At 66.0% G+C, this 57,671-nt stretch carries 51 protein-coding genes and 1 pseudogene; 29 read left to right on the top strand and 23 right to left on the bottom strand.

What is annotated here, in order from left to right; genetic code table 11:
- Positions 1-164: 164 nt before the first annotated feature.
- From IT472_RS09420 to phhA, 6 genes are all read right to left on the bottom strand, one after another.
- Entirely contained in the window at positions 165-926 is a 762-nt protein-coding gene (locus IT472_RS09420; RefSeq protein WP_297181186.1) for a pyridoxine 5'-phosphate synthase, read from the bottom strand.
- Positions 927-936: 10 nt separating this feature from the next.
- A complete protein-coding gene (locus IT472_RS09415; RefSeq protein WP_297181184.1) occupies positions 937-1,191 on the bottom strand; it encodes a hypothetical protein in 255 nt (84 codons plus the stop codon).
- A 65-nt stretch (positions 1,192-1,256) separates the two neighbouring features.
- Positions 1,257-2,663 (bottom strand): cardiolipin synthase, encoded by a 1,407-nt coding sequence (gene cls, locus IT472_RS09410; protein WP_297181207.1) that lies wholly within the window; start codon positions 2,661-2,663, stop codon positions 1,257-1,259.
- Between the two features lie 201 nt (positions 2,664-2,864).
- Entirely contained in the window at positions 2,865-4,679 is a 1,815-nt protein-coding gene (locus tag IT472_RS09405; protein WP_297181182.1) for an SLC13 family permease, read from the bottom strand.
- 43 nt (positions 4,680-4,722) lie between these two features.
- The gene (locus IT472_RS09400) at positions 4,723-5,757 is read right to left on the bottom strand and encodes a class 1 fructose-bisphosphatase (RefSeq protein ID WP_297181204.1); all 1,035 of its coding nucleotides are present in this window, start codon (positions 5,755-5,757) and stop codon (positions 4,723-4,725) included.
- A gap of 151 nt (positions 5,758-5,908) precedes the next feature.
- Entirely contained in the window at positions 5,909-6,799 is an 891-nt protein-coding gene (phhA, locus tag IT472_RS09395; protein WP_297181180.1) for a phenylalanine 4-monooxygenase, read from the bottom strand.
- 116 nt (positions 6,800-6,915) lie between these two features.
- Here phhA and IT472_RS09390 point away from each other — a divergent pair, with 116 nt between their 5' ends.
- The gene (locus IT472_RS09390; protein ID WP_297181178.1) at positions 6,916-7,401 is read left to right on the top strand and encodes an Lrp/AsnC family transcriptional regulator; all 486 of its coding nucleotides are present in this window, start codon (positions 6,916-6,918) and stop codon (positions 7,399-7,401) included.
- Here IT472_RS09390 and IT472_RS09385 read toward each other — a convergent pair.
- The gene (locus IT472_RS09385) at positions 7,398-8,909 is read right to left on the bottom strand and encodes an FAD-dependent oxidoreductase (protein WP_297181176.1); all 1,512 of its coding nucleotides are present in this window, start codon (positions 8,907-8,909) and stop codon (positions 7,398-7,400) included. The two genes, IT472_RS09390 and IT472_RS09385, sit on opposite strands and share 4 nt — an antisense overlap.
- A gap of 148 nt (positions 8,910-9,057) precedes the next feature.
- On the opposite strand from IT472_RS09385, the gene folE (IT472_RS09380) reads away from it, so the two are divergent.
- From folE (IT472_RS09380) to IT472_RS09365, 4 genes are all read left to right on the top strand, one after another.
- The gene (gene folE / locus IT472_RS09380) at positions 9,058-9,693 is read left to right on the top strand and encodes a GTP cyclohydrolase I (protein WP_297181174.1); all 636 of its coding nucleotides are present in this window, start codon (positions 9,058-9,060) and stop codon (positions 9,691-9,693) included.
- A gap of 17 nt (positions 9,694-9,710) precedes the next feature.
- Positions 9,711-10,415, top strand: coding sequence for an RNA polymerase sigma factor (locus tag IT472_RS09375; protein ID WP_297181172.1), 705 nt, complete (start codon positions 9,711-9,713; stop codon positions 10,413-10,415).
- Between the two features lie 34 nt (positions 10,416-10,449).
- Positions 10,450-10,794 (top strand): hypothetical protein, encoded by a 345-nt coding sequence (locus IT472_RS09370; protein WP_297181171.1) that lies wholly within the window; start codon positions 10,450-10,452, stop codon positions 10,792-10,794.
- Between the two features lie 73 nt (positions 10,795-10,867).
- Positions 10,868-11,308, top strand: coding sequence for a DUF2231 domain-containing protein (locus tag IT472_RS09365; protein ID WP_297181169.1), 441 nt, complete (start codon positions 10,868-10,870; stop codon positions 11,306-11,308).
- Between the two features lie 164 nt (positions 11,309-11,472).
- Here IT472_RS09365 and IT472_RS09360 read toward each other — a convergent pair.
- Positions 11,473-12,375: pseudogene (locus IT472_RS09360) on the bottom strand (patatin-like phospholipase family protein); the annotation flags it as partial.
- Between the two features lie 80 nt (positions 12,376-12,455).
- Here IT472_RS09360 and IT472_RS09355 point away from each other — a divergent pair.
- Positions 12,456-13,100, top strand: coding sequence for a DUF2238 domain-containing protein (locus tag IT472_RS09355; protein ID WP_297181166.1), 645 nt, complete (start codon positions 12,456-12,458; stop codon positions 13,098-13,100).
- Position 13,101: 1 nt separating this feature from the next.
- On the opposite strand, the gene IT472_RS09350 is transcribed toward IT472_RS09355, so the two are convergent.
- Both IT472_RS09350 and IT472_RS09345 read right to left on the bottom strand, forming a co-directional pair.
- Complete coding sequence (locus IT472_RS09350) at positions 13,102-13,866, bottom strand: rhomboid family intramembrane serine protease (protein ID WP_297181164.1); 765 nt, start codon at positions 13,864-13,866, stop codon at positions 13,102-13,104.
- Between the two features lie 52 nt (positions 13,867-13,918).
- Positions 13,919-14,875, bottom strand: coding sequence for a TerC family protein (locus IT472_RS09345; RefSeq protein ID WP_297181162.1), 957 nt, complete (start codon positions 14,873-14,875; stop codon positions 13,919-13,921).
- Between the two features lie 215 nt (positions 14,876-15,090).
- Between IT472_RS09345 and IT472_RS09340 the strand changes: the two genes are divergently transcribed.
- From IT472_RS09340 to IT472_RS09275, 14 genes are all read left to right on the top strand, one after another.
- Positions 15,091-16,260, top strand: coding sequence for a class I SAM-dependent rRNA methyltransferase (locus IT472_RS09340; RefSeq protein WP_297181160.1), 1,170 nt, complete (start codon positions 15,091-15,093; stop codon positions 16,258-16,260).
- A 131-nt stretch (positions 16,261-16,391) separates the two neighbouring features.
- Positions 16,392-17,606 (top strand): metallophosphoesterase, encoded by a 1,215-nt coding sequence (locus IT472_RS09335; RefSeq protein WP_297181157.1) that lies wholly within the window; start codon positions 16,392-16,394, stop codon positions 17,604-17,606.
- A gap of 52 nt (positions 17,607-17,658) precedes the next feature.
- A complete protein-coding gene (locus IT472_RS09330; protein WP_297181156.1) occupies positions 17,659-17,817 on the top strand; it encodes a hypothetical protein in 159 nt (52 codons plus the stop codon).
- A gap of 126 nt (positions 17,818-17,943) precedes the next feature.
- Positions 17,944-18,654: a VIT family protein gene (locus IT472_RS09325; RefSeq protein WP_297181202.1), complete on the top strand. Its 711-nt coding sequence runs from the start codon at positions 17,944-17,946 to the stop codon at positions 18,652-18,654.
- A gap of 90 nt (positions 18,655-18,744) precedes the next feature.
- On the top strand, positions 18,745-20,244 hold the full coding sequence (gene rmuC / locus IT472_RS09320) for a DNA recombination protein RmuC (protein ID WP_297181154.1): 1,500 nt from the start codon (positions 18,745-18,747) through the stop codon (positions 20,242-20,244).
- An 83-nt stretch (positions 20,245-20,327) separates the two neighbouring features.
- On the top strand, positions 20,328-20,495 hold the full coding sequence (locus IT472_RS09315) for a hypothetical protein (protein ID WP_297181152.1): 168 nt from the start codon (positions 20,328-20,330) through the stop codon (positions 20,493-20,495).
- Between the two features lie 51 nt (positions 20,496-20,546).
- Entirely contained in the window at positions 20,547-23,909 is a 3,363-nt protein-coding gene (gene recC, locus IT472_RS09310; RefSeq protein WP_297181150.1) for an exodeoxyribonuclease V subunit gamma, read from the top strand.
- Positions 23,906-27,538, top strand: a complete 3,633-nt coding sequence (locus tag IT472_RS09305; protein WP_297181148.1) for an exodeoxyribonuclease V subunit beta — start codon at positions 23,906-23,908, stop codon at positions 27,536-27,538. The genes recC and IT472_RS09305 overlap by 4 nt, the downstream gene beginning before the upstream one ends.
- Positions 27,535-29,328, top strand: a complete 1,794-nt coding sequence (gene recD, locus IT472_RS09300; RefSeq protein ID WP_297181146.1) for an exodeoxyribonuclease V subunit alpha — start codon at positions 27,535-27,537, stop codon at positions 29,326-29,328. The genes IT472_RS09305 and recD overlap by 4 nt, the downstream gene beginning before the upstream one ends.
- 39 nt (positions 29,329-29,367) lie before the next feature.
- Positions 29,368-29,718, top strand: coding sequence for a hypothetical protein (locus IT472_RS09295; protein WP_297181144.1), 351 nt, complete (start codon positions 29,368-29,370; stop codon positions 29,716-29,718).
- Positions 29,719-29,831: 113 nt separating this feature from the next.
- A complete protein-coding gene (locus tag IT472_RS09290; RefSeq protein WP_297181142.1) occupies positions 29,832-31,454 on the top strand; it encodes an acyl-CoA dehydrogenase family protein in 1,623 nt (540 codons plus the stop codon).
- Positions 31,455-31,492: 38 nt separating this feature from the next.
- Positions 31,493-33,298 (top strand): hypothetical protein, encoded by a 1,806-nt coding sequence (locus tag IT472_RS09285; RefSeq protein ID WP_297181139.1) that lies wholly within the window; start codon positions 31,493-31,495, stop codon positions 33,296-33,298.
- Between the two features lie 69 nt (positions 33,299-33,367).
- Positions 33,368-33,964: a GTP cyclohydrolase I FolE gene (gene folE, locus IT472_RS09280; protein ID WP_297181137.1), complete on the top strand. Its 597-nt coding sequence runs from the start codon at positions 33,368-33,370 to the stop codon at positions 33,962-33,964.
- Between the two features lie 75 nt (positions 33,965-34,039).
- Positions 34,040-34,633 (top strand): DUF2239 family protein, encoded by a 594-nt coding sequence (locus IT472_RS09275; protein WP_297181135.1) that lies wholly within the window; start codon positions 34,040-34,042, stop codon positions 34,631-34,633.
- Between the two features lie 17 nt (positions 34,634-34,650).
- Here IT472_RS09275 and IT472_RS09270 read toward each other — a convergent pair whose 3' ends face one another.
- Complete coding sequence (locus tag IT472_RS09270) at positions 34,651-34,959, bottom strand: I78 family peptidase inhibitor (RefSeq protein ID WP_297181134.1); 309 nt, start codon at positions 34,957-34,959, stop codon at positions 34,651-34,653.
- Positions 34,960-35,089: 130 nt separating this feature from the next.
- Here IT472_RS09270 and IT472_RS09265 point away from each other — a divergent pair, with 130 nt between their 5' ends.
- From IT472_RS09265 to IT472_RS09225, 9 genes are all read left to right on the top strand, one after another.
- Complete coding sequence (locus tag IT472_RS09265; RefSeq protein ID WP_297181132.1) at positions 35,090-37,006, top strand: M61 family peptidase; 1,917 nt, start codon at positions 35,090-35,092, stop codon at positions 37,004-37,006.
- A gap of 237 nt (positions 37,007-37,243) precedes the next feature.
- Positions 37,244-39,190, top strand: a complete 1,947-nt coding sequence (locus IT472_RS09260) for a cytochrome c/FTR1 family iron permease (protein ID WP_297181130.1) — start codon at positions 37,244-37,246, stop codon at positions 39,188-39,190.
- Positions 39,191-39,256: 66 nt separating this feature from the next.
- Positions 39,257-39,889, top strand: a complete 633-nt coding sequence (locus IT472_RS09255) for a ParA family protein (protein WP_297181128.1) — start codon at positions 39,257-39,259, stop codon at positions 39,887-39,889.
- A gap of 27 nt (positions 39,890-39,916) precedes the next feature.
- Positions 39,917-40,390 carry a histidine phosphatase family protein gene (locus IT472_RS09250; protein WP_297181126.1) on the top strand — a complete coding sequence of 158 codons (474 nt, stop codon included), beginning with the start codon at positions 39,917-39,919 and terminating at the stop codon, positions 40,388-40,390.
- Between the two features lie 8 nt (positions 40,391-40,398).
- Entirely contained in the window at positions 40,399-42,387 is a 1,989-nt protein-coding gene (locus IT472_RS09245; protein WP_297181124.1) for a phospholipase D family protein, read from the top strand.
- Between the two features lie 99 nt (positions 42,388-42,486).
- Positions 42,487-43,101 (top strand): YkvA family protein, encoded by a 615-nt coding sequence (locus tag IT472_RS09240; RefSeq protein ID WP_297181122.1) that lies wholly within the window; start codon positions 42,487-42,489, stop codon positions 43,099-43,101.
- Between the two features lie 81 nt (positions 43,102-43,182).
- Entirely contained in the window at positions 43,183-43,557 is a 375-nt protein-coding gene (locus tag IT472_RS09235) for a hotdog fold thioesterase (protein WP_297181200.1), read from the top strand.
- Positions 43,558-43,599: 42 nt separating this feature from the next.
- Complete coding sequence (locus IT472_RS09230) at positions 43,600-44,370, top strand: 1-acyl-sn-glycerol-3-phosphate acyltransferase (protein WP_297181120.1); 771 nt, start codon at positions 43,600-43,602, stop codon at positions 44,368-44,370.
- Between the two features lie 92 nt (positions 44,371-44,462).
- On the top strand, positions 44,463-45,071 hold the full coding sequence (locus IT472_RS09225; protein WP_297181119.1) for a YbhB/YbcL family Raf kinase inhibitor-like protein: 609 nt from the start codon (positions 44,463-44,465) through the stop codon (positions 45,069-45,071).
- Between the two features lie 63 nt (positions 45,072-45,134).
- On the opposite strand, the gene hslU is transcribed toward IT472_RS09225, so the two are convergent.
- The 12 genes from hslU to IT472_RS09165 form a co-directional block, all read right to left on the bottom strand.
- On the bottom strand, positions 45,135-46,505 hold the full coding sequence (gene hslU, locus IT472_RS09220) for an ATP-dependent protease ATPase subunit HslU (protein WP_297181117.1): 1,371 nt from the start codon (positions 46,503-46,505) through the stop codon (positions 45,135-45,137).
- Positions 46,506-46,620: 115 nt separating this feature from the next.
- Positions 46,621-47,172, bottom strand: coding sequence for an ATP-dependent protease subunit HslV (gene hslV, locus IT472_RS09215; RefSeq protein ID WP_297181115.1), 552 nt, complete (start codon positions 47,170-47,172; stop codon positions 46,621-46,623).
- A 254-nt stretch (positions 47,173-47,426) separates the two neighbouring features.
- On the bottom strand, positions 47,427-47,693 hold the full coding sequence (locus IT472_RS09210; protein ID WP_297181114.1) for a hypothetical protein: 267 nt from the start codon (positions 47,691-47,693) through the stop codon (positions 47,427-47,429).
- Between the two features lie 44 nt (positions 47,694-47,737).
- On the bottom strand, positions 47,738-48,619 hold the full coding sequence (gene xerC, locus IT472_RS09205) for a tyrosine recombinase XerC (protein ID WP_297181111.1): 882 nt from the start codon (positions 48,617-48,619) through the stop codon (positions 47,738-47,740).
- A gap of 45 nt (positions 48,620-48,664) precedes the next feature.
- The gene (locus IT472_RS09200) at positions 48,665-49,342 is read right to left on the bottom strand and encodes a DUF484 family protein (protein ID WP_297181198.1); all 678 of its coding nucleotides are present in this window, start codon (positions 49,340-49,342) and stop codon (positions 48,665-48,667) included.
- 9 nt (positions 49,343-49,351) lie between these two features.
- Positions 49,352-50,194, bottom strand: a complete 843-nt coding sequence (gene dapF / locus IT472_RS09195) for a diaminopimelate epimerase (protein ID WP_297181109.1) — start codon at positions 50,192-50,194, stop codon at positions 49,352-49,354.
- Positions 50,195-50,201: 7 nt separating this feature from the next.
- Positions 50,202-50,357, bottom strand: coding sequence for a lipoprotein (locus IT472_RS09190; RefSeq protein WP_297181107.1), 156 nt, complete (start codon positions 50,355-50,357; stop codon positions 50,202-50,204).
- A gap of 37 nt (positions 50,358-50,394) precedes the next feature.
- Positions 50,395-50,757 carry a YbaN family protein gene (locus tag IT472_RS09185; RefSeq protein WP_297181105.1) on the bottom strand — a complete coding sequence of 121 codons (363 nt, stop codon included), beginning with the start codon at positions 50,755-50,757 and terminating at the stop codon, positions 50,395-50,397.
- A 165-nt stretch (positions 50,758-50,922) separates the two neighbouring features.
- Positions 50,923-53,091 (bottom strand): S9 family peptidase, encoded by a 2,169-nt coding sequence (locus tag IT472_RS09180; RefSeq protein ID WP_297181103.1) that lies wholly within the window; start codon positions 53,089-53,091, stop codon positions 50,923-50,925.
- A 155-nt stretch (positions 53,092-53,246) separates the two neighbouring features.
- Positions 53,247-55,340, bottom strand: a complete 2,094-nt coding sequence (locus IT472_RS09175) for a prolyl oligopeptidase family serine peptidase (protein ID WP_297181102.1) — start codon at positions 55,338-55,340, stop codon at positions 53,247-53,249.
- A 401-nt stretch (positions 55,341-55,741) separates the two neighbouring features.
- Entirely contained in the window at positions 55,742-56,692 is a 951-nt protein-coding gene (locus IT472_RS09170) for a patatin-like phospholipase family protein (RefSeq protein ID WP_297181100.1), read from the bottom strand.
- Positions 56,689-57,663 carry a YafY family protein gene (locus IT472_RS09165; protein WP_297181196.1) on the bottom strand — a complete coding sequence of 325 codons (975 nt, stop codon included), beginning with the start codon at positions 57,661-57,663 and terminating at the stop codon, positions 56,689-56,691. Before IT472_RS09165 ends, IT472_RS09170 begins: the two co-directional genes overlap by 4 nt.
- Positions 57,664-57,671: the final 8 nt, after the last annotated feature.

The raw sequence follows: 57,671 nt of genomic DNA, 5'->3' as shown, positions 1-57,671 counted from the left end.
CCGCTCCGGTTTCGGAGCACGTCGTGGATGACGAACGCCGCCCTTGGGCGGCGTTTTTTTGTCTGCGAGCTGTAGGAGCGCACCGCAGGGGCGCGAACGCTCTTTCAGGATCCCACCAAAAGCATCGCGCCCCTGCGGTGCGCTCCCACAACAGCGGTGCGCGTCTACAGGGCGGCGGCGGTTTCGACGATGGCGCGATAGGCGCGAACGGTGGCATCCAGCCCGACGTAGAGCGCTTCGCTGATCAAGGCATGACCAATCGAGACTTCCTGCACCGCGGGAACGGCTGTCAGGAATGCGCCGAGGTTGGCCTGGTCGAGGTCATGGCCGGCATTGACGGCAAGTCCTGCCGCCTGCGCCAATCGCGCGGTGGTCGCGGCAGCGGCCAGTGCAACATCGGCAGAGCCAGCAGCAAAGGCTTCGGCGTAGGGTCCGGTATACAGCTCGACACGGTGCGCGCCGAGGACGGCGGCCATCGCCACGTCCGGGTTGCCGACATCGACGAACACGCTGACCCGGCAGCCGAGTGCCCGGAACTGCGTGATCAACGGTCGCAACGCCTCGCCATCACGGCGGAAATCGAAGCCGTGGTCGGAGGTCAGTTGGCCATCGCCATCCGGAACCAAGGTCACCTGTGCCGGGCGCGCCTGTTCGCACAGGGCCAGCAGGCCGGGATAGCCCGGACGCGGCGGTGCGAACGGGTTGCCTTCGATGTTGAATTCCACATCACGCAAGCGGCACAGCTCGGCCAGCACGGCGACATCATCGGCGCGGGCATGGCGTGCATCCGGCCGGGGGTGCACCGTCAACCCATGCGCGCCTGCATCCAGGCAGGTGCGTGCCGCACGGGCGACATCAGGCTCATGCCCGCCGCGCGCGTTGCGCAACAGTGCGATCTTGTTGAGGTTGACGCTGATCGCGGTCACCACGCCAACCTCAAGGTGGGGGATCCTTGGCTTCTTCCGCCCGTCGCTCCTGCGCCAGTTCACGCAGCCGGCGCAGCTCTGCGGGATCGATCATTGCCGTGGTGTCGCGCCCCGAACCAGCCACATGGGTCTGGTACATGCCCAGCACCCACAACAGGAACAGGACGAGCGCAGCCACGATGCAGGCCGACAGCACCGCCATCGAGGTGGTCAAGAAACCGGAGACCATGGCGGCGAAGGCCAGGAGCAGGAACAGCCAGTGCATGGGCGCGACCCGTGGTGGGAGGATGGCAGTGTACGACGGCCGTGGCGATCGTGGCAGCGGGTCGATTACAGCAGCGGAGCCAGCAGGCGTGCCATGGCTTCCGGCAGGCGTCGCGTGAACAATGGTTGGGCGTGGTCGCGGCCGACCACGCGGGCGTCGGCGAATTCCTCAGCGAGCAGTTTGGACAGGGTGGTGGCAAACGCAGCGTCATCAATCAGCAGCGAAGCTTCGAAGTTGAGGCGAAAGCTGCGGTGGTCGAAATTGGCGCTGCCGACGATGGCCAAGTGGTCGTCGATCAGCAGCGCCTTGCTGTGGAGCATGCGCGGTCCGTATTCGTGGATCTTCACCCCGGCGGCTAGCAGCTCGTCGTAGAACGAACGCACGCACCAAGTGACAAGCCTGCTGTCACTCATTCTTGGCACCAGCACCCGGACGTCGAGACCACCGAGGGCAGACGAGGTCAGTGCCATCATCGCCGCTTCCCCAGGAACGAAATAAGGCGTTGCCAGCCAGACGCGCTGTTCGGCGGAATGGATGGCATGCACGTGCAGGCGGTGGATGGCTTCCCAGGGTGAATCCGGTCCGGAGGCCAACAATTGCACCCGCACACGACCCGGGCAGGGCTGCGGCATGTTGCGTGCAAGACCGCTGATGAATTCCCGCCTGCCGGTGGCATAGGCCCAGTCGTCGACGAACAGGTCCTGCAGCTTGCGGACGACATCGCCCTGCACCCGAAGGTGCAGGTCGCGGTAGGCATCCGGGCGAACCCGCGGATCCTCTTCGTCGGTGAGGTTGATGCCGCCGATGAAGCCCACCGCGCCGTCGATGACGGCGAGTTTACGGTGGGTGCGCAGATTGACCCAGGGCCGTCGCCACGGCAGCCAAACGCGGCCTGGATGAAACCAGGCAAGCTCGCCGCCGGCGTCCAGCAGGGGCTGGAACATGGACTTCGGCGCACGGCTGGAACCAACCGCGTCCAGCAGCAGGCGCACGGAGACCCCGGCCTTGGCGCGTTCGGTCAGGGCCGAGACAAGCGCACGCCCGGTGAGGTCGGGCTCGAGGATGTAGTACTCGAGGTGGACGTGATGGCGGGCCCGTGCGATCGCATCCAGCAGGGCCGGATATTTCTGGCAACCGTCCACCAGCAGGTCGATATGACAGGCCGTGGTGGGCGCGTAGCCGGTGGTGGCTTGCGCCAGGGTCCTCAGTTCTTGGGCAACCGGCGTGGCTGCTGCGGTCGGTTCGGGAAGGCTTGCTCGCTGCCGGCGTCTGGCGCGGTGCCGAACCAGGCGCTGTGGCCCGAACACGTAGTAGATGAAGAATCCAAGGTAGGGAAGTATCGCAAGGCTGATCAGCCAGCTCAGGGTGGCGGCCGGTTCACGCTTCTGCAGGAGGATCCAGATTCCCAGCCCGAGCAGGTACAGCGCCCAAGCGGCAGCAAGCCAGGCGCGAACGTGCGGGATGTCCCGCATCGCGCTCCACGCCTGCAGCAGCACGACCTCCATCACCGTGGCCTCAGCCCATGCGCCAGTGGCGCCGCGGCGCTGCGGGACGCGCGGCTCCACCGTCGATGCGGCTGCGTGCTGCAATGGGCAGGGGCACCGGCCTCTCCGGAAGGGGTTGTGCAGATGCGACTGTCCGGCCTTTTCGGCGGTGGTGCAAGCGGGAAGGCCTCAACCGAACGGCAGCAGTGGGCCGTGCATCCACAGCCAGCGCGCCAACCAGGCGCTGACCAAGGCGATCAGGGCGGTCAGCGGCAAGCCGATGCGCATGAAGTCGGAAAACCGGTATTGGCCGGGACCGAGGATCAGCAGGTTGCCGTGGTGGCCGATCGGGGTCAGGAATGCCACCACGGCACCCAAGGCCGTGCACACCACGAACGGTGCAGGCGGCAATCCCAGCGCTTGCGCCATGGCAATGGAGATCGGTCCGAGCAAGGCGGTGGTGGCCGCATCGCTCATGACTTGGGTGAGCAGTGCAGCCAGCGAGAACACCACCAACAGGATGGCCAGCGGCGGCCAGTGCGCGATCAGGTGTGCCAAGCCCCCTGCAAGCAGTGCCGCGGTTCCGGTCTGTTCCATCGCGATCCCGAGTGGAATCACCCCGGCGATCATCACGAAGATGCGGGTGTCGATGCTGCGGTAAGCCTGTTCGACGTCGATGCAGCGGGTGACCACCATGGCGAGGGCGCCGAACAGGAACGCCAGCTGCGGCGGCAGGAATTCGGTGACGGCCGCGAGGATCGTCGCGCCGAGGATGATCAGCGCCAGCGGTGCGCGCAGCCGGCGCTTGGCTTCGCCGGCGAATGGCACCAGCAGCAGGAAGCCGTGGTGGGTGGCCAGTTCGGAAAACCGCGATGGATTGCCCCACAGCACCAGCAGGTCGCCTTCCTGCAGGCGTGCATCGGAGAGGCGTTCGGCCATCTGTTCGTCACGACGCCACAGCCCGGCGATCACGGTGTGGAAACGGCGGGCGAAATCAAGCTCGCGGATGCTGCGACCGATGAATTCCGAACCCGGCGCGACCACTGCCTGCACCAGTTGGGTGTGGCCGTCCTCGCTGCTGGCCAGGCCGCCGAACCGCGCGATCGCATTGAGGTCGAGGCCGGTATCATCGTGCAGGGAGAGCAGTTCGTCGGCCGCGGCCTCCACCAGCAGGACATCGCCCGCCAGCAACGGGCTGTTGGATCGCAGGTCGTCACGGTGCTTGCCGTCACGCAGCCAGGCAAGCAGCCGGAAGCGCTGGCCAAGCGCTTTTTCGAGTTCGGAAAACGGACGGGTGCACCAGTGACCGTCCTTGACCACCACCAGTTCGGTCCGATAGCGGTCCAGCCGCAGGTAGGTGTCGTCGTTCTGCTGGCCACTGCGCTTGGGCAACAGCCAGCGCGTCAGCAGCATGTAGCCAGTCCCGATCACGACCAGCGCGATTCCGATCGGCGTGACCGAGAAAATCCCGAGGCCCTCATTGCCGGAGCGCTGCAGCATGTCGTTGGCGAGCAGGAATGCCGGGGCGCTGAACAGGGTCAGGGTGGTGCCGAGCGAAGCTGCCAGCGACATCGGCATCAACAATCGCGACGCCGGCAGGTGGCGGCTGCGGGCGTGGCGCAGCAGCAAGGGCAGCATCATCGCCGTCACCATGACGTGGTGGGTGAAGGCGGCCAGCAGCGACACCAGAGGCATCACCACCGCGATCGTCCGGCTTTCGGAATTGCCGGACGCATGTTCGATCCAGCGACCGATCCGTTCGCTGATGCCGGTGGTGCCGAGCGAACCCGAGATCACGAACACCGCGGCAACGATGATCGCCGGCTCGCTGGAAAACCCGGACAGGGCCTGCTGGCCGTCGAGCAGGCCAGTGATCACCAGCGCGCCAAGGATCAACATGGCAGTGACATCGACCCGCAGCTTCTCGCTGATGAACAGATACAGCCCGCCGATCAGGATCAGCCCGAAGACAATCTGGGACCACGTGGCGGGGTTGATATGCATGCGGTGGTTGGCGTTCCGGCTGGGGCGCTGGAGGAAGCGCCGCTCAGCTTGCGTCGGTGCCTTGGGCGTGGTGGTAGCCCTCGGCGGCCTCGACTTCGCGCTTCGATCCGAGGAACACCGGCACCCGCTGGTGCAGGCCGGTCGGCTGGACCTCAAGCATTCGCTGGCGGCCGGTGCTGGCAGCGCCGCCAGCCTGTTCGACCAGCAAGCTCATCGGGTTGGCTTCGTACATCAGCCGCAGTTTGCCGCCCTTGGCCGCGCATTTGCTGTCCAGCGGATAGCTGAAGATGCCGCCGCGGGTGAGGATGCGGTGCACGTCGGCCACCATCGAGGCCACCCAGCGCATATTGAAGTCCTTGCCGCGGGGCCCGTCCTTGCCGGCCAACAGGTCGCCGACATAGGCCTGCATCGGTGGCTCCCAGAACCGCTGGTTGGACATGTTGACCGCAAATTCCTTGGTCTCCTCCGGGATGCGGATGCCGCGCGCGGTCATCGTGAAACTGCCGACTTCACGATCCAGGGTGAACACATGGGTGCCGTGGCCGACGGTCAGCACCAGGGTGGTCTGTGGGCCGTACACGCAATAACCGGCGGCCACCTGCGCCGTGCCCGGTTGCAGGAAATGCGCGTCGGCTGGCGTGGCGATACCCTCCGGGCAGCGCAGTACCGAGAAGATGGTGCCGACCGAGACATTGACATCGATGTTGGAGCTGCCGTCGAGCGGGTCGAACAACAGCAGGTAATTGCCGTGCGGGTACGTGTCCGGGATCGGCTGCGAGGCGTCCATTTCCTCGGAGGCGAGGCCAGCAAGATGTCCACCCCAGGCGTTGGCTTCCAGCAGGATCTCGTTGCTGAGCACGTCGAGTTTCTTCTGCGCCTCGCCCTGCACGTTGATGCTGGCCTCGCCTGGCGACCCGGCATCACCCAGCACGCCGCCCAGCGCACCTTTGCCCACGGCGACGGAAATTTGCTTGCAGGCGCGTGCCACCACCTCGACCAGCAGGCGCAACTCGGCATTGATATGGCCGGCGCGTTGCTCTTCGATCAGGTAGCGGGTCAGCGCTATCGCCCCACTCATCGTCATGGCATCCCCCTGGGCATGGCGAGGTTATTGTGGCCCAAAGCGCGGGCGGTGGACGAGCCGGCCTTATGGCTAGCAGTACCGGCGGGATTCCAGACGGTACCGCGGCCTGGTGCGCCCGGCTTGCACGGAACCCCGACGCAGGGCCTCAAACATCGCCTTCGGCGCTCCAACCTTCACCGCTGCCATGCTGCAACACGGCATCGGTCTCCAGCACACCACCGGCCGGAACGGTCGGCTGCATGGCCAGCCGTGCGTAGATTGGAGCGAAATCGGGTCGGGTCGCCTCGATCAGCTGTTCGTAGCTGTCGATCACGAAATAGGTCTTCTGGTAGCTGTCGATCCGGTAGCGGGTGCGCATGATTCGCTCCAGGTCAAAAGCGATTCGGTTCGGGGCGGCACTTTCGACGCTGTGGACGGATTCCCCCGCGGAACTGGCGATGCCGGCCCCGTAGATGCGCATCTGTCCGTTTTCTCGCATCAGCCCGAATTCCACCGTGTACCAATACAGCCGTGCCAGCTGCATCAGCGCGTCCGGGCCGAAACCGTGGGCCTTGACCCCGCCTTCGCCATAGGCAACCAGGTAGTCGGCGAAGGTTGGATCCATCAGCGGCGGAACGTGACCGAACAGATCATGGAACAGGTCAGGCTCGGCGATGTAGTCGATCTGGTCCGGACGCCGGATCCACCAGGTGACTGGAAAACGCCGGTTGGCGAGGTGAGTGAAGAAATCCAATTCGGGCAACAGGCCTTCAACGCCGACGATTTGCCAGCCGGTGGCATCCCCGAGCACCTTGTTCAATTCCGAGAATTTCGGAATCCGGTCCGGCGTCATCCGCATGGTGTCCTGCGCATGCAAGAACGCATCGCAGGCGCGTCCCGGAAGGACGTTGCGCTGGCGCTCGTACAACCGCCTCCAGACGTCGTGGTCGACGTCGGAATAGTCGTTCCAAGGCTGTTCGACGATTCCTGTGGTGTACACGGGAACCGAGCCGCGATCGGTCTGGATGTTTTCGAGGCGGCGAGGTTGGGCGTTCATGGCAGGCTCGAACAAGGTGGAAACGGCAAGCATAGGCGGGCAAGGGCGCACGATGTCTGCTTTATTGCGCAAAAATTGATGATTCAAGCATGATTAGTGCGTAATTCATCCGGAATATGTCGGATATGAGCGCAATCGAGTTGGACCGGATCGACCTCGTCTTGTTGGCAGAATTGCAACGCGCCGGCCGCCAGACCCATGCCGAACTGGCCGAGCGCGTGCATCTGTCGGCCTCTGCCTGCCTGCGGCGGGTGCAGCGGCTGGAACGCGACGGCGTGATCGTCGGCTATCGCGCCGAGGTGGACCCGGAGCGGCTGGGCTTGGGCCTGCAGGCCTTCGTGCGGGTGCAGCTCAAGAGCCACGACGCCGAACGCATCGCGGTCTTTGCCCAACAGGTCAACGCCTGGCCGGAAGTCGTGGCCTGCCATGCCCTGACCGGTGACATGGACTATCTGTTGCACGTCGTGGTCGGCGGGCTGGAGCATTTCTCCCGCTTCCTGCTCGACAAATTGCTGGCGCAGGCCGAGGTCGCCGACGTCAATTCCAGCTTCGTGCTGCGCACGGTGAAGCGGGCGCAGGGTCTGGAATTGCCGACCGGCTAGTCCACCAACGTGGCCTGTAATTCCAGCAACTCCCGATCGCGACCGATCGCGGCGGCGGCGATCAGCGCGCCATCGCGGTAATAGCGGGCGAGGCAGTCGTTGTCGGCTGGCGTGCCGTCCATTTCAATCGAATTCCAGCCGCGGCCATGGCCGAGGTAGCGCAGGTCGGTGCCGTAGTGGTGGGTCCAGAAGAACGGCGGATCGTCGAAGGTGCGCGCATCGCCCAGCAGGTTGTCGGCCACGCACTGGCCCATGCGCTCGGCGTGGACCCAGTGCTCGACCCGCGCGCGCCCGTCGCCGTGCGGGTAGCTGGCCACGTCGCCGGCGGCGTAGATGCCATCGGCTGAGGTACGCAGGAACGGATCGACCAGGATGCCGTTGTCCACCGCAAGGCCTGCGGCCTGCGCCAGCGCGGTGCGTGGCTTGACGCCGACGCCGACCAGCAGTGCATCGGCGTTGATCGTGTCGCCATTGGCCAAGCTCAGGACCTTGCCGTCGAAGGCAGTGGTTTGGGATTGCAGATGGAATTGCACGCCCTGATCCCGATGCCGGTTCAGCAGATCGGATGCAAGCTCATCACCGACGATCCGCGCCAGCGGCAATGCTTCCGGTGCGATGACATGCACCTCAAGACCACGCGAACGCAACGCGCCAGCCGCTTCCAGCCCGATGAAACCGGCACCGATGATGGCGACCGACTTGGCGTGTTCAATCCCTGCCAGCAGCGCACGAGAATCGGCCTGCGAACGCAGCGCGTAGACATTGGGCAGATCGAAGCCGGGCAGCGACAGGTGGTTGGGTTCGGCACCGGTGGCCAGCACCAGCGCGTCGTAATCGAAGGCCTCACCGCGGGCGGTGGTGACCTGCCGTGCAGCCGGATCGATGGCCGTCACTTCGCAATCCAGATGCAAGTCGATGCGGTTGTCGCCATAGAACTCCGGAGACTGCAGCGGAATCCATTCCTCGGCGGCGGTGCCGGCCAGATAGTCCTTGGACAGGTTGGGCCGATCGCAGGGTGGATCGGCATCGGTGCTGAGCATGGTGATGGTGCCGTCGAAGCCGCGCTCGCGCAGGCGCTGGGCGCAGGCAAACGCGGCCGCGCCACCGCCGATCAGGACCACGCGTTCGGGCAAGGTTTGCTTGGGTGCCGTGACCGGCGCCGCAATGCCATCGGCGGCCTTTCGAACGTAGGCTCTGTCACCCTCGATCTCCACCGTCCAGCACGCCAGCGGCGCGAATGCCGGGGCTTTCAGCGCCTGCCCGGTGCGCAGGCTGAAACAGGCGTGGTGCCAGGGGCAGCGGATTTCATCGCCCACCCGCAGGCCTTCGCCCAGCGGCGCGCCGTAGTGGGTGCAGCTGCCGGAGACCGCGTGCAACCGGCCGTCGACGCGTGCGAGCAACACGGCATCGTCACCAACATGGCCAGTCACCACGCCGGCGTCGGGGATGTCGGCCAAGGCAATGCCTTGGGTGAAATCGATGCCGCTGGGCGTGGTGGTTCCGGACATGTCGATCCCTCCCGAGAGTTGGCTGATGGAATGCAGGATGCACGCAACTTGGATGCAGGCCGCGTGAAATCGGTTCCCGCTCGCAATGCGGGAACCTTTTCCGCCGCCGCGTCATCAGCCTTGGAAACCGGTCGAAAAGGACGCCGCAATGCTCGAACACGCCGCCCATGCCGTGACCCCGATTTCCCGTGATGTCGCACAGACCCTGGACACTGCGGACGAGTTGCGCCCCAGTCGCGCCCAGGCCGAAGCGGCGGTGCGCACCCTGATCCGTTGGGCCGGTGACGATCCGGCACGCGAAGGCTTGCTCGATACCCCAGCGCGGGTGGTGAAGGCGTATGAAGAATGGTTCGGCGGTTATCGGCGCGACCCCGGCAAGATTCTTGGTCGTCGTTTTGCGACCTCGGGCTATGACGATCTGGTGATCCTGCGCGACATCCCGGTGCAGTCGGTATGCGAGCACCACATGGCGGCGATCCAGGGCGTGGCGCATGTGGCTTATCTGCCGGGCAAGGATGTCGTCGGCATTTCCAAACTGGCGCGGCTGGTCGATGCGTATTCACGTCGACTGCAGATCCAGGAGCGATTGACCGCGGAAATCGCCGATACGCTGCAACGCGAATTGCAGCCGCGTGGCGTGGCAGTAGTGATCCGCGCCAGCCACGGCTGCATGACCACACGCGGCGTACACACCCACGGCACCAGCATGGTGACGCGACGGCTGCTGGGTGACTGCGCGAACGCGCCGTATCGCAGCGAAGTCCTGAAAATGTTGATGGATTGAACAGGGGAGGCAACGCCATGGTTTCGTCAGCAACGACCACCGCACGCGATTACGCCGCAATGGGCGATGCACAGCTGGTGGCCTGCGTGCGCGCCGGTGAACGCGAGGCGTTTCGGCAGATCACCCAGCGCTGCAACCAGCGCCTGTTCCGGGTGGTGCGCGGCGTGATCCGCGACGAAGCCGAAGCCGAGGATGTGGTGCAGGAGGCCTATCTGCATGCGTATCAGAAAATCGGCAGTTTTCGTGGCGAGGCCTCACTGGCGACCTGGTTGACCCGGATCGCGCTCAACGAAGCCTATGGCCGCCTGCGGCGCAAGCGTGAAACCGTGGAGATCGAGGTGATGGAGACCGTGATGGATGCCGGCAAGGTGGTGCCGTTTCCCGGCACCGAGAGCACGGGCGAAGACCCGTTCCGCATGGCCGAAACCGCGCAGCTGCGGCGCTGGCTGGAAGGCGCGATCGACGCCCTGCCGGAAGGCTTCCGGCTGGTCTACCTGTTGCGCGATGTCGAGGGCTGTTCGGTCGAGGAAACCGCAACCGCACTCGAGTTGCGCGAGGAAACCGTGAAGACCCGCCTGCACCGCGCCCGCAAGCAGTTGCGCGCCGTGCTGGAAGACAAGGTCAGCGGCGCACGTGGCGGCGTGTTCGAGTTCATGGGCGCGCGCTGCGCCCGCGTCACCGCCGCGGTGATGGCGCGGATCGAGGCGATGCCTGGCGATTGATTTCGTTTCAACACACTCAACAAAGGAGGGGGCCATGTTGTTGTATGCATTGATCGTGTTTCTGGTGGGTGCCTGTGGTGGCCTGGTGCTGGCCTCGTTCGTACTGCGCGGGAAACTCGCGCCATGGGCGGTCTCGCTGCTGCACGCGATGCTGGGTGCGACCGGCATCATCCTGCTGACCACGGCCATCCTGCCGGACAACGTCGGCACGTTGCCGATCATCGCGCTGTGCGTATTCCTTGTCACCGCCGGTTTCGGCTTCTACCTGGCCTCGATGCACTACGGCAAGCGGGTGGCGATGAAGAAGGTGGTGTTGACCCACGCCAGTTTCGCCATTACCGGCGCGTTGTTGCTGATTGCCGCCGTGGTGATGCACTGAACATGGGTCGCAGCGCCGGCAGTAGCATCCCCATGGCAACGCGCAGCACGGCAACGCGCAGGACACCCACCTGATGAAACATCCGCTCCATCCCATGCTGGTGCACTTCCCGATTGCGGCGTGGCTGATGGCGACGGTGCTGGATGGCGTGGCCTTGGTCTGGCAGCCTTGGCTGCTGCAGACATTTGCCGCCTTGCTGATGCTGGTGGGTTGCGCCACGGGCCTGATCGCTGCCGCCGCCGGATTCGTCGATCTGCTCAAGCTGCCCGATGGCCACCCGGCACTGCGCATCGTCAACCGGCACATGGGGATGGCGCTGGCCAGCTGGTGCCTCTATGCCGGTAGCCTGTTGCTGCGGGTGCAGGGCATCCAGCAGCACCAGTTCTCCTTGGTTGCGCCGGGGACGGTTGCCTTGGCCTTGAGCGGTGCCGGCTTGCTGGCGGTGCTGGCCACCGGTTTCCTGGGCGGCACCTTGGTCTACGGCCATGGCGTCGGGACGTCGCCACGTCCTTGAAACAAGGTTGACCGCAGGCGTGATGCGGTCGCGCTGCGCGGGATTTACTCGGTCTTGCTGCAGACACTGCGCCAGAACGTCGTCCAGCTTCGGTGCGGCGTGCATTCGGCAACCGGCGTCGCCGCACTGGCCTGTTGTGCCTGCGCAGCCGCACGCGCCCGTTGCGCACGCGCGGTCAGCACGGCGGCGAGGCGGTCACGAATCTGCGGCAGTGCCGCCTGCAATGCGCGTTCGCCTTCGAGGATGGCGCGCTGTTTCTGGCTGAAATCCGCCGGGCCGATGTCGTTGACTGCCGGCCGGATCACCACGTCGGCGCGCTTGAGTTCGGCGGCGGCGAGCCGCTGGCCCATGATGCGGATGCTCTGATTGACGTTGCCCAGCAGGCTGTACGGTGTGGCACTGGAACCGGTGGCCTTGCTGCCGATGTCGACCGCGATCACGAAGTCGGCACCCAGTTCCCGTGCGGCATCCACCGGCACCGGACTGACCACGCCGCCATCGACGTAATGCCAGCGGCCGATGGTCACCGCCTCGAACACACCCGGGACCGAACTCGATGCACGCACGGCTTGGCCGACATTGCCGCGCTGGAACACCGTTGGCTTGCCATCTTCCAGTCGCGTAGCGACGGCGGCAAACGGAATCGGTAGGCGCTCGATCGGCCGATTGCCAACCTGTGCGTTGACGTAGTCCTCCAGCTTCTGGCCCTTGATCAGGCCACCGGAGAACAGGCTGACATCGCGAATTTGCGCCTCATCCAGCGCCACCGCGCGCTCCTGCAATGCGTAGGCATCCATGCCGCTGGCATACAGCGCGCCAACCACGCTGCCGGCGCTGGTGCCGGTGACAAGCACCGGATGGATGCCGTTGGCTTCCAGCATCTTGATCACGCCGATATGGGCAAAGCCCTTGGCCGCACCGCCCCCGAGAGCCAGGCCGATCCGCAGCGGCGGCAGCGTCGGGGTGGTGACAGGTGCCGGGCTTGCCGGCGCATCGACCACCGTGGGCGATGACACGCAAGCGGCAAGCAGGATGGTGAGCAGGGTAATTGCAACGGGCGCGCGCATGGTAGTTTGGAGGACACGACGGATGCGCAGCTTATGCCCCGGATCTGCAACCGTGGCAGAACAGCGGCTAGCATGGGTGAATGATGACAAGAGTGATCGCGATCCCGCCGAACCGTGCAGAACGCTGGCTGCTGGCGGGTGGCGTGCTGTTGGCATTGGTGGTTTCTTGGTGGATCACCCGCGACCGCCTGACCTGGTTGCTGGAAGTGGTGTGGGCGATGACGGGCCTGGCCCTGATTGCTTGGCGCTGGTCGAGTTTCCCGCTGACCCGGCTGTTGTGCTGGTTGTTGGCACTGCATGCGTTGGTACTGATCCATGGTGGCACCTACACCTATGCGCAGACGCCACTTGGGTTCTGGTTGCAGGATCTCCTGGGGACAGCCCGCAATCCCTGGGACCGGCTCGGCCACTGGATGCAGGGCTTCGTGCCGGCGATCCTTGCCCGCGAACTGCTGCTGCGCTGCACGCCGTTGCAGCGGGACGGCTGGTTGACGTACCTGATACTGGCGGCCTGCCTGAGTTTCTCTGCTTTCTTCGAATTGATCGAGTGGTGGGCGGCGCTGGCCTTCGGCGCGGATGCAGACGCCTTCCTCGCCACCCAAGGCGACCCATGGGACACCCAGTGGGACATGTTCCTTTGCCTGTGTGGTGCAGCAACCTCCTTGCTCCTGCTGTCGCGCTGGCACGATCGTCAACTGGGTGCAGTCGTAAAGGCCGGCAGCTAGCTCAGTCGTCAGTGCGATGGAACGTCAGCACCACACCCCGTCGTTCGGGCTCGGTATCGCGGTGCCAGATCACCGGCACATCCTCCGGTGCGCGGGTTTCGAAGGTGTCGAATCCGGCCTGCGCCTGCTCCCGTTCCAGTTCTTCCTCGATTTCCCAACTGTATTTTTTCCGCGCAGGCGTCGGATCGCTGCGACGGAACAGGATCGCTGCGAGGATTCCTGCCAGTGCGCCGCCGAGGTGTGATTCCCACGAAACGCCAGCTTCTCGCGGGAAAATCGTCAGCAGCATGCCACCGAAGAACAGGAACGCGATCATCCCGGTGGCGATCGAGGCGCGGTCCCGGCGCAGCAGGCCGAGCGTGAACAGCAGGAACATGAGGCCATGCGCGAGCCCGCTGGCGCCCAGATGATGCGATTCGGGCTGGCCCAGCAGCCACGCGCCCAGCCCCGAACCCAGCCACAGCAGCGGCAGCGCCCGCAGACTGGTGCGCGGATAGGCGATGCCCGCCAGCGTTCCCAGCAGCAACAGCGCCGTGCAGTTGGCCAGCAGATGCGCGAACGACCCGTGCAGCAGCGGTGCTGTCAGCAGGCCGAGCAAGCCTTCCGCCGTGTGCGGGGTGACGGAGAGCAAGGTCCAGTCGAAGGTCTGCTGGAGGCCGAAACACAGCCACAGCAGCGCCACGAAGCCGCCGCTGGCCACCGCCGCCCGCCACATTCGCCTGCGGTCGGCTTGGCGCTGCGCGGCGGCGGGCGATTGCGTGGACATCTTCCTGAGGTGGGGCGGGGCTGCCGAAACGCAAGCCCCACCCACACTCCGCTCATGCTGCCTTCGCCGCCGCCGGCCGCGTCAAGCTGAGCGCAATCGTCACCCCGATGATTGCGGCTACGGCACCCAGCGACAGCAACACTGGGATCTTGACCACGTCGAGCAGGAGCATCTTTGCGCCGATGAAGGCCAGCACCAGCGCCAGCCCGTAGGGCAGCAGGTGAAAACGATCGGCCATGCCCTGCAGCAGGAAGAACATTGCGCGCAGGCCAAGCACCGCGAACACGTTCGAAGTCAGCACGATGAATGGATCGGTGGTGATCGCGAAGATTGCCGGGATCGAATCCACCGCGAAGATCACGTCGGTGATGCCCAGCATCACGATCACGATGAACAGTGGGGTGAACTTGCGCCGGCGTCCTTGTCCGATCCACAGCGCGCCGCCGTAATAGCGGCGCAGGAAGGGCACATGCGCGGTCAGCCAGCGCAGGACGGGATTGGTTTCGAGGTCGGGCTCCTGCCCGGCAGCCCGCCACATCTTGATCCCGGTCAGCAGCAGGAAGGCGCCGAAGAGATAGAGAACCCAGTGGAATTTCGCCAGCAACAGGGCGCCGGCGAAGATCAGGATCGCGCGCAAGACAATTGCGCCGATGATGCCGATCACCAACGCACGCTGGCGCTGCAACTCCGGCACTGCGAAATAGTTGAACAGCATCAGGAACACGAAGATGTTGTCGACCGCCAGCGCCTTCTCGACCAGATAGCCGGTCAGGAACTCCATGCCGATGCGGTTGCCTGTCTCTGGGCCGAACTGCTGGCCGGCGTGCCACCACAGCCAGCCGTTGAAGGCCAGCGCCAGCGCCACCCAGCCCAGGCTCCACCACGCCGCTTCCTTGAAGCTGACCTTGTGGGCGCCACCGTGGCGCATCAGCACCAGATCGCCCACCAGGGCGACCAGCACGACCCCGGCGAACACCAGCCAGAGCAAGGGGGATCCGATCGTTTCCATGCACGCCTCCACCGGTTAGCAGGCGGAGGGCGTCCATGCAGGGCACATGGAAAGGAAGCGCGCTTCGCCAGTCGGCGAAGGTCTCACTCACGGGCCGTTGGCCTGCCGCGGCGCCGGGGTCGGTCTTGACCCGTACTGACGACGTCCGCGCGCGGAGTTACTCCCCTTCTTGGGCGACAATAGCCCACTTGTGTGACAGAAACATGAACATCGCCATGACCGAAGCTCTGCCCGTCGTCCAGCTCAAGAACGCCTGGAACTCCACCCATCCGTGGATTTTCCAGCGGCTGGTGGACAAGCCCGCGCAAAAGCCCAAGCCCGGCAGCATTGTCGATGTGGTCGGCGTGGATGGGGTGTGGATCGGGCGTGGCTTCTACAACGGCCATTCGCGGATCGCGCTGCGGATGCTGGAGAAGGATCCGGACGTGGCGGTGGATGCCGACTGGTTCGTGCGCAAGATCGGCGCGGCGGTGCGCCTGCGCCGCGAAGTCCTGAAGCTGGATGCGGTATCCAACGCATGGCGCGTGGTGCACAGCGAGGGCGATGGCATCAGCGGCTTGGTGGTGGATCGTTACGATGACCTGCTGGTGGTCGAGTTCTTCAGCGCCGGCGCGTGGCGGCACCGCAGCATCATTTTCGATGCGCTGCGCACGCATTTCCCCGGCTGCCGCTTCCACAGCTTCGCCGACGAGCATGTGCAGAAGCAGGAGAGCTTCGACTACAAGGACACCCAGGGCACCGAGCCGGCCATCGTCACCGAGTATGGCGTGAAGTTCCGCGCCGACCCGGCCGGCGCGCACAAGACCGGGTTCTTCGCCGACCAGCGCGAGAACCGGCAATGGCTGTCGCAACAGTGCGAAGGCAAGCGCGTGCTGGACCTGTGCTGCAACACCGGCGGTTTCGGCGTGTACGCAGCGGCGCGCGGCGCCAGCGAGGTGGTCGGGATTGATATCGATCCGGCGGTGATCGAGATCGCGAAGGAAAACGCCCATCTCAACAAGGTCAAACCGCGTTTCATCCAGGCCGATCTCTTCCCGTGGCTGCGCGATGCGGCGATCAATGGCGAGCAGTTCGACGTAGTCATACTCGACCCGGCCAAGATGACCCGCGACCGCGAACAGGTCATCAACGCGCTGAAGAAATACCTCGACATGAACAAGCTGGCGCTGGGTGTGGTCAAGCCGGGTGGCCTGTTCGCCACCTTCAGCTGCACCGGCCTGGTCAGCGAAGACCAATTCCTCGACATGCTGCGCCGCGCCGCGTTCTATGCCGGCCGCACCGTGCAGATCTTGAAGGTCGCCGGCGCCGGCGCGGATCACCCGTGGCTGGCGCAGGTGCCCGAGTCGCGCTATCTGAAGGCGGTGTTCTGCCGGGTGCTGGACTGACGGCCATGGCCGCTTGCGGCGCCGTCGCCCTGGATCGTGCTTCATGCCGCCGGAGCCCGCACTCGTCGCTTGGCCTGGCATCCGCGCCGCCCATGTGCTGATATCGGCCATTCTCGACCGGGAGTGGCGGAATGAGGTGTTTCGGCAAACGGCTGTTGCGGTTCACGCTGGTCGCCATCGCCCTGCTGGTGCTGGCGATCCCGCTGGTATCGCGGATCAAGGGCGTTGTCATCGGCAGGTATGACGGCAAGGTGACGGGCTATGCGAAGGACGCCGGGGTCTGGCTGTTCAACGAATACCCGCCGGTGCCGGCGCGGCGCGATGGTCCCTACGTCATCGACGCAGTTGGACAGCGTATCGCCTTGAACCTGGTGCCGACGGCCGACGGCGAGGCACGGGCCGTGCGTACGCCGGTGGACGGCGATATCGACGTCATCGTCGATGATGCCGTCGGCACGCGCTTCACGGTGCCGCTGCGTAGCCGTTATCCACGACCGGCACTGCAGTGGCCGATGCCGGAGCGCTTGCTTGCGGTCTCGGATCTTGAAGGCAATTTCGCCGCCGCCACCCGCCTGCTTCGCGCGCAGGGCGTGATCGACGCGCAGTTGCATTGGGCCTACGGCCGCGGGCAGTTGGTACTGCTGGGCGACATGGTGGATCGCGGCGACAACGTGGTGCCGCTGCTGTGGCTGTTGTACCGGCTGGAAGCGGAGGCCGCCGCCGCGGGCGGCGCGCTGCATTACGTGCTTGGCAACCACGAGCAGTACCTGCTGCAAGGGCGGATGAAATCGACCCATGACAAGTACTACGGCAGCGCGCGCGTGGCCGGGAGCGACCATGGCGATTTGTGGTCACCGCGGACCGAATTGGGCCGTTGGCTGCGCAGCAAGCCGGTGATGGTGCGGGTCGGCGACACCTTGTTCACCCACGGCGGGGTCAGTCCGCAGGTGCTGGCGGCCGGGCTGGACCTGGCCGCGATCGACCGGCTGGCTGCGCGCTACACCGGGGTGTTCGCCGAGCCGGACAACCCGGGCATGGAGGCGATCCTCGGCCGCCACGGGCTGTCGTGGTATCGCGGGCTGGCCAAGGCCACCGAGTCGACGCCGCTGGCCAGCGCTGCGCATGTCGATGCGCTGCTGGCGAAGTACGGCGCGCGGCGCATCGCCATCGGCCACACCCTGACCGCGCATGTGGGCCAGGCCTACGGCGGGCGCGTGCTGCGCACCGACGTGGCGCATGTGGATGGTGTCAACGAAGGCATCCTGTTTGCAGACGGCGACCTGTGGCGGGTCGATGCCGCCGGTGGCCGCGCCGCGTTGGCGTCAGCGGTGAACCTGACCGAGTGAGGGCGCTGGCCTTGCCGACAGCGGCAAGCCCTGCGCCGCGCCTGCGACCGTCATGCGCTGGTTCGTCCGCGATGAACCTGCCGCACCACCACGAGCCACACCGAACCCGAACAGCGGCTGGTTGCGCATGACGGTGCCGGGCGCCGACGACGGCCTGATTTCCACCAGCAGCCTGATGCTTGGCATGGCTGCAGCGCAATTCCAGTCCTGACGGGTTCGGCCTTGGATGCCCGTTCGCGCCGTCAGGTGGCCTGGGGCAAGGCCATGTGGCGGTCCCGTGCTTACAATCCTCCACGAGGCGGGCGTTTCCCATGCCGCGTTCCGGGCCCGTTCACGCATGATCCACGACGAGCACCATCACCATCACGAACCCCACCGCAGCCAGAACAGCGGCTGGCTGCGCGCGGCGGTGCTGGGTGCCAACGACGGCCTGATTTCCACCAGCAGCCTGATGCTTGGCATGGCTGCAGCGCAGGCCCAACCCACCACCATCCTGCTCAGTGGCCTGGCCGGGCTGGTGGCTGGTGCACTGTCGATGGCGGCTGGTGAGTATGTTTCGGTCAGCTCACAGCGGGATGCCGAACATGCTGATGTGCGGATCGAATCCCGCGCCCTGCGTGAGCATCCCGACCTGGAATTGAAGGAACTGACCAACATCTACATCCAGCGCGGCCTGACTCCGGAGTTGGCGCATGCCGTAGCGGTGCAGTTGACAGAACACGATGTCTTGGGCGCGCACCTGCGTGATGAGGTCGGGATCAACGATGCCCAACGCGCCCGACCGGGGCAGGCGGGGATTGCATCGGCTGCGGCGTTCACGGTTGGCGCGCTGCCGCCGGTGCTGCTGTGCTGGCTGTGGCGGGGGCCGGGCTTGGGCGTGGCGATCGTGGCCAGTTCCCTGCTGTTGTTGGCGCTGCTGGGCTACGTGGCCGAACGGATCGCCGGCGGCGGCGGCTGGAAGGGCGCAACGCGCGTGCTGCTCTGGGGCACGCTGGCGCAGGCGGGAACGGCGCTGATTGGCTGGATGTTCAGGGTGTCGGTGGCCTAGTCCATGGCGGGCATGCCCCGATTGGCTCCGCAAACGTGCGCTGCGGTGCCCGTCGCGGGATTTGCGACGCGCTCTGGCTAAACTGCCGGGATGGAGATGCAAACCATCCTGCTGGTTGCGCTGTTGATCACCGTCGTGGCCGTGTTGGTGCTGCTGCTGCGCAAACCGGACAAGCGCGTGGAACTTGCGATCCGCGAAGATCGCGAGCGCCTCGCTGCGGATTTGGAGCGGGAGCGCAACGCCCGCCAATCCGCCGTGGCGGACGCGGCGCGCTTGGCGGAACGCGCAGCCATGTTGGCCAAGGCTGAGCAGGACTTGGCAGTGATGCGCACGGTCCTGCAGGACAGCCAACAGACTGCAGCCGAAGCGCAGGCCGGACTTGCAGCACAGACCAGCGCTCGCCAACAGGACGAACTGCACCGTGCCGCCGTGGAAGCGGAGCGTGATGCGCTGCGTGACGAGCGCGACACGCTGCGTGCCCAGTTGGCCGAACGCGAGTCGAAGCTGAGCCATAGCGAGCGCAGCAAGGACGAAATGCGGGCCTTCCTCGACAGCGCGCAGGCACGCCTGTCGGGTGCGTTTGCAGAACTGGCGAGCAAGGCATTCGACGAACGCACCCGACAGGCGACGCTGCAGTCGAAAAATGACATTGACCTGTTGTTGAAGCCTTTTGCCGAGCAACTCGCCGGGTTCCGCCAGCGTGTGGACATCCTGCACGGCGAGGACACCCGCCAGCGCGCCACCCTGGTCGGCAGGATCGACGAACTCAAGAGCCTCAATCACGACATGGCCCAGCGTGCCCACGAATTGACCCGTGCCCTGCGCGGCAATGCCAAGGTGCGCGGCGATTGGGGTGAGCTGATGCTGGAAAACGTCCTGCAAGGCTCGGGGCTGGTCGAAGGCGAGCACTATCAGCGGCAGCAATCGGCGACCACGGACGAAGGTGACCGCCAGCGCCCTGACATCGTGGTCAAGCTGCCGGATGATCGCCAGATCGTGGTCGACAGCAAGGTCAACCTGATCGCCTGGCAGGAGGCGATGAACGCGGAAACCCCGGAAGCACAGCAGGATGCGCTGCGCCGGCACGCGGTCGGGTTGCGTCAGCACGTCAGGGACTTGGGCGGCAAGAACTACCCCATGACACTGGGCGAGAGCACATTGGAAGTCACCATCGCCTTCGTGCCGATCGAGGGCGCGCTGTCGGCGGCGCTGGGGTTCGACGGGTCGCTGCAAACCTACGCGTTCGAGCAGAAAATCGTATTCGCTTCGCCGAACACGCTGATGGCATTGCTGCGGGTGGTCGAACGCCTGTGGACACGCGACAAGATCCAGCGCGAAGCGTCCGAAATCGCCAGGATGGGTGGGCTGGTGCTGGACGCGCTGACCAATTTCATGAGCGATTTCGATCGGGTCGGAAAACAACTGGATGATGCACACACTGCCTTCAGGGCGGCGCGTGGAAAACTGAGTGAATCCAATCAGGCGTTGTTCCCGCGCGCACGCCGTCTGGTCGAGCTGGGGGCCAAGGGCAAGAAAGCGCTGCCCGCCGAACTGCGACCCGACCCGGACGATCTTCCGGGCCCGCCCTGATGCCAAGCGTGGGTCCCCTGGCCGGCAGCTGGAGTGAGGCAGGTCGGTGCATCAATCGCAGGCGTTGCGCTGGCATCGTTGACGTGCGGGCCGCAAAGAACGTGCGGGAGGCCGGCAACAGGATCGAGGACCCCGGCGAGTGCACGTGGACGCCGAACCGGAAGCTGCACGTCGTGGATGCCCTGCCAAACGGGGAAACCCAGCAGTTATTGGGGTTCGTGGCGGTCGATCGTGCCGATGACGATGCGTGATGCATGCGCGTCGCATGCCATGCGACACGTCTCCGGCACAATGACGGGACGATGATCGCCGCCACCGATTTCCGCCTCTACCACTCCAGCGCGCTGGACGTGTTGGCTGCACTGATGGCAGAAGAATTGCGCCGGCCGGTGGCCGGACGCGGGTTGCTGGAGCCGGACGTGATCCTGATCCCGCAGCCGGCGATGCGGCGCTGGCTGCAGGCGACGCTGGCCGAGAAATTCGGGGTGGCGGCGAACCTGAAGTTCCTCGCTCCGGGCGAGTTCGTCCAGCAGGCGCTGGATGCCAATCTGGGGGCATCCAACACTGACCTCGACGCCGAAGCGCTGTGCTGGCGCCTGCATGCCGCGTTGGGTGATGTCGAACTGCTGTCCCGGCCGGCGCTGGCCTCGATTGCTGCCCATCTGCGCGATGGTGACGCCGGCAAGCGTTGGGCGCTGGCGGAAGAACTGGCCCGGGTCTACACCCGCTATTCGGCGTGGCGTCGCGACTGGCTGCTGCGCTGGGACGATGGAGCCGATCCCGACGATCCGCAGGCAATCCTGTGGCGAGCGGTCACCCATGGCCGCACGCACCGGGCCCGGCGTATCGGCGAGTATTTGGCGCGGTTTTCCGACGGCGATGGCCGGCCCGAAGGGTTGCCCGCGCGCCTGTTCGTGTTTGCGGCGCTCAACATCTCGCCGGACGTATTGCGGGTGTTGGCGAGCCAGGCCCGGATCGGCACGCTGCACTTCTACCTACCCAACCCGACCCGTGAGTATTGGGGCGACCTGCAGTCGCGGCAAATGCAAGGCCCGGACGAGAACCCACTGCTGCGTGATTGGGGCGCTGCGGGCCGCGATTTCGTGGCCCTGCTGGAAGGCTACGAGGTCGTGCATCCGTCGCTGGACATCAAGGCCCATCCAGACCCCGCACCGGCAGACCCGCAGCAGCCATGCAGCCTGCTGCGGCAGATGCAGTCAGACCTTCTCCACCGTCGGGCACCCCCGGTGCAGGCGCAGCGCGCTGCGGTGGATCGCAGCGATTGCAGCCTGCAGTTCCACGCCTGCCACACACGCCTGCGCGAGTTGCAAGTCCTGCATGATCGCCTGCGCGTGCTGCTTGATCCAACGTTGCCGGAAGGCCGCAGTTTCGATCCGCCGCTGCAGCCGCGCGAGATCGCGGTGCTGGCCCCGGACATCGATCTCTACGCACCGTATCTGGACGCCGTGTTCGGTGGTGCCGGCGAACACGGGCGCGAGGGCCGAATCCCGTACACGCTGGCCGATTCGAGCCCGCTGCAGTGCGAACCGCTGGCCGAGGTGTTCTTGCGTCTGCTGGCCCTGCCGGTGTCGCGGTTCGGCCTCGAGGACGTACTCGACCTGCTGGCCAGCCCAGCACTGGCCGAAGCCTTCGACGTGGGGCCGGAAGACATCGAACGCCTGCGCAGTTGGCTCCACGCCGCTGGTGCGCGCTGGGGGCTGGATGCAGAACACCGCGATCGCAGCGGGGCGCCTCGAGAAACCGCGTACACGTGGCAATTCGCGCTGGACCGCCTGCTGCTTGGCCATGCCAGCGACAGCGAGGCGTTGATCGGTGGTGTGGCGCCGTGGACGGACCTGGAAGGCGGCGTTCTGACGGCCATGGACGCGTTGCTGCGCCTGCTGCGGGTGTTGGCCAGGCACGAAGCGCGATTCCGCGTCCCGATGCCGCCAGCGCAATGGCGTGACCTGTTGCAGGCGCTGCTTTCGGTTCTGTTGCCAAGACCGCCCAGGGACCGCGCCGCGGCACGCAGCCTGGAACGCCTGCGCACCCTGATCGTCGAGTTTGCCGATCAGGCCGAACGTGCTGGCGTGGACGAAGCGGTCCCGTTCGAGCTGGTGCGCACCTGTTTCACCGCGCGGTTGAACGAGGCCGACACCCGCGCGCCGCTGCTGACCGGCGGCGTGAGCGTGGCTCGGATGGTGCCGATGCGCTTGCTGCCGTTCCGGGTGGTTTGCCTGCTGGGTATGAACGAAGGCGAGTTCCCGCGCAGCGATCCGGCCGCCGGGCTGAACCGCCTGACCGCGGAGCTGGGCACGGAGCGCCGTCGCCCCGGTGACCGCAGCATCCGCGAGGATGATCGCTTCCTGTTCCTGCAGTTGTTTGCCGCGGCGCAGGAGGTGCTGTACCTCAGCTGGATTGGCAAGGATCCACGCGATGGCAGCGACCGCGAGCCGTCGACGCTGGTGACCGAACTGCTGGCGGCTGCGGCCGCTTGCCACATGCCACCGGTCTCCGGCGAATCGCCGGTGGCGCAGCAACTGGTGCTCCAGCATCCGCTGCAGCCGTTCTCGGCCGCTGCGTTTGGTGATGGCAAGGATCCACGCCGCTTCAGCTGCCGCGATGACTGGCGTGGCGCGGCCCTGCCAGCTGCATTGCGCACGCCGCTGCCGGCGTGGTTGCCGCGCGATGTGTCGTTGCCGGAATCTGGCGAAGCGGAACAGGTGCTGTCGCTGACGGCGCTGCGGCAGTTCTTCCGGGCGCCCGCCGAACAATTTCTGCGACAGCGACTGCATCTGCGCCTGCCGATTCTGGAAGACGTGCTGGACGATATCGAGCCGTTGCAGCTACCAGACAGCGCGTTGGAACAGCACGGGCTCAAGAGCGCGCTGTTCGATGCGCTCGTGGCCGGACACGCGTGGTCAGACATCCTTGCCACGCTGCGCGCCCGTGGCCTGCTGCCCGCCGGTCCGATGGGTGAGCAGGTGCTGGAAGCCCTGCGCTCTGAGATCGGGCCGTATGTCGACGTGTTCCTGAACTGGCAAGGTGGCGCGGTGCCCACCGACGTGGCGTTGGATGTGGACATCGATGGCCTGCGCCTGCAGAGCCACCTGCGCGAGGTGTATCCGCACGGTGCCGTGAGGATGCGCTTCGGCAAGCCCAGTGGCAATTCGGTGTTGCGCAACGGCATGGATTGGCTGCTGCTTGGTGCCGCCGGAGTCGACTTGGGACTGGTTGAAATCGAAGAGAGGGAAGGCGTGGGTATTGCTGCCTTCCCACGCACGCCCTGTGATCGAGAAAGGGCGATCGACGCGCTGCGTTTGTTGCTCGCCCTGCGGCGGGACGGGCTGCGCACGCCGTTGGCGTTTGCACCCTACAGCAGTTGGGCGCTGTATGAATCTCGCGAAAATCCCGCAAGGGGTCTGAAGCATGCAGCCCGCAAATGGAATGGCGGCAGCTGGGACAAGGGCTTTGCCGAAGGCAGTGAAGCTGGGTCGCGTCTGGCACTGCGCGGACGAGACTGGTTTACGCAGCGCGAAGAAGCCGCGGAATTCGCGCGCGTCGCTGGCCTCGTGTTCGGTGCGTTGACCTTGGCGCAACCCGAACCGATCGTCATCGATGGCGTGTCGTTGCCGGAATCGGATGAGACCGAGGGGGCCGAATGAGCGTCGTCGAGCCCTATCTGGACCTTCCGCTGCGTGGCGTGCAGTTGATCGAGGCCAGCGCCGGCACCGGCAAGACATACACCTTGGCGACCCTGGTGCTGCGGCTGGTGGTTGAGGAGCGCCTGCGGGTCAGCCAGATCCTGGCGGTGACTTACACCGTTGCGGCCACCCAGGAACTGCGCAAGCGCATCCGCGAACGCCTGCAGCTGGCGTTGGACGTGTGTGGCACCGAGGATGCCCCGGAAGATTCGCCCGAATCCGGATTGACCCGACAGATCCTCCGCCGCCATCTGCAGCGACAGGAGGAAGACGTTCAGTCGGCACTGCGTGAAACATGGGAAATGCTGCAGCAGCGGCTGCGGGAGGCAGTGCTGGAAACCGACCTGGCGGCGATCTTCACCATCCACGGCTTCTGCGCCCGCGTGCTGGGTGAGCACGCATTGGAAGCGGGTGGAACCTTCGTCGCACAGGACGTGCTCACCAGCGAGCGCGACCTGCACGCGCGCCTCGCCGCCGACCTCTGGCGCGCCCGGGCGGTGGATCCGGACGCGGCACTGGACTTGGTCGAGTTGTGGAAAACCCATGCGGCGCTGGCCGACGATCTCAAGCACCTGCTGAAACCGATTCCGCTGTTGCCAGATGCGCCGACCGACGACATCGACACGACCGCCGCGCAGCAGGACGTGGCACGTGCCGCCGAAGCCCTGCGGCAGAACTGGTGTGACCACGGGGACAGGTTTTTCGATGCGCTGGCGCAGGCCACGGTCGAAGGCATCTTGAATTTGGGGCAATACAAGCTTGATTGGCAAGCTGACCTGCGCGGTTGGCTTGTGCAGTTTTCCGCGGGACACAACACCACCGACAAACCCCACGACAAGCTGGCGAAAATCACCCCGGCCGCGCTGGAAAAAGGCACGAAGGCTGCTTTCAAGGGCAAGACGCCGGCCGCATCGCTGACCCAGGTAGTCGATTCCTATCTGGCTGCGCTGCAGGCATGGGAATCCGTCGTTCGCCAGCGACGGATCCGGCGCTTGCATTCGCTGCGTGCGGAGGCCCGTGTTCGCGCTGCGCAGATCAAGCAGGTGCAGCGCTCGCAAACGTACGACGACCTGATCACTGGCGTGGCCGATGCGCTCGCGGGCGATCAGGGCAGCACGCTGGCGAAGTCCCTGCGCGGGCAGTACCGGGTGGCGCTGGTGGACGAATTCCAGGATACCGATACGCGCCAGTGGCAGATCTTCAATCAGGTATTCGGCTTCGAAAGCATGGGTCCCGCGCTGTTCCTGATCGGCGATCCCAAGCAGGCGATCTACGGTTTTCGCGGTGGTGACGTGCAGGCCTATCTGGCTGCTGCGGGACTGCCGGGCGTGTCCAAGGCGCCCGAGTTGACTCGCAACTTCCGCTCGCGCCCCGGCCTGATCCGCGCCGTCAATGCGCTGTATGCCGGCAAGGAAGGAGCCGCGTTCTGCGAGGCCGGCATCCAGTACCGGATCGTCGAAGCCGGTGACCAGCGTTCGGATGCGGATTTCCAGATCGACGGCGAACCGGCGCCGGCACTGACCCTGTGGCAGTCGGGTCACGATTCCCCCACTGATGGCCGCGGCGCCGGCCCGAAGGATTGGGACGCTGAAGGCTCTCGCGTCCAAGCCACCGCCGCCTGCGCGGCCGCAATTCACGCCGTGCTGGCACAGGCAGTTGATGGTCGCGCGCGGATCGAGGGGAAGCCGGTTGTTCCCGGTGACATCGCGGTGCTGGTGCGCAGTCACAAGGAAGCCACCCGGATCCGGCAGGCGCTGGTGCAGCTGGGCATTCCGGCAGTCGCAGCCGGAAAGTTGAGCATCTTCGCCACGGATGAGGCCCGTGAGCTTCACGCCGTGTTGCTTGCACTCCTGCACGCGGGCGAGGACGGACGCCTGCGCGCGGCGTTGGCAACGGTGCTGGTGGGCGTTTCTGCCACCGAGATCGACCGGTTGGAACAGGATGGTGCGCTCCACCTAAACTGGCAGCAGTCGCTGCAGGCTTGGCGGCTGCGACTGCTGCGCGGTGGGCCACTGGCCATGATCAGCGAGCTGTGTGCACAGCAGGCCACGCGGTTGCTTGGGCTCATGGATGGCGAACGGCGGTTGAGCAATTACCTGCAGCTGGCCGAAGCTCTGCAGGAAGCACAGGCACTTGCATCGGGCCTGCATGGGTTGGTGGCTTGGCTGGCGCTGCGCATCGCCGAGTCGGACAAGGACGACGACAGTCAGCTGTTGCGGCTGGAATCGGATGCGCAGCGGGTGCAGATCGTGACCCTGCACAAGAGCAAGGGTCTGGAATACCCGCTGGTGTTCCTGCCATTCGTCGGGATTGGCCGCAAGCCGCCATCGTTTGGCCGCTGCTGCGAGGTGCACGATGAAATGAACGGGGCACGCTGCCTGCATTGGAAGTTCGACTCGACGGGCGAGGCTTGGAAGGCTGCCAAGGAAAAGGCGGAGCAAGCCGAACTGGCCGAGGAAGCGCGCCTGCTGTACGTCGGCTTGACCCGCGCCCGCCACGCGCTGTGGCTGGCGTTCGGGCCGTTCTTCAACCACGACAAGGCCGCGCTCAATCGTTTGCTGGATGACCCGCAGGCGCTGGTCGAATGCCAGGACATCGTGCTGGATGCGACGGTCGCCCCGAACGATCTCCCGCGTCTGGCGTTGGAGGTGGGGCGGGACGTCGCGCCCGCCCGCAGTGCGTCCATCCTGACCCACGGCGACTGGTGGGTGCACAGCTTCAGTCAACTGCGCGATTCCAAGGGTGGCGGCGAGCATGGCGCAACGCCGTTCGAAACCGGAGGCGGGAAGGACGAATCGGACGAACCCGATGGAATGGCAGACTCAAGCGCCAGCGACCGCCGGTTCACCGGCACCCGTTTTGGCGTGGCCCTGCACGCGATGTTCGAGAAAACGACGTTCTCCGCTTGGTGTGCTTGGCACGATGGCGAATCGGCGCCGGCAGATCAGCACGCATTCCTTGTCGATGCCTTGCTGCAACAGGGATATCCCGCCGCCGAAGTCGCAGACGGCGTGACGCTGGCCACGCGACTGGTCGGGCACACGCTGACTGCGCGATTGCCGGAACAGTTGCGCTTGTGCGACCTGCCGCTTGAGTCGCACCGGGCGGAAATCGAGTTCCAGTTCTCGATCCGACCCACCGATGTCGATGCGCTGCTCGCGTTGCTGCACGCCCACGGCATTGTTCCCGACCGCGACCGTTTCGGCTTGCGCACCCGACTGGAAGGATTGATGACGGGGTTCATCGACCTGGTCTATGTCCACGCCGGACAGTGGTATGTGCTCGACTACAAATCCAATCGCCTGCCAAGCTACGACGCGACGTCACTGCGTCTGGCCATGCGCGACGGCGAATACGACCTGCAGGCGCTGATCTACACCCTGGCCCTGCACCGCTGGCTACGCTTTCGGTTGGGACGTGGCTACGATCCGGCGCGCGATCTCGGCGGCATCCGCTACGTCTTCTGCCGTGGCGTGCATGCCGAGGACGCCGACGGTGCGGGCATCCACGCGCAGTGTTTCGACCCGCAGCTGGTCTTGGCGCTCGACACCCTGTTCGGACCGGCTCCGATCCAGGAGGTGGCGGCATGAGCCTGTGGATGTCACTGCTGCAAACCGGCAGCTTGCGGGCCCTCGATGTGGCGCTGGCCGAAACCGTGCAGAGGCAGGATCCGGGCGCGTCTGATGCCGTGTTGGCCGGCGTGGCGCTGGCTTCGCTGGCGGTATCACACGGCCACGCGGCGCTGGATCTGGCCAGGCCGCAGCTGCTGGTGGAGTCGCACACGGCCTGGCCATCCGTCGATGCCTGGGCGCGGGCGTTGGCCGACGCACGCTGCGTGGCATCGCCCGCACAACCGGATTTGGAATCGGAACCGAAGCCATTGGTGCTGGAAAACGGCCTGCTGTATCTGCGCCGCTACCGCGAATACGAGCGCCGTCTGGCGCGAGGGTTGCGGGGGATCGCCGCGCATTCCATCGATGCCGATCCCGCGCCACTGGCGCCGCTGTTCCGGCAACTCTTTCCATCCGGGGATGCCGACGACCTGCAGGCGCAGGCGGCACGCTTGGCGCTGGAACGCACCCTGCTGCTGGTGACCGGCGGCCCTGGCACCGGCAAGACCACCACCATCGCGCGATTGCTGGTGCTGCGAATCGCGCAGTCCCGGAACGCTGGCCGGCCGGATCCGCGTATCGCGCTGGCCGCACCGACCGGACGCGCCGCCGAGCGCATGGCTGCGAACCTGCAACGCGCCGCCGCGCAGATGGCGGAAGACGGCGTGGAATCGACATTGCGTGCGGCCCTGCCGGAGTCTGCCAGCACCCTGCACCGGCTGTTGGGCGTGATCCCGGACACGCCGCGGTTCCGGTACGGCGCGGAGGACCCGCTGCCACTGGACATCGTGGTGGTCGACGAGGCCTCGATGGTGGACCTGCCGCTGATGTGCAAACTGGTCGAGGCGGTGGCCGATGGCGCGCAGCTGATCTTGCTGGGGGATGCCGACCAGTTGCCCTCGGTGGAAGCCGGCGACGTGCTGGCGTCGATCCTCGGAGCCACCGGCGACGGGCAGGAGCTGCAGGGTGCACGCGTGCACCTTAAGCGCAGTTGGCGGCAGAGCGCGGCGCTGGACCTGGCACCCTTGGCTGCGGCCGTGTGCGATGGCAACAGTGCATCGGCACTCGCGCTGTTGCACGGTGGCAGGCTGTCCAACGTGCGATTCCATGCCGATGCCACCGATCCGTTGGCGGCCTGCCCGCAGTTGCTGGAACACTGGTGCGCGCTGGCCGCGTTCGATGATCCTGCGCAGGCGCTGCAACACGTCGGTGCGATGTGCCTGCTCACCGCGCTGCGAGACGGTCCGCAGGGAGCCACGACGCTCAATGCGAGAATCGAAACGCTGCTGTCCGGCCAGCCGGCCGGTCGATCCTCCGCATGGTTCCGCGGCCGACTGCTGCTGATCGCCCGGAACAGCCCAGAGCACGGCTTGTCCAACGGCGATGTGGGGATCTGCCTGCCGGATGCGCAGGGCCAGCCTCGGGTCTGGTTCGCCGCCAGTGGCGGCATGCGCGCTTTCCATCCTGCGGCGCTGCCTGCGCACGAATCCGCCTTCGCGATGACCGTGCACAAGGCCCAGGGCAGTGAGTTCGACACCGTGTTCCTGCAGCTTCCGGGCCGCGATGCCCGCGTGCTCAGCCGCGAACTGCTCTACACCGGCATCACCCGTGCCCGCAATTCGCTGCACCTGGCGGCATCGGAGGACGTGCTGACGACCGCACTGGCGCGTCGCGCGCAGCGGGTGTCCGGGCTGACTGCTCGGTTGCAGGTTGCCGGCGTGCGGAAGCCGTACCCCGCGACGGTTTGCCCGGTGTCAGACGCAGGATAGATTTCGCATACTGATTCGCGCCCGAGCCCGGAGCCTGCCATGAAAACGCCTTGCCTTCTCGCCACCACGCTCCTCATGGCCGCATCACCCGTGCATGCCGCCAAGCCGGTGTTCGAAACGCATTCCTGTGATTACACCGACCTGAGCCGGGACGTGACGTATTCGGGTCGTTGCCACAAGCAGCAGACAGAGATCAACGGCCACTTTGCCTACATCCTGACGTGGCCTTCCGGCGGCAGGGTGACCGTCGAATTCGTCAATGCGCAAAGTGGCAACCACATCTGGAAATTGAACGGCAAGGCTGCAGTGGCCGTCGAAATCTCGCGCGAACAGCTCAAGGGATTTTCGCTGGATCTGAACCAGATGCTGGAATGGCAGGACCGTCCCTGATCGGGGATGTCGCCGTGGATCCAGCAGCTTCCTGCAGCGCGAGCACCGTTGACCGAGTAATTGCTCCAATTCAACTGGAGTAGCCTCGACGGAACGTCATTGGGGGCATCGTGATGCAAGAGACGTTTGCAACCCACCGCGTCGATAACCAGCCGCCTCCGTTCGGCGCCTGCAACATCTGGATGGACGACGCCGGACTGCGCGAGGCGGTTTTTCGTGAAGGTGGTGAAACGTTTGCTCCGCAGCTTGTCGAGTACGGCCAGGTCGCCGGCACGCGATTGCTGCAGCTGGCCGATGACGCCCACCGTGACCGCCCGCGCCTGATCGCCTACGACGCCTACGGTCGGCGCCTCGATCGGGTCGAGTTCCATCCGGCCTACCACGAAGTGATGGGCACGGCGATCGCCCACGGCGTTGCCGGGTGGTCGTGGGCGCAGCCGCAGCCCGGCGCGCACGTTGTCCGCGCCGCGCTGAGCTATCTGCACTATCAGGGCGAACCGGGCAGCAGTTGCCCGCTGACCATGACCCATGCCGGCGTGCCGGTGCTGCGCCAGAACCCGGCACTGCGGGAATGGGCAGACAAGGCCGCGGCACCGCACTACGACCCGCGCTTCGTGCCGATCCACGACAAGCAGGGTGTCACCCTCGGCATGGGCATGACCGAGAAGCAGGGAGGCAGCGATGTGCGCAGCAATTCCACCCGCGCCACCCCGCTCGCCGCCATCGGTGAATACCTGCTGGTCGGCCACAAATGGTTCTTCTCGGCGCCGATGTCGGATGGCTTTCTGGTGCTGGCGCAGGCACCCGGTGGCCTGAGCTGCTTCCTGCTGCCGCGTTGGCGGCCTGACGGCACGGTCAATGCGCTGCGCCTGCTCAGGCTGAAGGACAAGCAGGGCGACTGGTCGAATGCTTCGTCCGAGGTCGAGTTCGAGAATGCCTGGGCGTGCTTGATCGGCGAGGAAGGCCGTGGGGTTGCCACCATCCTGGAGATGGTGATGCTGACCCGGCTTGATTGCATGCTGGGCTCGGCCGGCCTGATGCGGATGGCGCTGCGGCGCGTCCTCCACCACGTCAGCCACCGCCATGCGTTCGGCAAGCGTCTGCTCGATCAGCCGCTGATGCGCAACGTGCTGGCCGATCTGGCGCTGGAATCGGAAGCCGCCACCGCGCTGGCGCTGCGGGTGGCCGGGGCGGTCGATCGTGCGCCGCAGGATCCGCACGAAGCCGCGCTGGCGCGGGTGGCCACCGCAATCGGCAAGTTCTGGATCTGCAAGCGCGCCTCGATGGTGGCCGCCGAAGCACAGGAATGCGTCGGCGGTCTCGGTTACATCGAGGAATCGGGGATGCCGAGGTTGTTCCGGCAGTCGCCATTGAATGCGATCTGGGAAGGCTGCAGCAACATCCAGTGCCTCGACGTGCTGCGTGCGCTGGGCCGCGAGCCGGAAACCGGCGAGGCGCTGGGCGCGGAATTGCAGGCCGCCGCAGGGCACGATCCACACTTTGATACGGTGTTGCAGGCGGGCCTGGCACAGCTGGCGGCTGGTACCGACGAGGCTGGCGCGCGCGCCCTCGTCGAGCGCCTGGCGCTGCTGCTGCAGGGCGCCACCCTGCTGCGCGCCGGCCATCCGCTGGCCGCGCACTGGTGCGCCAGCCGGCTGGGCGGTCACACCGCCTGCTTCGGCGGCTTGGCCTCGGCGGAGGCCATCGAAGCTGCGCTGGCGCGAGTCGGGGTTTGAAAAGCCACTACGGAAGCCGGGCCTTGTGGCGATGGCGCGTGGTGGTTGCGCTCCTGCTGGTGCTTCCGGCCGGGCAGGCCGAAACGACAACACCCGATGCCTGCCATGACCTGCCTGCCTGCATCCAGCAGTTGCGATCACAAGCACTTGCCCGGCATCAGGACCGATACGCAGGCATGGGGCCGGATGAAGAACGTGTGGTACAGCGGATCGTCGCGCTGCCGGGGGGAGTTGATGCCTTGGTGCCGTTGCTCGAAGACCCTGACGAGGCGGTCGCTGAACTGGCGGCTTACGCATTGCGCGATGCGCCAGTGATCAAGCCGGTCTATTTGCCGCAAATCCAGAGGGGTCTAGATCGCGGGCTTGGCTGGCTTGCCCCTGCGCTGGCTAGGATCGGTACGGCCGAAGCGGCGAAGGAGGCCGTGGACAGATACATGGCATCCGACAGTTCGCCGGGGAACCAGGAGGCCTACGCACTGCACCTTCTCGGGCGTCGGGCTTTCCCTTTTCTGCTGGAATATGCGCGCTGCCGGCCTGCGTGCAAGGACACTACGTACGATCTGTTGCGTTTCGTTCTGGCCGAGTTGGGGCCCGAAAGGGCTGAAATCGGCCCGCCGCTGCTGGCAATTGCCTTGGACAGGACGGCCACCCCGCACGTGGCGCGCGGCGCGTTGTGGATGATTGCAGCGCTCGGAGAAGATGGCCTGGGGCTGGAGCACGACTTGCTGCGCGAACGCGACCAAGCTCGGCACATGGCGGCATGGATTGACACGGCACTGGTGGGCATTCACTCCGCTGCCGCTGGCGAGATCTTCGCAAGGCAATTGGCGGAGGCGCCGGAGGCGATGACGCTGGTTGATTTGGCACAGGTCGGACGGGCCGGCCGTGAAGCCGGGCCCACCGTGCGTTCGATCTTCAAGGAGCGAGAGGAATTGCGTCTCGAAGCGGCGGCCACCTTGGGCTATATCGGCTATTCCGAGGCGATCCCGGAGTTGGTTGCTGCGCTGGATGACGTTGTGGATCCGCGCATGCCCATGGTGGCCGCCGCTGCGCTGGCGCAACTTCAGGCAACCTCCGCGCTGGCTGCGTTGGACCGGACGGCCTCAGCGCACTGGTATCCGCCGGCCCGCGATGCCGCGCGCAAAGCGGCGGAGAGCATCCGGTCCGGAGTCGAGCCGCCAACACCCAAACGCGGAAACCTGTACGTGTTTGTCCCGTTTTACCCGCCGCCAACCAGCCTCCCCGACTGCGAACAGTTCCGTGAGCAGGCCGTGCGTGAACCCCCGGAAGCAAAACTGTATGCCGCGTCGGCAGCGGCGCAACTGCAACGGCTGGCCTACCCGAGCGAAATCGTCAGCGTTGGGGCGGCCGATGAAGCCGAGCAAAGAGCGCAGGGCAGAGACATCGTGGACGTCCGTCCGGACAACCTGCTGGTGCATCGACAGCCGATCCGGCAGACGCCGGATGTTGCCTTGCGGGTTGAAGGGGGGTGGCTTGCCGGGAGCAATCGCGGGGAGTGGGGCGGTGAGCTGGTTTTCATTTCGGACAAGGGGGACGTTCAGCGCGTCGCGGATGAAAACGTCGAGGATGTCTATCACCTTGGAACGCGCATCATTGCCACCATCGGGCTGGCCCATTTGTCCCGGAACGAGGGCGCCATTCTGGAGCTCAAGGCAGATGCGGATGGCCATTGGCAATCCGCGGTTTGGCGCAGACTGCCCGGTGCGCCACGCGCGTCCTATCGGGTTGCTCCTGACAGCCTGCTGGTGCAGACCGCAGGTTTGGGCGCGATTGTCATCAATGCGAATGGGGACATGCGGATGGCGAGCTGCGCCGCGCCTTGATCGGTCACTGCCGGTTTTGCGCTGCGATCACGCGGTGACGCGCTAACATGCACTTTTGCGAGAGCGCTCATGACCGAAGAGATTCGCCACGACATCACCCGCAGTCAGGCCGAAGACGCCGTGCGCACGCTGTTGAAATGGGCCGGGGACGACCCGAGCCGCGAAGGGCTGCTGGACACCCCGCAGCGGGTGGTCGATGCCTACGGCGAATGGTTCGCCGGCTATGCGTTGGATCCGGATGATTACCTGCAGCGCACCTTCGAGCACGTCGGCGGCTACGACGGCATGGTGGTGCTGCGCGACATCCAGTTCGAAAGCCACTGCGAGCACCACATGGCGCCGATCATCGGCAAGGTCCACATCGGCTACCTGCCCAACGGCAAGGTGGTGGGGATCAGCAAGCTGGCGCGGGTGGTCGAGGCCTACGCGCGGCGCTTCCAGGTGCAGGAAAAGATGACCGCGCAGATCGCCGACTGCATTCAGCGCGCGCTGCAGCCGCTGGGCGTGGGCGTGGTGGCGGTGGGCTCGCACGAATGCATGACCACCCGCGGCATCCACAAGCGTGGGGTGGGGATGGTGACCTCGCGGATGCTCGGCAGCTTCCAGGAAGACGCCCGCACCCGCACCGAGTTCCTGCAGTTCATTGCGGTGGAATCCGGACGCTGATGGCAGGGCGGAGGCTGAGGACATCGCTTTTCTGTATTTATCCGGGTAATATAAGGATTTCCTCGACAGGCTGCCATGCTCAATCCAGCGCTGCGTTGCACCGCTTTTTCCGGATCGACCCGGATCGCCACTGGCGAACTTCGGCACGTTGCCATGAAGGCAAAGCAGGTTTTCGATACCCACCCTGAGCGGCCATTGCGGGTGTTCGAGGATGCCGGAGGACAGACCGTCGAGTTGCCCTTGGAACTCCCGACCGTCGATCTGCTGCGCTTGATCGAATACCCTGAAGTACGGGCCGATACGGGCAATGCACATCCTTACAAGCGCCCGCCCGGCCGCCCGAAACTGGGCGTGGTGCCACGTGAAGTGACCTTGTTGCCACGGCACTGGGATTGGCTGGCGGCGCAGCCGGGCGGGGCCTCGGTGGCCCTGCGGAGATTGGTGGACGAGGCGCGCAAGGTGTCGGCCGGGGAAGACCGGCGTCGCGCCGCGCAGGAGGCAACCTACCGATTCATGCTGGTGATGGCGGGCGACGCGCCGGGCTTCGAAGACGCCGCCCGCGCGCTGTTTGCCGGCGATGCCGGCCGTTTCGAAAACCAATTGCTGGCCTGGCCCGAGGACGTGCGCGAGCACGCGCTGTGGCTGGCCACCGACGCATTCGGCGGCTGAAACCTTCCGTCAGTCCGTCAGCCGCAGCTGATCTTCGCGATTGCGCCGGCGGCGTCCTTGATGACATTCAGGCGGTCGTCGCGGAAATCCAGGGTCATCGGGTCGGTCGGTCCGAGCACGCGCACGCTGGCGGCACCGGCAGCAATCCGGGCGGCTTCGATATTGCTCGGCGTGGCCGGCTGGCCGACCAGACTCTGCGCGGCGTCGGCCTTGCAGGTCAGGGCCGGGCTGGCGGCGGGTGCTTGATCGTTGGGTGCCTGGTTGGAGGGCGACGGCGCGGCGCAGGCCACCAGCAGCAAGGGCAAACACAGGGAAAGCAGGCGCACGGGTCTTCTCCGACAGGACGCAGCGCATCCTGCCAGAACGCGGCTGAATCGGGCTTGCATGGCTTTCGGCAGAGGAAGCGGGCGGAATCAGCCGTTAGGATCCGGGTTTGACCATCCACCGGAGCGTTCCATGATCCGCCAATGCCTGCTGCCGCTTGCCCTGCCGCTGTTGATGGCCGGCAGTGCCGGCGCCTATGCCCAGAACGCCTCGGGAGCGGTGCAGCCACCGCAGGACGTGCCCTACCCCGGCACCATCCGGCTTGAAGTGGATGCCACCAACCTCAGCCAGCGCATCTTCAAGGTCCGCGAGACCATCCCGGCCACGCCCGGTGCATTGACCCTGCTGTATCCGATGTGGATCCCGGGCGGTCATACCCCGCGCGGTTCGCTCGACAAGGTGGCGGGCATCACCTTCAAGGCCAACGGCCGGGAACTGGAATGGAAGCGTGACCCGCTGAATGTCGCCGCGTTCCACGTCACCGTGCCGGAGGGCGCCTCGGAGATCGTGGTCGAGTTCGACTTCCTCACCCCGACCACCGGCGCGCAAGGGCGCGTGGTGATGACGCCGAACATGCTCAACCTGCAGTTCATCTCCACCGCGCTGTACCCGGCCGGCCACTACATGCACCGGATCATGGTCGATCCGCGCGTCACCTACCCGGCCGGCTGGACCGCGTTCACCGCACTCGACGAAGAGGGCCGCACCGGCAACACGGTCAACTACCAGGACGTGCCGTTCGACATCCTAGTTGACTCGCCCGTGTATGCCGGTCGCTACACCCGCCAGATCGACCTGACCCCGGCCGGCAGCCAGCGCCCGGTGCATCTGGGCGTGGTCGCGGATGCGCCGAAATACCTGGAAGCCAAGCCAGACCAGATTGCCATTCACAAGGCCATGGTCGAACAGGCGTTCAAGCTGTTCGGCGCCCAGCACTTCGACCACTACCAGTTCCTGTTCTCGCTGTCCGACCAGATGGGCGGCAACGGGCTGGAACACCAGCGTTCCAGCGAGAACGGCGTTGGGACTGGCTATTTCACCGACTGGAGGGACAAGACCGGCTTCACCGACTTGCTGGCGCACGAATTCACCCATTCCTGGAACGGCAAGTACCGCCGCCCGGCCGATCTGTGGGTGCCCAACCTCAACGTGCCGATGCAGGACAGCCTGCTGTGGGTCTACGAAGGCCAGACCCAGTACTGGGGCAATGTGCTGGCCGCACGCAGCGGCATGCGCCCGCTGCCGGCCTCGATCGACGCGCTGGCGCTGGTCGCCGCCACCTATGCGGAAAACCGCCCGGGCCTGAGCTGGCGCAATGTGCAGGACACCACCAACGACCCGATCATCGCCAGCCGCGCCCCGCTCGCCTATCGCAACTACCAGATGAGCGAGGACTACTACTCCGCGGGCCAGATGATCTGGTTGGAGGCCGACGCGCTGATCCGCAGCAAGACCGGCGGCAAGAAATCGCTGGATGATTTCGCCCATGCCTTCTTCGGTGTCAACGATGGCGAATGGAAGGTGCAGAACACCTACACCTTCGACGACGTGGTGGCCACCCTGAACGGCGTGCTGCCTTACGACTGGGCAACCTTCCTGCGGGAGCGTCTGGATGGCCGGGTCGGCCTGACCGGCGGAATCGAGGCGGCGGGCTGGCGGTTGGTGTTCAAGGACAGCCCCAATCCCTATGCCAAGGGCAGCGCCAGCCCGCGCTGGGGCGGCGCCGATTTCGTGTATTCGCTGGGCCTGACCATCGGCAAGGACGGCGTGATTTCCGACGTGCGCTGGGACAGCCCGGCCTTCAATGCCGGCATCGGCAGCGGCACGACAGTGATTGCGGTCAACGGCCAGGCGTATTCGCAGGACGTGCTGGAAGACGCGGTCAAGGCGGCCAAGGGCACGACCGCGCCGATCGAGCTGCTGGTCAAGGAATTCGACCGCTACCGCACGGTGCGGATCGACTACCACGACGGCCTGCGCTACCCGCACCTGGAGCGCATCGAAGGTCGTCCCGACTACCTGACGCCGATCCTGACCGCGCGCAAGTAAGGCCGGTGCGATCACGCCCCAAGCCCGCGGCCTGCGCCGCGGGCCTGAGGCGGACGAACGGATCTGTCCCTGGCCCGACGGACCGGCAGCCGTGGCCAAGGCTGCTGGGGGTCTTGCCCGCGTGACTGCACGACGCATGGCGTCGCGATGGCGGTTTCGAGCAGTCGATTGCCGCGAATGATTCGCATGCGCAAAAAACTGCTACACTGGACGCTTGCATTTCCGGTTGCAACGCGCATGGGACAGGTTCATTTCCGTCATCTGATCCTCGTTTTCCTGCTCACGGTCAGTGGACTGGTGATGGCTGCCACGCCTGGCGGGGATGCACAGGTCCGACAAGCTTGGCAGTTGCTCGATTACGTGGCCGTGGACTATGCCGGTGCAGTGCGGGAAGGAAAGGTCATCAGCGATGGGGAATACGCCGAGATGCGCGAATTCTCCGCGACCGCCCGCGCACGCATTGCGGCCCTGCCGGACAATCCGCAACGGGCCGTCCTGCTGGATCAGGCCCAGGCCCTGATCGGATTAGTGGAACAGCGCGCCACTCCCGATGCCGTGGCGCGCAGTGCCCATGCCCTGGCAAGCGATCTGCTCGCCGCCTATGGCGTGGCGGCGGCCCCGCGCACGGTTCCCGAGGTGGTGACCGGCAAGGCTCTGTACGCACAGGCATGTGCGTCCTGCCACGGTGCCAGCGGACGTGGTGATGGTGCGGCAGGTGTCGCGCTCGATCCACCTCCGATCGCGTTCACCGATGCCCAGCGTGCCGCGCAGCGCAGTCCGTTGGCACTGTACGAAGCGATCAGTCGCGGGGTGTCCGGCACCGCGATGCCGGGCTTCCCGCAGTTGAGCGAGGAGCAGCGCTGGGCGCTGGCGTTTTATGTCGGTGGGCTGGCGCTGGATGATGCCCAGCGCGCACAGGGCGAGCAGCTTTGGAACGCACGGCCGGACTTGCACGGAGTACTGCCCGACCTGGAGACGTTGGCGCACACCAGCCAAGCGCAGCTGTCGCAACGGATGGACGCGCATCAGGCGCAGGCGATCCTTGCCTTCCTGCGATCCCATCCGCCGGCACTGGCACGGGAGCAAGGCTCCACGCCGGCGACACTCGACCTGGCCCGCACCCGCCTGCAGGAAACCCGTGCCGCCTTTGCGCGCGGCGACCACAAGCAGGCCGCCAGCCTGGCCTTGTCCGCCTATCTGGACGGCGTGGAGCCGGTGGAGCCGATGATCGCGGCGCGCGATGCCGAGTTGTTGCGATCGATCGAAACGGCGATGGGCAAGCTGCGCTCGGATATTGGTGCCGGTGCTGCGCAGGAGCGAATTGATGCGGACGTCGAACAAGCGACTGCGCTGTTTGCCCGGGCCGATTCCGTCCTGCAGGGCAGCAACGGGAGCTGGTCGGCGGCCTTCCTCGGCAGCCTCACCATCCTGCTGCGCGAAGGGCTGGAAGCCTTGCTGATCGTGGTCGGGATGATCGCCTTCCTGCGCAAGGCCGAACGCCGCGAGGCGCTGCCTTGGGTGCACGCCGGCTGGGTCGGTGCGCTGCTGGCCGGCGGCCTGACCTGGGTGGTGGCGACTTGGCTGATCGACATCAGCGGCGCCAACCGCGAACTGACCGAAGGCCTGTCGTCCCTGTTCGCGGCGGCGGTGCTGCTCAGTGTGGGCATCTGGATGCACCAGAAGAGCCTGGCCGGGCGCTGGCAGGAGTACCTCAACGCGCGGTTGTCGGCGGCGCTTGGCCGCAAGTCGATGATCTTCCTGTTCGTGCTCTCGTTCGTCGCGGTCTACCGCGAGGTGTTCGAGACCATCCTGTTCTACGCCGCGATGTGGAACCCGCGTGATGCCGGCGCGATCCTGACCGGCCTGGGCGTGGGCGCGGTGAGCCTGGCGGCGATCACCTTCGCCCTGCTGCGGCTGGGGATGCGGCTGCCGATCGGCAAGTTCTTCGCGATCAGTTCGGCCCTGATCGCGGTGCTGGCGGTGGTGTTGGTGGGCAAGGGCGTGGCGGCGTTGCAGGAGGCGGGCTGGATCAGCCTCGGCCTGGTGCAGGCCCCGCGGGTCGACCTGCTTGGCATCTATCCCACCTGGCAGACACTCGTGGCGCAATTGACGGTGGCGGTCGCCGCCGCACTGGGTTTCTGGATCAACCTGCGCGGGGGCCGTGTTCCGGTGCCTCGCAGCTGAACGCGTCGCAGGCCAACCACGGCACGTGTACCCTGCGTTGCAGTGGTTGTTTCCAGGAGCTTTGCAATGACGGTCTGGCTGGTGGCCTGTTCCAAAGGCGGCGTGGGCAAGACCACGCTGGCAGTCAATCTTGCAGCCGCGCAGGCCGATGCTGGAAGGAATGTCAGCGTGGTCGATGCCGATCCCCAGGGGTCGGCGACGCGCTGGAACCAGCGCCGCAGCGAGCATGGGCACGCGCTCCCGATCCTCGACGGGCGCAACCGCACCTTGGTGCGGCAATTGCCGGCAGGCGCGGGGACCGCGGTCATCGACACCCCGGCCGGAATCGGCGGACGCGAACTGGAGCCCTTCCTCGATGTCGCCGATGCGGCGTTGGTGCCGGTGCAGCCATCGGCGCTCGACATTGAAGCGGCTGCGCGATTCCTGGATGGCGTGGCGATGCATCCGCGTGTACGCCGCGGCACCCTTCCGGTTGCCTTGGTGCTCAACCGCGCCAAGCCGCAGACCAGTGCTTCGCAACAGGCGCTGGAGTTGCTTCGAGGCTGGCCGTTCCCGGTGGTCGCGCAACTGCGAGACAGCCAGGCGTACACGGTGCTGACCGGATTGGGACGCAGCCTGTTCGATTACCATTCGATGCAGGTGCGCGCCCACCAGGAAGACTGGCAACCCTTGTTCCGCTGGCTGCAACGGGTAGGCTGAAGGACGCATCTGGCAACGGAGGGACCCATGCGTGAATTGATCCTGCTACGTCATGCCCATGCCGAATCGGCGCTCACGGGGCAGGCTGACTTCGAGCGCCCACTGTCCGCAACCGGACGCGATGAAGCCGGTGCCGCTGGCGACTGGCTGCGCGCCCATGCCCTGCAACCCGGTCGCGTGCTGTGCTCGCCGGCGCTGCGGGCGCGGCAAACGCTGGATGGACTCGGGCCGCTGGAGACAGCCGACATCCGGATGGAGCCGACGATCTACGAGGCCACGCCGGGGACGCTGATCGATCTCGCCGATGCCCATCGCGATGCCCATCCGCTGCTCCTCGTTGGCCACAATCCCGGGCTGGAGCAACTGGTTGCACTGTTGCACAGCGGGCGTTCCGGCCACTATCGAGGAATGCCCCCGGGAGCCATCGCCGTGCTGGAATTTGCCGACAGTGCGGCCATGGAGCCTGGATCTGCCCGCTTGTCCTGGTTCTGGTGGCCGTGAGCCGATGGATGGGGGGGGTCGTTGCTCGCCTGTCTGGGATCCTGCTCGCACTGGTGCTGGCTTCCTGTGCCAGCATGCCGGCGACCCGGCGCGAGGCTGCCGCACGAATCGCCGAGCAGGCACGCAGCACCACCGTGGACTGCACGCGCGCCGATGCCTGTGCACTGGCATCACCCTTGCTGGCAATGGCCCGCGAAGAACGGGTCGCCTCGACGCCGCAGGCACCACGGCATCGCGCGCTGATCCTTGATGACGGTCCGAGTGCCCTGCTCGCGCGGGTCCACCTGATCCGCAGCGCCCAGCGCAGCATCGAATTGCAGACCTATATCTTCGACGAGGACGATGCTGCCCAGCTTGTGCTCGACGAACTGCAGGCTGCGGCCTTCCGTGGGGTCAAGGTGCGATTGCTGGTCGACCAACTGGCGGCGCTGCGCAAGGTGGAAACCCTGGCTGCGCTGTCCTCGCTGCACGCCAACTTCGAAATCCGCGTCTACAACCCGGTGCTCGACCGGACCCGCCTGTCGGGCCCGATGTATGCGGTTGCCGCACTGTGCTGCCTGCGCAGGTTGAATCGACGCATGCACAACAAGCTGCTGGTGATCGACGGCGACATCGGCATCATCGGCGGGCGCAATTACCAAGACGACTACTACGACTGGGGCGAGGATTTCAATTTCCGCGACCGCGATCTGCTGATCGCAGGCCCGGTGGTGGCGGACATGCTGGCCAATTTCGACGCCTTCTGGAATGCCCAGCGCAGTATTCCCGCACAACGCGTGGGCGACGTGGCCCGTTACCTGCGCGCCCACGGACCACCGCCGGCACCGCACCATCCGTACCGTCGCCCGGAGCGGGTGCGCGCGCTGCTGGCCGACGTCGCCGACTCCGAGGTCATGCGCCAGCGTTTCGTCGAGCCGTCGATGGCGGTGCGCGGGGTGCGCTTCATCGCCGACCTGCCCGGCAAGCACCGACGTTCCGGAAACGCGGACACCGAGGGTGATGCCGGCGTGACCGACGGAACAATCGGGGTTGCCGGCAACGGCCTGTTGACCCTGATCGACGGGGCGCAGCAAGAAATCCTGCTGCAGACGCCCTATTTGGTGATGTCCAAGCCTGCCCAGCACCTGTTCCGGGCGCTTCGGCAACGAGACAACCCGCCGCAGGTGCTGGTGTCCACCAACAGCCTTGCCTCGACCGATGCTTTCATTGCCTATGCGTTGTCCTACAAATACAAACGCCGCTACCTGCGTGATTTCGGATTCCAGATCCATGAATTCAAGCCATTTCCAGCCGACTCCCCGTTCGAACTGGGCGCCACCGGCGCGAACCTGATCGACGAACCAGAGACTGTGGAGTCGGAGCCCTCGCTGCAGGCCAGCCCAATCCCTCCTGGCGGTACCCGTCGCGAGCGCAAGCTGGCCGCCCGTGGCCTGAGCAGCGAGCCGGGCAGTGAGGCCGGCCGACCTTCGCCATTCGCCTCCTCGGGCGGCCTGCCAGTGCGCCTCAAGACCGCCGGCATGCGGATCGGGCTGCACGCGAAATCCCTGGTGATCGACGAGCGCGTCGGTGTCGTCGGCACCCACAACTTCGATCCGCGCGGCGATACCCTCAACACCGAAAGCGCAGTGATCATCGATGATCCGGCATTCGCCACCGCGCTGGCCGCCAGCATCCGCCGCGACATGGCGCCAGCCAATGCCTGGACCGTCGGACGCCGCGATTCGTCACCACTCCTGCCCGGCATCGAATTCACCCTAGCTCGGCTGTCCGAACGGATGCCGGTTTTCGACCTGTGGCCGATCAAGTACGCCACCAGCTATGACTCCATCGTTGGCCCGGGCTGCCCGCCGACGGCGCAGCCACCCTCGCCCTTCGCGGCCGACTTCCGTCGCTGCAACCGCCCGGTGGGGGATTTCCCCGAGGTCGACCTGGGCCTGAAATGGTTGGGCGTGCGCCTGTTCACCGCTTTTGGTTCGGGATTGGCGCCGATTCTGTGAGGGTTTGCACCGGGCCAACCCGGGGCCTGAAGATTGACGCGCCGCCCCGCCCCGCCTAGGCTGGTGGTTTGCGATGTCGCAACCAAACGGAACGCAGCCATGCCGATCACCCTGAATTTCGAGCTTTCCGACAAGGACCTCGAGCATTTCCAAGCTGCAGCAGAGCGTGCGCGCAAGGCTGCCGAGGGCAAGAGCAATGACGACATCGTCGCCGCTGCTGCCACCGTGCTGGAAAACGCGCAGAAGGCCGAGGTGCCGGGATTCATCCTGCAGCGCCTGACCCGCCTCGACGACATGATCGCGATGGTGCGCGACGCCGGCTGGAGCCTGCCCGAGGACGACCGCAAGCGCGTCATCGACACCCTGACCTACTTTGCCGACCCCAACGACATCATCCCGGATAACGCCGGCCCACTGGGCTTCTTCGATGACGCGGTGATGGTCGAACTGGCGGCTGGCGCGCTGGCCCACGAGATCGAGGCCTACGACGAATTCTGCGAATTCCGCGAACGCGAAGCCAAGCGTCGAGGCGTCGAGCCGTCCACGCTGGGCCGGGAAACGTGGATGGACGACCGCCGCCAGGAACTGCAGACCCGCATGCACGAACGGCGCGAGCGCGATTTCGGCGTTGGTTATGGCCGCAGCAGTGGTTATGCCAGCCCGCGCGCATCCTATGTGCGCTCCTGGCGCCCGGGCTCGTTCCGGATCGGCTGACGACGCGTGACCGGCGCCGCGTTCCGCTGGCCGGACGGAGCCACGGTCGACCTGCTCAACGCGCGTTCGGCCGGGACCCTGATGGAAACCCTCGGGATCGTGTTCACCGAACTGGGTGAGGGGTTCCTGCGCGCAACCATGCCGGTCGATGCCCGCACCCACCAGCCCTACGGGATTCTCCACGGCGGTGCGTCGGTGGTGCTCGGCGAGACCTTGGGCAGCAGCGCTGGGGCCTTGGTGGCTGGTCGTGACGCCGCCGTGGTGGGTCTGGAAATCAATGCCAACCACCTGCGTGCGATCCGCAGCGGGCTTGTCATCGGCACCACCCGCCCCATCCACCTCGGCCGCAGCACCCAAGTCTGGGAATACCGGATCGCCGATGAGGAAGATCGCCCGGTGTGCATCGGCCGCATCACCCTCGCCGTATTGCCCAAGCCGCCGGGTTCCGGAGGCTGAATTAGGCAGCCTGCTCCAGGGCAACGCGGCACACTTGAGACCATGAGCGCGACGACACCCACCGTCGAGATCCTACTGCGCGGACTGCGCTATGCGTTCCGGGTGCCGTTGTTGGCCTTGCACCTGTGCATTGGATTGCCGCTGATCATTTTCTTCATCTCGATTGGCCGTGGCAGTCGGCTGGCGCACGCCGTCATCCGGGCCTGGATGGGCGGGCTGGCATGGGTGTTCGGACTGCGGGTGAGGGGTGAGGGCACGCCGCTGTCCGGAGGCACCCTGTTCGTGGCCAATCACGTCAGTTGGCTGGATATCGTGGTGCTGCATTCGCAGCACATGATGGGCTTCATCGCCAAGTCCGAGATCCGCGGCTGGCCCCTGATTGGTTGGCTGGCAACGCAGGGCGAGAGCATCTTCCTGCAGCGTGGCAATGGCGACTCACTGTCGCAGGTGATGGTGGAAATGTCCCAGCGGTTGCGCGCAGGACGCGCCGTGGGGGCTTTCCCAGAAGGAGGCACGCGCAAGGGGCAGTCACTGGGCACGTTCCATGCCCGCATCTTCGCGTCTGCGGTCGATGCCCACGCGCCGGTGCAACCGGTGGCAGTCTGCTACGGGCCACGCTGCAGCGCACAGACTGCCGTTGCTTTTGCGCCGGGCGAGCGCTTCGTCGGCAATTTCCTGCGGATGCTTGGCGAACCCGTGCGGGCAGTCCACGTGCGATTCCTCGAGCCGATTCCCGCTGGCGCCTTCGACAGCCGCCGTGGCATTGCCGAGGCCGCGCAGGAGCGGGTGGAACAAGCCATGGCCACCGCTTGAATGGGCTCGTGTCTTGGGCGTGCACGGCGTTGCGTGTACGCTGAAATGCAAGACGGGATCGGTTGCACGCCTGTTCTTCCGGAGGAGAGCCCATGCACATCCACAGCAACAGCTTCGCGCATCGCCAGCCGATCCCCGCGGAATTCGCGCTCGGCGCCACCGCCGGCAAGGATGGGCTTGGCGGCAATCGCAATCCGCACCTGGCCTGGAATGATGTGCCTGACGGCACACTCTCCTTCGTCCTGCTGTGCATCGATACCGATGCGCCCACCGATGGCGCGCTGGTGGCCGATGCATCGACGCCCATCCCGGTCGACCATCCGCGCGGGGATTTCGTGCACTGGGCGGTGGCGAACCTTCCGGCTGGGCTGCGTGAGATCGCCGCCGGCAGTTGCAGCAATGGCCTGACCGTCAGCGGCAAGCCCGCCGGCACCGATGCCGGTGGCACGCGCGGCCTCAACGATTACACCGGCTGGTTCGCAGGCGATGCGGCGATGGCCGGGCAGTACCACGGCTACGACGGCCCGTATCCGCCGCCGCATGACCTGCGCGTGCACCGCTATTTCTTCCGTCTGTTCGCGCTGGATGTGGCGACGTTGGCGCTGCCCGCACCCTTCACCGCCGGCGACGTCATGCGCGCCATGCACGGCCATGTGCTCGGCGAGGCAGCGCTGTACGGAACCTACAGCCTGTACGGCTGAGGCGGCCCTCACCCGCCTTCGGCACCTTCTCCCCGCGCCAGCGGGGAGAAGAGAAAAGCGGCGCTACAGGATGTACCGGCTCAGGTCCGGATCCTGCGCCAACTCACCGAGGTGGGCGTCCACGTAGGCGCGGTCGATGGTGAGCGCGCCGCCCTTGTCCGGGGCGTCGAAGCTCAGACCTTCCAGCAAGCGTTCGAGCACCGTGTGCAGGCGCCGCGCACCGATGTTTTCCTGGCGTTCGTTCACATGCGCGGCGATCTCGGCAAGCCGCTCCACTGCATCCGGCGCAAACGCCAGAGTGACACCCTCGGTCTGCATCAGTTCGACGTATTGCCGGGTCAACGCCGCCTTCGGCTCGGTCAGGATGCGCACGAAGTCGTCCTTGCCCAGCGCCGACAGCTCCACCCGGATCGGGAAGCGGCCCTGCATTTCCGGGATCAGGTCGGAGGGCTTGGCGAGGTGGAAGGCGCCGGAGGCGATGAACAGGATGTGGTCGGTCTTCACCGGGCCGTACTTGGTGCTCACGGTGCTGCCTTCGACCAACGGCAACAAGTCGCGCTGCACGCCTTCGCGCGAGACATCCGCGCCGTAGCCTTCACTGCGCTTGGCGACCTTGTCGATCTCGTCGATGAAGACGATGCCGTGCTGCTCGCAGGCTTCGATCGCCGCTTCGCGCACGTCGTCCTCGTTGACCAGCTTGCCGGCTTCTTCCTCGATCAGCTGCGGACGCGCCGCACGAATCGTCATCCGCTTCTTGTGGGTCTGGTTGCCTGAAATCTGCGAGAACATCTGCCGCAGCTGCTGGCCCATTTCCTCCATCCCGGCCGGCGCCATGATGTCCACGCCGATGTTGGCGCTGAGTTCGAGTTCGATCTCGCGATCCTCCAGTTCGCCGGCGCGCAACTGCTTGCGCAGCTTTTGACGCGTCGCCGATTCCTGTGACGACGGCTCGGCGGCGATGTCGACCGTGGCGATGCTTTGCTGCAGCCCGAAGCCCGGCTTCATCTCGCGGCGCGGCAGCAGGGCATCGAGGATGCGATCCTCGGCGCGCTCCTCGGCCTGGGTGCGCACGCGGGTCTTGGCCTGCGAACGGTACAGCTTGACCGCGGTGTCGGCGAGGTCACGGATGATTTGTTCGACGTCCTTGCCGACGTAACCGACCTCGGTGAAGCGGGTGGCCTCGACCTTCACGAACGGCGCGTTGGCCAGCGTCGCCAGCCGGCGCGCGATTTCGGTCTTGCCGACGCCGGTGGGGCCGATCATCAGGATGTTCTTCGGCATCACCTCGTTGCGCAGCTCGGCCGGCAACTGCGCGCGCCGCCAGCGGTTGCGCAGGGCAATGGCGACCGCACGCTTGGCCGCGTGTTGGCCGACGATGTGGCGGTCGAGTTCGGCGACGATCTCGCGTGGGGTCATGGAGCTGGAATCGGTCATGGTGCTCTGTCCTTGCTGGAGGCGTACCGGGGCGGCCCGATCAAGTCGCTCCCCGATACTCGCTTGGTTGATCGGGCCACCCCGGTACGCCTCCGGATGCTTTGTCCGGATCGCGTCAAAGTTGCTCGACCACGATATTGCGATTGGTGTAAATGCAGATGTCGCCGGCGATGTGCAGCGCCTCGGTGGCGATGGCCCTGGCATCCAGCTGGGTATGCGCCAGCAGCGCACGCGCCGCGGACAGCGCGTACATGCCGCCGGAGCCGATCGCGATCAGGCCGTCTTCCGGCTCGATCACATCGCCGGTGCCGGAAATCACCAGCGAGGTGTCGGCATCGGCCACCGCCAGCAAGGCCTCGAGCTTGCCGAAGCGGCGCTCGGTGCGCCAGTCCTTGGCCATCTCCACCGCCGCGCGCTGCAGCTGTCCATGCTTTTCCAGCTTGGCCTCGAACAGTTCGAACAAGGTGAAGGCATCGGCGGCGGCACCGGCGAAGCCGGCCAGCACGCGGCCGTCCTTGCCCAGCCGGCGCACCTTGCGCGCATTGGCCTTCATCACCGTGTGGCCGAGCGTCACCTGACCGTCGCCGGCGATCACCACCTGGCCGTTGCGGCGCACCGAACAGATCGTGGTGGCATGGAACACATGGGGATTCTGGCTGGGATCCATCGTTTTCTCCGCTGACGCTGCCTAGGGCAACGCTGATTGAGTCGGCATTGCCTGCCGACCATGGACGGTCGGCCGTGGATCGACCACCGAAGTGATTGATCCGCGTGAGCTGCGTCCGGGCATGCACCGGACGCAGCGTGTGCTGACAAGTCCAGGAGGGGCTTGTTCAACATTGCCCTAGATGGGGACGTGCGGCAGCGGCTTCAAGCGGGCATGGGCGCGGGAGACACGCGCCTGCCGGGTGCGCGGCGCGTTCAGACTGACGGTTTGGCGGCGTCCAGCAGGTGTTTGGCGCGTGCTTGCAGCGCCAGCCACGAGGCTTCCAGCTGTCCTGCCTTGGGCGTGGTCCGTGCGATCAGCGCCAGCGCATCTTCCAGATCCTGGACCCGCAATGCCAACTCGGCGTAGTCCGCGGCCAGCACCAGTTCGCAGCGACGATCCGTGCACACGCCGATGCACGGACGCGGGGCGTCCACCTTGCCGCAACCGATGCAGCGCCAGCCGTCGATGATCTCAACCATGCCGCCAGCCTGCACCTGCGGTGGATGCGGGTTTCTGATTTCGGTCAATTCCCGCTGCGCTTGGCCTTGCGTCGGGCGCGCGGATGGGCTTCGTCATACACCTTGGCCAGGTGTTGGAAGTCCAGATGGGTGTAGATCTGGGTGGTGGCGATGTCGGCATGGCCAAGCAATTCCTGCACGCCGCGCAGGTCGCCGGAGGATTCCAGTACGTGGCTGGCAAAGCTGTGCCGCAGCAGGTGCGGGTGGATGCGCTTGAGCACACCCTGCCGCAGCGCCAGCCGCTTCATCCGCAGCTGGATGGCCCGCGCGCTGATCTGCTTGCCGCCACGGCCGGGGAAGACGCAGCCATCGGCCTTCCCCAAGGATTCTGCCTGCCACGCCTGCAATGCCTTCCGCGCGTGCGAACCCACCGGCACGATCCGCTGCTTGCTGCCCTTGCCGAGCACACTGACCAAGCCTTGCTCGAAATCGAGGTCGTGCCAGCGCAGCGCGCACAGTTCGGACAGGCGCAGCCCGGAGGAATACAGCAGCTCCAGCACGGCGCGGTCGCGCAGGCCCAGCGGTGCGTCGGTGGGCACTTCGACCAGTCGCGAGGCTTCATCGACGTCGAGCACCTGCGGCAGCTTGCGCGGTGCTTTCGGTGCGCGCACGCCGTCGGTCGGCAGCGCCGCGATCCGGCCCTGCTTGAGCAGCCAGCGGTACAGACTGCGGCAGGCCGACAGTCGGCGTTGCAGGGATTTGGACGACAGCCCACGACGGTGTTCGCGGGCAATGAAGGCGCGGATGTCGTCGCCGTGCATCAGCAACAGATCGCGATCCTGTGCCCACGCGGCCAGCGCGGCGAGGTCGCGGCGGTAGGCATCCAGGGTGTGCGCGGAACTTTGCCGTTCGACCGACAGGTGGGCCAGGAAGTCGTCGATCACCATGCGTGCAGTGTAGGCGCAGTCTGGTCTCGATCGGGAGCGGGCGCGTCAATCGAAGCGCAGCAATGCCGCCGCCAGCGCCTCGCCCATCATCCGCAGGAACAGTGTGCCCATGCCCGGGAAGAAACGGTTGCCGTCGCGACTGCCCACCGCGACCAGGCCAACGCCCGGCAGGCTCAGCAAGGCCGAGCTTTGCACGTCTTCGGCGCGCACGCCGTAGAGCAGCGCGTTCTTGTCCGGATGCAGGCGCCCGCAGACCGGCTCGCCGCTGGCCAGCAGGTCCTGGAAGCCGGCCAGGCGCGGGCTGTCGGTTGAGATGTGTTGGAACCAATCGGTGCCTTCGAGCCCGTCAACCGTGCTGAAGCCAACGATGCGCACCAGATCGCCCTGGAAATCCTCGGCCAAGGATGCCGCCATCGCGCGCAGGGTGTCCGCTGCCGTGGTCTGGCGCAGCAGCGCCAGCGTCAGTTGATGGGTGCGTACCGCCAACCGCTCGTTGTCCTGGGCATTGACGAACAGTTCGTGCAGTCGACGATTGAGCTCGCGGTTCTTGTCGCGCAGCACGTCGAGCTGGTAACTCGCCAGCGAGGCGGCCGGACCGTCTTCGCGAGGCACCACCAAGGTCAGCGCAAGGTCCGGGAACTGTTGCAGGAAGCCCGGGTGCCGGCGCAGCCAGGCCGCCACTTCATGCGCGCCGAGTTTCTCGGTGCTGTCGTTGAAATCCATCGTCACAGCCTACTCCTGGAAACGCGTGGTGCCGTCGAAGACGAATGCGGCCGGGCCGCCCATGAATAGCGTATCGGCGCGGGTGTCGCGGCAAACCGTGAGCGTGCCACCGGGAAGCTCGACCGCAATCTCGCGATCCGCATCGACGCGGCCGCGCCGCACCAGCACCGCCACCGCTGCACAGGCACCACTGCCGCAGGCGAGGGTTTCGCCGACGCCACGCTCGTAGACGCGCAGGCGGATGCGGTCGGGCGCCAGCCACTGCGCGACTCCGACATTGCAGGACTGGGGGAACAGCGCATCGCCTTGCAACAACGGGCCGAGGCGAGCGAGGTCCGCGCCATTTGCATCGGTGACTTCGATCACCGCATGCGGGTTGCCCATCGACACCGCCCCGAAGCGCAGCGTCTCGCCGTCCAGCACCCGCGTGTATTCGTCATGCTCGTCCGCGACACCGGCCAGCGGCACCTCCGTGGGCGCGAACCGCGGCCGGCCCATGTCGATCACGAAACCGCCGTCGCCGTCGTGGCGTACCGGATGCAGGCCGGCGGGACTTTCAATACTGAAACGCCCTTGCGCCGGTGCGCTGCCATCGCGCACCAGCCATGCGGCGATGCAGCGTGCCCCGTTGCCACACTGGCCGGATGGCGAGCCGTCGGCATTCCAGATGCGGTAGGACGCCACCGCGCCGGTGCTGCGAGGTGATTCGATGGTCAGGATCTGGTCGCAGCCGACGCCGAAATGACGATGGGCCAATCGCGCGCACTCGGTGGGTGTTGGCGCAGGCCTGCCGTCGCGCAAGTCCAACACGACGAAATCGTTGCCGGCGCCGTGCATCTTGGTAAAGCGCATGGCCGACTCAGGGTTCGGTCGCGGGCTGGTCGGAGGCTGCCGGCTGCGCAGGCGTGGTCGGCGCGTCGGCCTGCGGTTTGTCCGGCAGCACCAATGGGCCCTTGTTGCCGCAGGCCGTGAGCAGGCCGGCCAAGAGGAGCAGGGAAACGACACGCTTGATCATGACTGAAGTGTACCCGTGGCCCGCGCCGTCGTCGCGTTCAATGTACAGGTTCCGGCCGCAGCCACAGCCACAGGGTGACCGAGCCCATCACCGCGATCCCGATTGCAGGCACCCACCAGACCGGCGAGAACACCAGCATGGAGATCGCGGAGAGCGACATCATGATCGTGGCCAGCCACTTGGCGCGACGGGCGACGGTGCCGTGGGTTTCCCAGTCGATGATGGCTTGGCCGAACTTCGGATGCGTCACCAGCCAATGCCGCAGCCGTTTCGAACCGCGCGCTGCGGCAAATGCGGCCAGCAGGATGAAGGGCACGGTCGGCATGATCGGCAGGAACGCACCGATGATGCCCAACACCAGGCTGGTCCAGGCCAGCGCTGCCCACATCCAGCGCGTCATCGCAACGCCGAGGTTGCGCCCATCCCGCAAGACACGTTCGCGCCCGTTCCGTGCACACCCGCGGGTTGGATGCCGCGTTGTGTGGGAGCGCAGCGCTGGGGTGCGATGGCATGCCACCGCACGCGTCGATTCGCGCCCGGAACGGGCACGACTGCGCTGAGGGCTTCAGTGCACATCCAGTTGTTCCAGCATGAAGGCGTACATTTCCGACTGCTCGCGGTAGCGGCGGAAGCGGCCGGACTTGCCGCCGTGGCCGGCGTCCATGTTGATTCGGAACACCACCGGTGCAGCCGAGGTGTCGAGATCGCGCAGCCGCGCCACGTACTTGGCCGGCTCCCAGTACTGCACTTGCGAATCCCACAGCCCGGTGCCGACGAACATCGCCGGGTAAGCCTGCGCGCGCAGGTTGTCATAGGGCGAATAGGTGGCCATGTAGTCATAGGCCGGACGTTGTTCGGGGTTGCCCCATTCGTCGTATTCGTTGGTGGTCAGCGGAATCGTCGGATCCAGCATGGTGGTCAGCACGTCGACGAAGGGGACTTGCGACAGGATCACCCGATACTTGTCTGGCGCCATATTGGCAATGGCGCCCATCAGCAGGCCGCCGGCGCTGCCGCCATACGCGGCGACCCGGCCAGGCGCGGCATAGCCTTCGCGCACGAGGAAGTCGGTCACATCGACAAAATCGGTGAAGGTGTTGCGCTTGTGCATCAGCTTGCCGTCGTCGTACCAGGCGCGGCCCATCTCCTGCCCGCCGCGCACATGGGCGATGGCGTAGACCATGCCACGGTCGAGCAGGCTGACCACGCTGACCGAGAAGCCCGGGTCCGACGAGATGCCGTAACTGCCATAGGCGTACTGCAGCAGTGCCGCAGAGCCGTCCTTCCTTAAGCCCTTGCGGTACACGATCGACACCGGAATGCGCGTGCCATCGCGGGCGGTGGCCCACAGCCGCTCGGTGACGTAGTTGGACGGATCGTAGCCCGGCACCGGCTGCTGCTTGAGCTGGCGCCGCTCGCCGCTGGCCACGTTCAGTTCGTACGTGGTGTCGGGCGTGGTCAACGAGGTGTAGCCGTAGCGCAACCATGGCGTGTCCGGCTCGCTGTTGGTTGCCAGTTCCATCCCATAGGCGCCCTCGTCGGCCTGCACGTACTGGCTGCTGCCGTCCGGCTTGAGGATGCGCAGCCGCTGCAATCCGCCGCTGCGTTCGGCCACTGCGATGAAGCCGTCGAACAGTTCGAAGCCTTCGATCAGCACCGCAGGATCGTGCGCCAGCAGTGGCTTCCAGTCGGTGCGCGAGGTGCTGCCGTCGGCGGCGGTCATCAGCTGGAAATTGCTTGCGCCGCCGTCATTGGTGCGGATCACCCAATGGCCGGCGATATGGTCGGCGTCGTATTCGACGTCGCGCGTGCGCGGTGCCAGCACAACGAAGGTGCCCGGGTTCGATGCCGGCGCGTAATGCGTTTCCGAGGACAGCGTGCTGGATAGCCCGATCACGATGTACTGGTCGTCGCGGCTGCGATCGATGCCCATGTAGAAGCTGTCGTCGTGCTCCTCGTACACCACCGGATCGCGCGCCGGATCGGTGCCGAGGACGTGCTTCTTCACCCGCACGGTGAGCAGGGTCTCCGGATCATTTTCGACGTAGAACAGGGTGCGGTTGTCGTCGGCCCAGACCAGGTTGTCGGCGACGCCGGGGATGCTGTCCGGGTAGGTCTGGCCAGTCTCCAGATTGCGGAAATGGATGCGGTACTGGCGGCGGCCATTGTCGTCCTCCGCCCAGGCCAGCAAGGTGTTGTCGGGCGAGACCACGTAGTCGCCGACGTTGAAGTAGTCCTTGCCGGCGGCCATTGCGTTGACGTCCAGCAAGACCTGCTCGCCGCTGAACTCTGCCATGGCGTTGGCACGCTGGATTGACAGCGCGTCGATGCCGGGGCCGTCCTTGCGGCGCGCGTGGATCGGATAGTCCTTGCCGGTTTCAAAGCGCGTGTAATACCAAAAGCCGCGCTCGCGGAACGGCACGCTGGCGTCGTCCTGCCGGATGCGGCCGACGATCTCGTCGTACAGCGCGGTTTGCACCGGCTTGGTCGGCGCCAGCACCGCGTCGGCATAGGCATTCTCGGCGTTGAGGTAGGCCAGCATCGCCGGGTTCTTGCGTTCGTCGTCGCGCAGCCAGTAGTACGGGTCCTGCCGCTGTGCTCCGTGCGGCGCGGTGACGGTGTGCGGATGCTGCGCTGCGTCGGGCGGCGCGGGCAAGGTCTGGGCGGAGGTAGTCGAACTCATCAGCAGTGGGCTTGTCAGGAGCAGGTAGGCAAGGAAACGCAGCGGCTTCATGGATGGGGCCTCGTGAGGCGGTTTGCAACGCTTTGATCGTCATCCCCGCGGAAGCGGGGATCCATGGACTTTCTACGCGGCATGCTGAACAAGGCCAGCATGCGCCATCGCCGGTTTCCTCTTGCAGAAACGGCGCAGGAATGACGGCAATAGCGTCACTTCGCCAGCCGATTCCACAGGAAGGTCCAGGCCAGCGCGGTCATGTGCGCGGCCTGGGCGTTGTCGGCGGCGCCGCCGTGGCCACCTTCGACGTTTTCGTAGTAATGCACGTCCTTCCCGGCCGCTTCCATCTTTGCCATCATCTTGCGCGCGTGCGCCGGATGCACGCGGTCGTCCTTGGTCGAGGTCAGGAACAGCGTCGGCGGATAGGCCCGGTTGGCATCGAACAGGTGATAGGGCGAGAAGGTCTGGATGAATTTCCAGTCATCGGCGTCCGGATTGCCGTACTCGGCCATCCACGAGGCGCCGGCCAGCAGGTGGCTGTAGCGCTTCATGTCCAGCAGCGGCACTTGGACGACGATCGCGCCGAATTTTTCCGGGTACTGGGTGAGCATATTGCCCATCAGCAGGCCGCCATTGCTGCCGCCCATCGTGCCGAGGTGTGCGGGTGTCGTGATGTGGCGGGCGACCAGGTCATCGGCGATCGCGGCGAAGTCTTCATAGGCCTTGTGGCGGTTGGCCTTGAGCGCGGCCTGGTGCCAGCGCGGGCCGTATTCGCCGCCGCCGCGGATATTGGCCAGCACGTAGACGCCGCCGCGCTCCAGCCAGGCCTTGCCGATCGTGCCCGAATAGGACGGTGTCATCGAGACCTCGAAACCGCCGTAGCCGTACAGCAGGGTGGGTGCGGTGCCGTCCAGCTTCATGTCCTTTGGCCGCACCACGAAGTACGGTACCCGGGTGCCGTCCTTGCTGGTGGCGAAGTGTTGTTCGATCACTTCCTTCCAGGCATTGAAGAACTCGGGGTTTGACTTGAGCTTCTCCGGGGCCTGTCCGACCTCCACCATCGACAGCGTCGTCGGGGAGAGGAAATCGGTGGCGGTCATCCACACCGCATCGCTGTCATCGGGATCGACCGCGGCGACCGTCACCGTCCCGATCGGGGGCGCGCCGATGAAGGCGCTGCGCGCCCAACCTGCCGCCCCCGGCGTGAGCACCGACAGGCGATTTTTCACGTCCTCCATGACGTTGAGGACAAGGTGATCGCGGGTCCAGGTGTAGCCCGCCAGCGCGGCGCGGTCGGTGGGCGTGAACAGCGCGGTGAATTCGCGCTTGCCGGCCATGAAATCGTTGAAGTTCGTGGCGATCAATGCGCCGGCCGGATAGGTCGTGCCGCCCGCCGTGTACGGCTCGCGCAGCTCCAGCAGCAGCCAGTCCTTGTGCACGCTCTTTTGCGCCGAATTGGGCGCGTCCACTTTGGCCAAGCTGCCGTCGGCGCCGCGCTGGTACAGCTCGTCGTTGTAGAAGGCCAGCGTGCGGCTGACGAAATCGCGGGCGTAGCCGGGGGTGAAGTCGTGGAAGGCGGCGATGTACATGTCGCCGGGCTGGCCGGTGTAGACCGTGGTCGCGCTGGTCAGCGGCGTGCCGCGCCTCCAGATCTTGACGATGTTGGGATAGCCCGAGCTGGTCATCGTGCCTGGCCCGAAATCGGTGAACACGTACACGCTGTTTTCATCGATCCAGGCCAGCCCGCCCTTGGCCTCGGGGCGGAAGAAGCCGCCTTCGACGAAGGATTTGCTGGTGAGGTCGAACTCGCGGGTGACATCGGCATCCGAGCCGCCGGGCGAGAGTGCGATCAGGCAGCGCTGGTAGGCGGGCTTGAGGCAATCGGCGCCGTGCCAGACCCATTGCTTGCCTTCAGCGGCGTTGAGCGCATCGAGGTCGAGCACGGTTTCCCACTGCGGCTCGGGTTTGCGGTATTCGGCCAGCGTGGTGCGCCGCCACAGGCCGCGCTGGTGCTGGGCGTCCTTCCAGAAGTTGTAGTAGTAATCGCCGATCTTTTCGACCCCGGGGATCTTGGCGTCGGAATCGAGAATGGCGCGAATCTCGCCTTCCAGCGCCTTGAACTCCGGAGTGCCGGCGATCTCGGCCTCGGTGCGGGCGTTGCGTTCGCGTACCCAGTCCAGCGAGCGCTGGCCGGACACATCTTCCAGCCAGGCGTAGGGGTCGTCGACGGGCGGCGCCGTTTGCGCGGCTGCCGAGGCGGCGATGGCGAGGCTGGCGATCAGGCAGGCGCTGGAGAATTGGGACATGGCGGGCTCCGTGGCAAAGGCGTCAAACCGTGAACGCTAGCACGCAGCGGCGGAACCGCGGATGTCCTGAAGGTTGGCCGAAGGCCGGGAATGCCGCGCCCGTGGCTCAGGCGCGGCGTGCTGAAGGCCGCGGGATGGCCCACCCGTCGAACGCGCTGACGGCGTGCCTGCGGGCGGCGGCGCGGCAGTGCCCATGCAATCTGCGGTTTCGGCAGCCGCAACAAGCTCAGCCACGCCGCCAGCGGCATCCCCACCAACCACAGCGGCAGCCAACCAATCCACAGGCTGCTGCCACGCGCAGCGGGGATCAACACGACGGCCGCAATTCCCAGGATGACGAGTTGGCGCAGGAAAGACTCGATCCGGCGATGCTGCATGGCAGGACTCCGATGGACGGGAGCTCAGCCTGCATCGGGTTCGTCGCAAGGGCTGCGACTCTGAAATCCTGCTGCATCCAGCGCTTGTTCCGCTTCGCGGCGACCGATGTCGATCAACTCGGTGGCGCGCCAGAACTCGTAGAACTCGCAGGCATCACGCGGGATGCGGATCAGCAGGTCGGGCGGTTCCAGCGCCAGCTGCACACGGGCGATGCGCTCCTGCATGGTGTCGAGTGCGCGCGACATCACTTCCATCAGTTTGAAGTGGCGCTGTGGCACCGGTTTGTCCTCATCACCGAAGTGGCGTTCCACCCAGCGGCCGAAGACGCTGGGCGCCGCCTTGCCGTGTTCGGCGGCGACTTCACGCACCGGGTCATTGGCGAGATTTTGCGGCTGGGAGTGGATGTCGATGGCGATCACCCGGTGCGGCCCGGCCAAGCGGGTGGCGGTGATCGGCAGCGGCGCCAGCAGGCCGCCATCGACCAGTTCCATGTCGCCGATGACCATCGGGGTGAAGATGCCGGGGATGGCGAACGAGGCGCGAATCGCATCCCAAAGATCGCCGCGGCGCAGCCAGACTTCGCGCTGGCGCATCAGGTCCACGGCCACGGCGGTGAAGTCGATGTCGAGATCTTCGATCCGCGGCTCACCGACCACCTTGCGCAACTCGCGCACCAGTTTCTCGCCGGTGAACATGGCCGGGCGACCGAGCCCGGGATCGAGCAGGCGCAGCATTTCCGCGCGGCTGGTCGTCTGCATCCAGTGCATCAACTCGGGCAGTTTGCCGGCCGCACAGGCGCCGCCGACCAGCGCGCCGCAGGATGTACCGGCAATCGCCTTGATTTGCAGCCCGCGCTCCAGCAGGACCTCGATCACGCCGATCTGCGCCAGACCGCGCGCGCCGCCGGCGCCCAGCGCGAGCACGATGCTGCGGTCCTGGGCATTGTCCATGGCAGGTGTGTCGGTGGCGTTCATGGCGCGTCTTCGTAGTTGCTGATCGCCAGTTGCAGCAGGGTGCGCAGCTGCATGCGCAATGCCTTGGGTTCGACCAGTTCGACATCGGCGCCGTGCTGCAGCACGTCCATCAGCAGCTCGCGCGGGTTCGAGTACGGCAACTTCAGTTCATAGCGACCATCGGCCAGGAAATGGCCTTGCTGCTGCGAGTGCCAATGTTCCTCAGCCACCCAGCGTGCCGCCTTGGTGGAAAACCGCATCGTCGCCCAGCCCTTGGGTGTACCCGAGAAGATGCCGTAGCTGGCCGATAAATGGGCATTGAGATCCGCATCGACGACATCGCGCGCGTGGCCATCGAGCAGGCGACCGCTGGCGATCCGATCGACCGAAAAACTGCGCAGCGCCTCGCGCTCCTCGTCCCAGCAATCGAGATACCAATTGTCGCGATAGTGGGTCAGACGCTGCGGGCTGACGCTGCGATGGGTCTTTTCGTCGGTGGAACGGGCGCGATAGTCGAAGCCGAGGCGCCGCCGCTCCAGCACCGCCGAGGCGACGATCCGGAAGGTGTGTTCGTCGAGGCGGCGGGTGCGGTGCGGGATCACCCGGATCCGCTCCAGCGGCCAGCGTTTGCCACCCGAGTGCGCATCCAGCAATTTGTCGATGCGCTGCTGCAGCGGTGCCAGTGCGGCCGACAACATCCCGCCGCTGCTGCGTGCCAACAGCTGCTGGGCCGCAACCAAGGCGTGCAGCTCTTCCGAACTCAGCCACAGCCCGGGCAATTCAAAGCGTTCCGATTCGGCCTTGTCGTAACTGAAGCCGGCTTCGCCATCGCCGATGACCGGAGCCATCAAGCCATCGCGCAGGAAGGCGATATCGCGATAGACGGTGGCGCGCGAACAGCCCAGCTCGTCCTGCAAATGGCCAACCGTCACCGGTCGGCGGGCGGCCTGCAGGGTTCGATGCAGGGCGATGATGCGCTCGTAGCGATCCATGGTCGGAT

Origin of the sequence: Thermomonas sp. (genome assembly GCF_020850895.1) — a bacterium.
Lineage (GTDB): Bacteria > Pseudomonadota > Gammaproteobacteria > Xanthomonadales > Xanthomonadaceae > Thermomonas.
The sequence above is the reverse complement of the archived record's forward strand: the minus strand, read 5'-3'. Positions and strand labels throughout refer to the sequence as shown.

Excerpts from the sequence above, each read along its gene's own strand:
- folE (WP_297181174.1), top strand. The coding sequence starts at position 9,058 with ATGCTCGAACACGCCGCCCATGCCGTGACCCCGATTTCCCGTGATGTC.
- IT472_RS09180 (WP_297181103.1), bottom strand. The coding sequence starts at position 53,091 with ATGAAGCCGCTGCGTTTCCTTGCCTACCTGCTCCTGACAAGCCCACTG.
- IT472_RS09225 (WP_297181119.1), top strand. The coding sequence starts at position 44,463 with ATGCACATCCACAGCAACAGCTTCGCGCATCGCCAGCCGATCCCCGCG.
- IT472_RS09250 (WP_297181126.1), top strand. The coding sequence starts at position 39,917 with ATGCGTGAATTGATCCTGCTACGTCATGCCCATGCCGAATCGGCGCTC.
- IT472_RS09355 (WP_297181166.1), top strand. The coding sequence starts at position 12,456 with ATGATGACAAGAGTGATCGCGATCCCGCCGAACCGTGCAGAACGCTGG.
- IT472_RS09265 (WP_297181132.1), top strand. The coding sequence starts at position 35,090 with ATGATCCGCCAATGCCTGCTGCCGCTTGCCCTGCCGCTGTTGATGGCC.
- IT472_RS09340 (WP_297181160.1), top strand. The coding sequence starts at position 15,091 with ATGACCGAAGCTCTGCCCGTCGTCCAGCTCAAGAACGCCTGGAACTCC.
- IT472_RS09255 (WP_297181128.1), top strand. The coding sequence starts at position 39,257 with ATGACGGTCTGGCTGGTGGCCTGTTCCAAAGGCGGCGTGGGCAAGACC.
- hslV (WP_297181115.1), bottom strand. The coding sequence starts at position 47,172 with ATGGATCCCAGCCAGAATCCCCATGTGTTCCATGCCACCACGATCTGT.
- IT472_RS09290 (WP_297181142.1), top strand. The coding sequence starts at position 29,832 with ATGCAAGAGACGTTTGCAACCCACCGCGTCGATAACCAGCCGCCTCCG.
- IT472_RS09390 (WP_297181178.1), top strand. The coding sequence starts at position 6,916 with ATGTCGGATATGAGCGCAATCGAGTTGGACCGGATCGACCTCGTCTTG.
- IT472_RS09400 (WP_297181204.1), bottom strand. The coding sequence starts at position 5,757 with ATGAGTGGGGCGATAGCGCTGACCCGCTACCTGATCGAAGAGCAACGC.
- IT472_RS09235 (WP_297181200.1), top strand. The coding sequence starts at position 43,183 with ATGGAAACCCTCGGGATCGTGTTCACCGAACTGGGTGAGGGGTTCCTG.
- IT472_RS09190 (WP_297181107.1), bottom strand. The coding sequence starts at position 50,357 with ATGATCAAGCGTGTCGTTTCCCTGCTCCTCTTGGCCGGCCTGCTCACG.
- IT472_RS09295 (WP_297181144.1), top strand. The coding sequence starts at position 29,368 with ATGAAAACGCCTTGCCTTCTCGCCACCACGCTCCTCATGGCCGCATCA.
- cls (WP_297181207.1), bottom strand. The coding sequence starts at position 2,663 with ATGCGGGACATCCCGCACGTTCGCGCCTGGCTTGCTGCCGCTTGGGCG.
- dapF (WP_297181109.1), bottom strand. The coding sequence starts at position 50,194 with ATGCGCTTTACCAAGATGCACGGCGCCGGCAACGATTTCGTCGTGTTG.
- IT472_RS09330 (WP_297181156.1), top strand. The coding sequence starts at position 17,659 with ATGCGCTGGTTCGTCCGCGATGAACCTGCCGCACCACCACGAGCCACA.
- rmuC (WP_297181154.1), top strand. The coding sequence starts at position 18,745 with ATGGAGATGCAAACCATCCTGCTGGTTGCGCTGTTGATCACCGTCGTG.
- recC (WP_297181150.1), top strand. The coding sequence starts at position 20,547 with ATGATCGCCGCCACCGATTTCCGCCTCTACCACTCCAGCGCGCTGGAC.
- IT472_RS09335 (WP_297181157.1), top strand. The coding sequence starts at position 16,392 with ATGAGGTGTTTCGGCAAACGGCTGTTGCGGTTCACGCTGGTCGCCATC.
- hslU (WP_297181117.1), bottom strand. The coding sequence starts at position 46,505 with ATGACCGATTCCAGCTCCATGACCCCACGCGAGATCGTCGCCGAACTC.
- IT472_RS09385 (WP_297181176.1), bottom strand. The coding sequence starts at position 8,909 with ATGTCCGGAACCACCACGCCCAGCGGCATCGATTTCACCCAAGGCATT.
- IT472_RS09245 (WP_297181124.1), top strand. The coding sequence starts at position 40,399 with ATGGGGGGGGTCGTTGCTCGCCTGTCTGGGATCCTGCTCGCACTGGTG.
- IT472_RS09200 (WP_297181198.1), bottom strand. The coding sequence starts at position 49,342 with ATGGATTTCAACGACAGCACCGAGAAACTCGGCGCGCATGAAGTGGCG.
- IT472_RS09365 (WP_297181169.1), top strand. The coding sequence starts at position 10,868 with ATGAAACATCCGCTCCATCCCATGCTGGTGCACTTCCCGATTGCGGCG.
- IT472_RS09305 (WP_297181148.1), top strand. The coding sequence starts at position 23,906 with ATGAGCGTCGTCGAGCCCTATCTGGACCTTCCGCTGCGTGGCGTGCAG.
- IT472_RS09165 (WP_297181196.1), bottom strand. The coding sequence starts at position 57,663 with ATGGATCGCTACGAGCGCATCATCGCCCTGCATCGAACCCTGCAGGCC.
- phhA (WP_297181180.1), bottom strand. The coding sequence starts at position 6,799 with ATGAACGCCCAACCTCGCCGCCTCGAAAACATCCAGACCGATCGCGGC.
- IT472_RS09170 (WP_297181100.1), bottom strand. The coding sequence starts at position 56,692 with ATGAACGCCACCGACACACCTGCCATGGACAATGCCCAGGACCGCAGC.
- IT472_RS09325 (WP_297181202.1), top strand. The coding sequence starts at position 17,944 with ATGATCCACGACGAGCACCATCACCATCACGAACCCCACCGCAGCCAG.
- IT472_RS09260 (WP_297181130.1), top strand. The coding sequence starts at position 37,244 with ATGGGACAGGTTCATTTCCGTCATCTGATCCTCGTTTTCCTGCTCACG.
- IT472_RS09350 (WP_297181164.1), bottom strand. The coding sequence starts at position 13,866 with ATGTCCACGCAATCGCCCGCCGCCGCGCAGCGCCAAGCCGACCGCAGG.
- IT472_RS09370 (WP_297181171.1), top strand. The coding sequence starts at position 10,450 with ATGTTGTTGTATGCATTGATCGTGTTTCTGGTGGGTGCCTGTGGTGGC.
- IT472_RS09185 (WP_297181105.1), bottom strand. The coding sequence starts at position 50,757 with ATGACGCGCTGGATGTGGGCAGCGCTGGCCTGGACCAGCCTGGTGTTG.
- xerC (WP_297181111.1), bottom strand. The coding sequence starts at position 48,619 with ATGGTGATCGACGACTTCCTGGCCCACCTGTCGGTCGAACGGCAAAGT.
- IT472_RS09415 (WP_297181184.1), bottom strand. The coding sequence starts at position 1,191 with ATGCACTGGCTGTTCCTGCTCCTGGCCTTCGCCGCCATGGTCTCCGGT.
- folE (WP_297181137.1), top strand. The coding sequence starts at position 33,368 with ATGACCGAAGAGATTCGCCACGACATCACCCGCAGTCAGGCCGAAGAC.
- IT472_RS09275 (WP_297181135.1), top strand. The coding sequence starts at position 34,040 with ATGCTCAATCCAGCGCTGCGTTGCACCGCTTTTTCCGGATCGACCCGG.
- recD (WP_297181146.1), top strand. The coding sequence starts at position 27,535 with ATGAGCCTGTGGATGTCACTGCTGCAAACCGGCAGCTTGCGGGCCCTC.
- IT472_RS09405 (WP_297181182.1), bottom strand. The coding sequence starts at position 4,679 with ATGCATATCAACCCCGCCACGTGGTCCCAGATTGTCTTCGGGCTGATC.
- IT472_RS09210 (WP_297181114.1), bottom strand. The coding sequence starts at position 47,693 with ATGGTTGAGATCATCGACGGCTGGCGCTGCATCGGTTGCGGCAAGGTG.
- IT472_RS09240 (WP_297181122.1), top strand. The coding sequence starts at position 42,487 with ATGCCGATCACCCTGAATTTCGAGCTTTCCGACAAGGACCTCGAGCAT.
- IT472_RS09345 (WP_297181162.1), bottom strand. The coding sequence starts at position 14,875 with ATGGAAACGATCGGATCCCCCTTGCTCTGGCTGGTGTTCGCCGGGGTC.
- IT472_RS09375 (WP_297181172.1), top strand. The coding sequence starts at position 9,711 with ATGGTTTCGTCAGCAACGACCACCGCACGCGATTACGCCGCAATGGGC.
- IT472_RS09175 (WP_297181102.1), bottom strand. The coding sequence starts at position 55,340 with ATGTCCCAATTCTCCAGCGCCTGCCTGATCGCCAGCCTCGCCATCGCC.
- IT472_RS09230 (WP_297181120.1), top strand. The coding sequence starts at position 43,600 with ATGAGCGCGACGACACCCACCGTCGAGATCCTACTGCGCGGACTGCGC.